The following is a 54,780-nucleotide window of genomic DNA, read 5'->3' on the forward strand; positions in this document are numbered from 1 at the left end:
GCATCGTCACCGTCGCCTGCTCGTTTGCCGAACGCTACATCTCCTCGGTGCTGTTCGAAGGCATCGGCTAGCAAGCGTCCCGGAGGCGGGCCGAGACGAGGCTCCCGGTTCCCGTCCCGTGACGGCACTGTTTCGAGCGCCGGTCCGAGAGCCGTCACTCCTCCCGGTCCGGAGTTCGTGCGTGCCGGCTGCCGGCTCGTCGCGTGGCAGCGCGGCAGAACCCGAGCGAGGTCGCCCGACCGGGTGGCCGGGTGTCACGCGTTCGTCGACCGCGGTGCGGGCCTGTCGCAGGGCGCGCGCCGCAACCCCTCTGGTCCCGGGCGGTTGTCCCGGTCGAGACCCGAGGAGATTTCCGCATGACCGAGACCGAGCGCACCCGGCCCTCGCTGAAGGAATTCGACGCCACCGCGGACCGCAACGGCCAGGATCTCGGCGGCGGCTCGCCCCTCGATGTCGGCCGTCCGGCGCGAACCCAGGCCGAGCTGAGGAGCAATCCCGATGGCGAGGCGGAGGCCGCCCGCATCGCCTCCGGCCTGCCAGGCCAGGACGCGACCGACCAGACCGCGGCCGAGACGCCCGCGGAAAACCTCCGGCGCATCTCCGATCCCTCCACCGGCAGCCCCGAACCGGACGAAGCCGCGAAAGAAGCGATCGAGCGGGCGACCGCCGCCGTCGGCAGCGAGGAGGCCCCGCGTCATGGGGAATGAGAACCGCCCCGACGAAGATCTGCGCAACGTCGGCACCCGCAAGCCCGACGAGGCGGTGGGCTCCCGGGGGCCGGCGCCTGCGGGCGGGGGCCACCAGACGCCCGAACAGGCCGCGATCACCGCGCAAGGGTCGGGCGGACGCTCCGATGCCGAGCGCGAAGGCGAGTGGCCCGACACCGGCGAGACCGGTCGGACGCCCCCCGCGATCGGCGGCTCCTCCGGCGGCCATTCCGATCGCAAGGCCGCGGCGGGGCCCAAGGCCGGCAAACCGGTCGCGGGCGAGCCCGACCGGGCCAAGTCGTCCTGACGGTGACCCGAGGCGGACCTGCGGTTTTCAGGGGAGGGGGATCATGGACGACCCGAGGGACGGCCAGAACGAGAAGCCGCAGAATCCGAAGCGCGAGGACCGGGAACCCGCCAACAGCGCCCCGGACGCGGTGAAGGACCCGAACGAGAAGACCGACGGCCAGCCCGGCGTGCCCCCGGGTCAGGGCGACGAGGCCGACCCGGGCGCGGGATGACGCGAGGCTGAGGCTCCGGGCCCCGTTAGGCGACTTGGTCAGGCGGCTTGGTCAAGCCGCCTGGCGCGGTGCCTCGAACAGATCGTCGGCGGGGCCGAAGAACTCGAAGCGCACGCGCTCGGCCGGAATTCCGAGCCGCAGGAGGCCGCTCACCAGGGCGGCCAGGAAGGGCTTGGGTCCGCAGAGGTAATAGGTCGCGTGCGCGTGCGGGGTGTGGGCCACCAGCCAGTCGGCGGTGATGAGCCCGGCCGCGTCGTAGTCCTTGCCCAGCCGGTCCGCGGCCTCGGGGGCGGCATAGGCCGTGTGCCGCTGCTGGGCCTTCCCGCTGGCGATCAGGCCGCGCACATGCTCGCGCAGGGCGTGGACCCGGCCGTTCAGGGCGCCGTGGACGTACCAGGTCGGCCGGTCGGGCGTGTCCCGCACGATCGTCTCCAGCATGCTGACCATCGGCGTGAGCCCGACGCCGCCGCTGACGAGGACCACCGGCGCCGTGCCCTGCCGGTCGAGGAAGAACTCGCCCGCCGGGGCGGCGACCTTCAGCACCGTGCCGGGGCCGGCCGCATCGTGGAGCCAGGTCGAGGCGAGGCCGGCGGGCCGTCCCGGCGCGGTCTCGCGCTTCACGGTGATGCGGTAGGCGCGATCCCCGGGGGCGCTGGAGATCGAGTAGTTCCGCTTCAGCACGCCGTGCCCCGGCAGGTCGAACAGGAAGCCCAGATACTGGCCGGGCTCGTGGCGCAGCACCGGCCCACCATCGGCCGGGACCAGAACGAGGGAGCGGATCGTCTCGCTCTCCTGCGTGACGCTCTCCACCACGAAGTCGCGCCAGCCGTTCCAGCCGCCCGGCTGGGCCGCGAGCGTCCGGTAGATCGTCGCCTCGCGTCCGATCAGGATCTCGGCCAGGAACCAGTAGGCCTCACCCCAGGCGGCGCGGATCTCCGGGGTCGCCGCCTCGCCCAGGACATCCCCGATCGCGGCCAGGAGCGCCTCGGCCACGTGCGGATAATGCTCGGGCAGGATGTTGAGGGCGACGTGCTTCTGGGCGATGCGCTCCACCGCGCCCGCCAGCACGCCGAGATTGTCGATGTTGCGGGCATAGGCCAGGACGGCCATGGCGAGAGCCTTGGGCTGCGCGCCCGTCTCGCCGTGATGGGACTGGTTGAAGAGGTCGCGCATCTCCGCATTCTGGAACAGGCGGTCGTACATGCGGCGCGTGATGGTGAGACCGTGGGCCTCCAGGGCCGGAACGGTCGCCTTGATGAGGGAAACGGTCTGGGGGGACAGAGGCTCGGGCATCGCAGATCCAAAGGTTCATTTGGTATGAACCTTTTAGCGCGGCCGTTGAAAACATGCAATCGAAATGTATCTTAAAGGCTGTCCGGAACCGCCATGCGCCTCACCCGCTACACCGATTACGCCCTGCGCACCCTGATCTACGTCGCCCTGCACGAGCCCCGGCAGAGCTCGATCCCTGCGATCGCGCGCGCCTACGGCATCTCCGAGAGCCATCTGACGAAGGTGGTCCACCAGCTCGGCCGGATCGGGCTCGTGCACACGATCCGGGGCCGGGGCGGCGGCCTGCGCCTCGGGCGCCCGCCCGAAGAGATCGTGGTCGGCGCCGTGGTGCGGGCGACGGAGGACGACCTCGCCCTGGTCGAATGCTTTTCCGGGGGCGCCTGCGCGATCACGCCGTCCTGTCGCCTGCGGCGCGTGCTGGGCGAGGCGCTCGCGGCCTTCCTCGGCGTGCTCGACCGCTACACCCTGGCCGACCTCCTGGGCGGGCCCGACGGCGATGCGATCGCGCAGCTCCTCGGCCTGTCGGCGCCTGGCGCCGTGGGGGAGGGGCGCCATCCCGATTGAGCGGATCGCGGGCTGTCCCCGCCCGTGACCGGCCCGAGGCGGGGGGCGGGCCGATCGCGTTGGCGGTCAGGCCGCCGCCGCTTCGACCCGGTTCCGGCCCGCGGATTTCGCCTGATAGAGCGCCGCGTCGGCGCGCTTGAGCATGTCGGCGGGGGTCGCGTCGGTCGGGCGGCGCACGGCAACGCCGATCGAGACGGTCACCGGGATGTCACGGGTGCCGCGCTGCACCGTGAATGGCGCGGCCTCGACGCGCTCGCGGATGCGCTCGGCGATGGCCCGCGCCTCGGGCAACTCGGCGCCGGGCACCACCATCACGACCTCCTCGCCACCGTAGCGGGCCAGGATGTCCATCGGCCGCACCTGCTGGCGGATGCGCTCGGCGAACGCCCGCAGCACCTCGTCCCCGGCCTCGTGGCCCCAGGTGTCGTTGATCAGTTTGAAGCGGTCGATGTCGAGCAGCAGGCAGGCGAGGCCCTTCTGGTGCAGCATCGCGTCGCCGAAGACCGGGCCGATATGCCGGTCGAGATAGCGCCGGTTGTGCAGGCCCGTGAGGTCGTCGGTGATGGCGAGTTCCATCGAGGCCTGGAGCGCGCTCCGCAGCGTCTCGGAGAAGCGGCGGCGGCGCACCTGCGTGCGCACCCGGGCGATCAGCTCGTTGCGGTCGACCGGCCGCAACAGGTAGTCGTTCACGCCGAAATCGAGCCCGCGGGTGATGCGGGACTTCTCGTCCATCTCGCCGATCATGATGAGCGACATGGTCCGCGTCCGGTCCAGCGAGCGGAGCTGGCTGCACAGGCGCAGGCCGTCGAAACCCTCGAGGTCGAGGCTCACCAAAGCCAGCTCGAAGCCGCCCTCCGGCGCCAGCACCAGCGCCCGATGGGGATCGGATTCCACGGTGACCTGGTGATGCTGTGCCAGCGCCGTGCCGATCCGGTCGGCGGCGCCCGGCCGGTCCTCGACGAGGAGGATCTTGGCGTTCTCGCCAGTATCGGCGGCGGCGAGCGCCAGCGGGTCGGCCCCGCCGATCTCGCGGGTGGCGAGCGCCCGGTTGCGCAGCTCGTCGGTGACCGCCTTGAGGCGCACGAGGCTGCGCACCCGCGTCATCAGCGCGGTGTCGTCGATCGGCTTGGTCAGGAAGTCGTCCGCGCCCGCCTCGAGACCGCGCAGGCGGTCGGCGGGCTGGTCGAGGGCGGTCACGATCACCACCGGGAGATGGGCAGTGTCGGGATTGGATTTGAGCCGGCGGCAGACCTCGAACCCGTCCATGCCCGGCATCATCACGTCGAGCAGGACGACGTCGCAGGCGCCCCGCTCGCAGATGGCGAGGGCATCCGGCCCGTTCATGGCGACCACCACGTCGAAATACTCGAGCGACAGCTTCGTCTCGAGCAGACGGACGTTGGGGTAGAGATCATCGACGATCAGGACGCGGGCCGACATGGTTCCTCCGCTGCGCGGCTGGCCGGCCGCCCGGGCACCCTGGGACAATCAGGCAGCGCCGTCGTCGCCAATGTAGCGGCGGACCGTTGCCAAAAACTTCGCAACCGAGATCGGCTTCGAGAGATAGGCTTCGCAGCCGCCTTCCCGTATGCGTTCCTCGTCTCCCTTCATCGCGAAAGCGGTGATCGCGATGACGGGGATGTCGCGCAGGTCGTCGTCGTCCTTGAGCCACTTGGTCACCTCCAGGCCCGACACCTCGGGCAGCTGGATGTCCATGAGGATCAGGTCGGGGCGGTGGGCCCGCGCCAGCTCGATCGCCTCGATTCCGTTGGCGGTCTTCAGCGTGGCGTAGCCATGCGCCTCCAAAAGGTCGTTGAAGAGCTTCATGTTCAGCTCGTTGTCTTCAACGATAAGAACGGTTTTCTTCATGACCTGCTCCGGCGCGGTCGCGACGACGTTCCACCCCGTGGCCCGGCCCTCGAACTCTCTTAAACTGCCACTCGTTGATGAAACGCAAACTTGATCATAGGGATGTCGGCGGCGAGCGTCTCGCCGTCGAAGTGCTGGGATGGCTCGTGGGCGACGACGAGCGTCTCGCCCGCTTCGTCATCGAGAGCGGACTCGACCCCGCGACGCTGCGCGCGAGCGCCCGGGATCCGGGCTTCCTGACCGCCGTTCTCGACCATGTCATGGGCGACGAGCTGCGGCTGATCGCCTGCGCGCAGGCCCTCGACGTGAAGCCGGAAAAAATCGCCGCCGCGTGGCAGAAGTTGCAGCCACCGCCCTTCGACGACGGGTTCTGAGCCGGCGCCCACCGGCCGCGCCAACGCCAAGCCAACGCCAAGCAAACGCTAAGCCCTTGGCCGGCCTCGCGCGAGCGTCGGCGCCCCGGCGCGGATCCGGTTCGACCGCCCGGCGGCGCGGGACACGCGGCGGCTGTTGCCGCCCGCCGCCCGTCGCGGGGGATGTCAGGCCCTCCCGCGGCGGCGGCCGGCTATCGGGCGAGTTCCTTCAGGCCGAGCCGGATCAGCGTCTTGGCCTCGGCGCCCTCGGCCGCGCCCTTGAGCGCGGCGGCGATGGCGGCGGAGGCCTGAACCTGGGGATAACCCAGATTCACGAGGGCCGAGATCGCGTCGGCGACCGGCTGGGGGGCGGTGCGGTCCTCCACCGCCCCGGTCAGCGCCACGAGTGCCGGGTCGATCGGGGAGAAGGCCGGCGCCTTGTCCTTGAGTTCGGCCACCAGCCGGGCGGCGAGCCGCGGGCCGACGCCGGGGGCGCGGGCGACGGCGCCCTTGTCCCCGGTGGCGATGGCCGTGGCCAGGGCCGCGGGCTCCAGCACCGAGAGCAGGCCGAGGGCGACGCGGGTGCCGACCCCCTGCACGGTCTGGAGCAGGCGGAACCATTCCCGCTCGGCATCGGAGCGGAAGCCGTAGAGGCGGATCATGTCCTCCCGGACATGGGTCTCGATGGCGAGGTCCGTCGCCTCGCCGGGCGGGGGCAGCCGCTGCAGGGTGCGGGCCGAGCAATGCACCACGTAGCCGACCCCGTTCACGTCGAGGATGACGAAATCCTCTCCGTAGGAATCCACCAGCCCCTTGAGTTTGCCGATCATCTCGGGTCCGTTGCCGCGCCGCGCCCGGGACCATATCCGTCACGCGGGCCCAAGCCACAAGGTCACCGCATGAAGCGCATCCTCGCCCTCGCCGCCCTCCTCCTCCTGGTCGGAGCCGCCGCATCGGCGCCGGAACCGGCCCGCGCGCAGGACGCGCCCCCCGGCCTGACCAAGGATCCGGGACAGGTGAAGGCCGGGCGCTACCGGCTCGATCCGGCCCACGGAAAGATCACGTGGTCGATCAGCCATCTCGGCTTCTCGACCTATTACGGGCAGTTCACCGAGGTGGCGGGCGAACTGACCCTCGACCCGAAGGAGCCGGCCCGCAGCAGCGTCTCGGTGAAGATCGGGACCGGCAGCGCCAACGCCCTCAACGACAAGCTCAACGCCCATCTCAAGACGCCGGACTTCCTGGACGTCGCGGCCCATCCCGAGGCGACCTTCGTCAGCACCGCGATCGAGCCGACGAGCCCGACCACCGCCCGGGTCACCGGCACCCTGACCCTGCGGGGCGTGGCCAAGCCCGTCGCCTTCGACGCCACCTTCAACCAGGCCGGCGTCAACCCGGTCGACAAGGCCTATTCCGTGGGCTTCGACGGCTGGGCGGTGATCAAGCGCTCGGAATTCGGCGTGAACGCCTTCCTGCCGCTGCTCGGCGACGAGGTGGCGCTCCGGCTGGAAGGCGAGTTCAAGGCCATCGACTGATCGCCGCGCCGGGCGGAGCGGTTTGCCGGAACCCTTCGTTCACGATATGTGCGCGAGATGGTGACGCGCCGCGGCGGCGCGTGACCGGAGGCGACCGATGACCGACGACGTCCGCATCCTCGGCATCGACCCCGGCCTGCGCCGCATGGGCTGGGGCCTCATCGTCGCGCGGGGGACCAAGCTGTCCTACGGCGCCTGCGGCGTCGTCACCTCCGACGGCGACCTGCCGCTGGCGCTGCGCCTGCGCGAATTGCACGAGGGCCTGACCCGCGTCGTCGCGGCGCATACCCCCGACGAGGTCGCGGTGGAGGAGACCTTCGTCAACAAAGACGCGCAGGCGACGCTCAAGCTCGGCCATGCCCGCGCGGTCGCGCTGCTGGTGCCGGCTCTGGCCGGGCTGCCGGTGGCGGAATACGCGGCCAACCTCATCAAGAAGACGGTGGCGGGCTCCGGCCACGCGGAGAAGGTCCAGATCCAGGCGATGGTGCGGTTCCTGCTGCCGAAGGCCGAGTTCAAGGTCGCCGACGCGGCGGACGCGCTCGCGATCGCGATCACCCATGCGAGCCACCGGGGCGCCATCGCCCTCGGCCGCCGTCACGCCGTCCCCGCCGGCACGGGTCCGGGGGCGGCCCGGATCGCGGCGGCGCTGGCGCGGCAAAGCTGACGCGGCAAAGCTGACGCGGCAGAGCGGTCGGCGGGGCGCCGATCGGCGTCCCGCGGAACCCGGCGAGGGTGCCGTCCCGAACCGGGGGTCGGCCCGATCCGGGGGGGGCGGACGAGCGTCAAACGGGACAGTCCCGGCCTTTCCGCACCGATCGATCGCATTGTCGGCATCGGCCGAACCGTCGCTTCACGGGAAGGCGGGCTCGATCATGGATCGGAGCCCTGGAGGCGTCGTCCCATGCGCGTGCCCGTCCTGACGATCCTGCTCGCCCTCGCGTCCGTCCCGGCCGCGGCGGACGACGCCTTCCGTACGCGACTGACCGGCTACATCGCGGATCACGGCGGTTGCGCGGGCAGCCGCGCCCTGGTGGAGCGGGAACTCGTCGCGTTCGAGCGCGGGCGCGGCGACGGCGACCCGGGCGGGTTGCTCCTGTTCGGCAAGGCCGCCGCGGAATGGGGCGGCGAGGACATCCGCGACCTCGTCGCGGTGATCCGGGCCTGCGAGGCGCTGCGGGCCCGTCCGGGCCAATCCGCCGAGGAGGGCGAGCGCCGTCTCGCCGAGCGGACGGAGCCTCTCGCCCGGGCGATGCGCCGGGTCATCGTCCTGAGCAGCCCGCCCTCCGCCATCCCTGAGCCCTCCGCCCGTCCCGGCCTGCGGGCCGATGCGCTGCCCGGGGCCGGGGGCGAACGGGACGCCGCCGGACCGCACCGTCGGCGCCTGGGGCCGGCCTTCGTGCCGGTGGATCTTTCCCGCGCCCCGCCGCCCGCGGGCAAGGCCGGGGAGGACGGACGGCGCACGCCGCTCCCGCCGTTCCCGCGGGTGTCGGCCGAGGCCCCGCCGGCGCCGGCCCCCGAGCCGGAAGAGGCTCCCGTGGCGGCGCGGCGCACGGCGATCCACGTCGCCTTCTCGCCGGAGGCGGCACCCGAGGCCGGCCCGGCGTTCCGCCGCGCCCCGCCGCGCGCCCAAGCCCCGGACCCGCAGCCCTGCGCGGTCACCCGGGAGCGGTTCGAGCGCCTCCGCTCGGGCATGACGCCGATGGAGGTCGAGGCGGTCTTCGGCTGCCGCGGGCGTCTCGACAGCGCCTCGGTGATCGAGGGGATCGGCACCTTCGAGGTCCATGTCTGGTCGCCGCCGAGCCGGCCCGGCTCGGTGACGGTGACCTTCCAGGACCGCCGCCTCAAGGCGAAGGCGCAGCGCGGGCTGATCTGAGCCCGGCGAAGCAACCCCGGCGCCCTCGGTCCGATCCCGGGATCGCAGGATCCCGAAGGCACGGGCCGGCGCACCCTCGGCGTCGCCGCACGGGTCCGATGGGTCCGGGGGGCGGAAGAAAATGCCCGAGCCGGCAAATTTTGCCGGGCGAAGCGATAAAATTAACCGCCCGGTAACCTTACCGACGATCAATGAGGGGGTCGGTAAGGAAACGTCAACGCCCGTGACCAGCCCCGCTCCCGCCCATCCCTCACTGCCCCTGCGAGGCCGCGTCTTCCGCGCGGTGTCGCTGGCGCCGCAAGCCCCGGTCGCCGAGTGGCTCGTCCTCCTGGACGAGGCCCTGAAGCGCACGGCGACCTTGTTCGACGACAAGGCCGTGATCCTCGACGTCGCGGGTTTGCAACCCACGGCGACCGAGCTGGAGAGCCTGATAACCGAACTGACCGTCCGGCGCCTGCGCATCCTCGGGATCGAGGGGGCCACGGCCGCGCTCCCCGAGGGTCTGCCGCCCCGCCTGGTCGGCGGCCGCCCGCAGGGCGAGCCGATCGACGCGCCGGCCGGACCCGAGGAGAAGCCCGGCATGTCCTCGCTCACCATCGAGGGGTCGGTGCGCTCGGGGCAGAGCATCGTCCACCCGGAGGGGGACGTGACCGTGATGGGCTCGGTGTCCTCGGGCGCCGAGATCCTGGCCGGCGGCTCCATCCACGTCTACGGCGCCCTGCGCGGGCGGGCCATCGCGGGCGCCGCCCGCAACCCTCGCGCACGCATCTACTGCCGCAAGTTCGAGCCCGAGCTTCTCGGCATCGACCGCCTCGTCCGCACGGCCGAGGACATGGGCAATCACCTGCGCGGCCAAGCGGTCCAGATCTGGTCCGACGGCGGCGCCATCAAGATCGCAGCCTTGGGTTAAGGGGAAACGAGAATGGCCAAGGTTCTTTGTGTCACGTCCGGTAAGGGCGGCGTCGGCAAGACCACCACGACGGCAGCGCTCGGCGCGGCGCTGGCCCAGGCCGGCGAGAAGGTCTGCGTGGTCGATTTCGATGTCGGGCTGCGCAACCTCGACCTGATCATGGGCGCCGAGCGCCGCGTGGTCTACGACCTCATCAACGTCACCAACGGCGACGCCAAGCTGCCGCAGGCGCTGATCCGCGACAAGCGCCTGGAAAACCTCTCCCTGCTGCCCGCCTCCCAGACCCGGGACAAGGACGCCCTCACCGACGAGGGCGTCGAGCGGGTGATGGGGGAACTGCGCGAGAAGTTCGACTGGATCGTCTGCGACAGCCCCGCCGGCATCGAGCGCGGCGCCCAGCTCGCCATGCGCCACGCGGATGTGGCCGTGGTCGTGACGAACCCGGAAGTCTCCTCGGTGCGCGACTCCGACCGGATCATCGGGCTCCTCGATTCCAAGACGGTCCGGGCCGAGCGGGGTGACGAGATCGAGAAGCACCTGATCCTGTCCCGTTTCGATCCCGCCCGGGCCGATCGCGGTGACATGCTCAAGGTCGACGACGTGCTCGAGATCCTCTCGATCCCGCTGCTCGCCATCATCCCGGAGAGCCTCGAAGTCCTGCGCGCCTCGAATGTCGGCTGCCCGGTGACCCTGAACAACCCGCTCTGTGCCCCCTCGCGGGCCTATATCGACGCCGTGCGCCGCCTGAAGGGCGAGACCGTGCCGATGGCGATCCCGACCGATCGCAAGTCCCTGATCAACAAGCTGTTCACTCGGAGGGCCGCATGAGTGTCCTGACCTTCCTCAAGCCACGGGGCTCCGGCTCCGTCGCCCGCGAGCGCCTGCAGCTCATCCTCGCGCATGAGCGCGCCGAGACCGGCAGGCCGGACCTGGTGATCACCCTGCGCGAGGAAATCCTCGCGGTGATCGCCAAGCATGTCGAGGTCGAGCGCGACAAGGTGCAGATCACGCTGGAGCGGGGCGAGGGCGTGTCGACCCTGGGCGTCGACATCGAGTTCCCCGTCTCTGCGCTCCCCGCCAAGAAGCGGGCCCGCGCTTGACCGGGACGATCGAACGCGACGGGCCCGCGGCATCGAGAGGATGCCGCGGGTCGCTGTCGTTGGCGATGCGGGACCGGCCGGGGGGGCTCTCCCTCTGCCGCGGCCGGGGCGCTTGCGATTACGTCCGGAGGCTCAACCGAAACGCCGGCGCGTGGTCGGGTTGGGTCGTCACCACGGCGGCCGGCAGGACCGGACGGTCGTCCGCCCGTTCGAGCCGGAAGCGCCCGACGATGCAGCTCAGCGCCAGGGTCGCCTCGGTCAGTGCGAAGGCCGCGCCGATGCAGACCCGCGGACCGGCCCCGAACGGCAGATAGGCGAAGCGCGGGATCGGCGGCGCGCCCGGCAGGAAGCGGGTCGGGTCGAAGGCGTCGGGGTCGCGCCAGAGCCGGCGGTGCCGGTGGAGCAGCCAGGGCGCGATCGTCACGCTCTCGCCGGGCATCACCGCCTGGCCGGCGAGCACGTCCGGCCCCAGCGCGGAGCGGGCGATCATGTAGGCGGGCGGATAGAGCCGCAGGGTCTCGTCGATCACCGCGCGGGTGAGGGGCTTCTCGTCCGCGGCGGCCTCGGCGGCGACCGCCTCCTGCGTCTCGGGCGAGAGTGCCAGCAGGGTGCAGGCCCAGAGCAGGGTCAGCGCGGTGGTCTCGTGCCCGGCAAGGATCATGGTGGCGACCTGATCGCGCAGCGCCTCCGGCGTGAAGCTGCGGCCGCTCTCCGGATCGCGGGCCGCGCGCAGCAGATCGAGCAGATCGCGGGGCGGGTCGGAGGGTCCGCTCGCGCGCCCGTCCTCCCGGTCGGCGATGATGCCGTCGAGGAAGGCGACCCAGTCGCGCCGAAACCGGGCGCGGGCCCGGTCGAGGGGCGTGGCGAAGCGCAGGGGGACCAGGGCGTCCGACAGATGCGGGCGTCCGAGCCGCTCCGAATAGGCCGTGAGGAAGCCGCGCAGCGCGCGCCCGTGGCGGGCCATGGCGACCGAGAACATGGTGCGCCCGGCGATCTCCAGGGCAAGATGCTGAAGCGCGGAGAACAGGTCGACCGGCCCCGCCGCGGCCGGGCCCTCGAGGGCGGCCACCGCCTCGTCGCTCGCCGAAAGGATGTGGGGGACGAGGGTTTCCACCGCCCGCGGGGTGAAGGCGGGCGCCAGCGCCCGGCGCTGGTGGCGCCACGCCGCCCCCTCGCTGATGAGCAGCCCGTCGCCCAGCATCGGCCGCAGGACCCGGATCGAGATCGCCGTGCGGGCGTAATTGCCGACATTGTCGACGAGGACGCGGCGCACCGCCTCCGGGTCGCTCACGGTCAGCCGCACCTTGCCGAGCAGCCGCCGCCGCCGCACGGGCGCCTCGTAGGCGGCCGCCGGCCAGCAGCCGATGCCGTTGGTGCGCATCTGGGTGACGAAGCGAAAGGCCGACAATTCCCGGACCGGCGGCGTCGGCACCGGCGGCACGAGGCGGCCCCCCGTGAGGACCGGCTGGAGGTCGATGGCCATGATTCTCCGTTCGCGCTCGCCCGGACCTCATGTCCGCGCGGGCGACCGGACGTCCCGGGTCGCCGTTCGAGGCTTCTACGGCCTCGGCGGCGGGACCGCGAGTGCAATCGCCGGGGGCGAGGCCGGAGGCGTCAGGAGCGGAACAGCGACATGATGTTCTGGCTGCCCGAGTTGGCGATGGAGAGCGCCTGGACGGCGAGCTGCTGCTGGGTCTGGAGGGCCTTCAGCTTGGTCGACTCCTCCTCGATGTCGGCGTCGACCAGGATGCCGATCGTGCGGTCGTTGGCCTTCATCAGCGTGTCGACGAAGGTTTTCTGGCCGTCGATCTGGGTCTTGTTGGCGCCGAGCTTGGTGCCGGCATCCGTCACCTTGGCGATGGCCTTCTCGACCTGGGTGATGATGGTGCTGAGCGCGGTGTCGCCCGCGGTGCCCGCCAGGGCCGCGATGTCGATCGTGGCGACGGAAACGCCGGTGCTGCCGTCGGCGGTGTCGAGGATGCCCTTGCCGGCGGTGGTGCCCGCCGCCGAGCCGCGGCCGAGGCGCGCGTCGGTTCCCGCCGTGCCGGTGCCGAAGCCGACATCGACCAACGTGTTGCCGCCGGTGGCGGCCACGTTCTGGACCGTCACCTGGGCGGTGGTGCCCGAGCCCGTCGCCGTCGTGGTGAAGGTCAGGCGGCCCGAGGTGTCGAGCGTGGCGACCACCTCGCCGGACAAAGCGGTGGCGTCGGTGTCGGCGGCGATCTGGTTGTTGATCGCGTCGAGGAATTCCTGGGACGTCACCCGGGTGAGATCGGCCGCGGCGGAGGAGAGCGCCGCCCGGTTCAGGCGGATCGTGGCCGTCGAGCCGTCGCCGAGCGAGAGCGAGAACGCCACTTCGTTGGTGGTGCTGAAATCGGCGGTGCCGCGGTTGGCCACGACCGCGTCGGCGGGCCGGAAGGCGGCGGTGCCGGTCAGCGAGGTCGAGCCGAACACCTGGCCCGCCGTCGCCGGGGTGGTGAGGCTGCTCGAGTTCACGTCGTAGAGCTTGATCGCGTTCACATCGACGCCGATCATCGAGAAGGTCACGGTGCCCGACGCCGCCCGCGAGAAGCCCGCCACCACGCTCTGGGTGGCGCGGTAGGAGCCGTTCGCCGGCGAGGAATCGACCGAGAGCCAGTTCTGGCCGGAGGAGGTCGAGGAATCGGCCGTGGCCTTCATCTTGGCCTGGATGGCCTTGATCTCGACCTGGACCTTGGCCCGATCGACGCCGGGCTGCAGGGCGGTCTGAAGCTTGGCGCGCAGGTTCTGCAGATCGGACAGGACGGAGTTGAGGCCGTTATAGGCGGTGTCGACCGCCGAGGAGCCGAGGCCGAGGGAGTCCTTGACCGCCGAGAGGGAGGCGTTGTCGGTGCGGACCGTGGTGGCGATCGACCAGTAGGCGGCGTTGTCGGACGCGGCGGAGACGCGCTGGCCGGTGGAGACGCGGTTGCTCGTGGCATCGAGCTGGTTGTTGATGCCCTTGAGCGTCGTCAGCGCCGTCATGGCGGAGATGTTGGTCAGGAGGCTGGTCACGGATCGGGCTTCCGGTGGGGGCGAGGAGCGGTGGGCGGTCCGGCCCGCCCGCTCCGTGCGTGGATGCGTCGTCTCACCGATTCAATGACGGCGCCCCGTTAACAGGCGCTTAAGCATAACCCCAGGATCCGACCGCGCCCGACCCTGCGGCCTCAGGACAAGGCGACGAAGACGACGCCGACGATCATCAGGGCGCCTCCGACCAGACGCAGGGGGCCGGCCGCGTGCACCGCGAATCCGACGAGGCCGAAATGGTCAAGGGCGATCGAGGTCACGACCCCCGCGGTCACGAGGAGCCCCAGGAACGGCGCCGCCCCGATTCGGTGCGCGACGAAGAGCTGGGCGATCACGAGGCCGGTGCCCACCGCCCCGCCGAACCACGCCCACCACGGCGTCGCCGTGACCTGCTGCAGGCTCGGCAGCTGCATTCGCCCCGAGACGAGGCCGACCACCAGCATGGCGGACGTGCCGACCAGCATCGAGACGAGCCCGGCCGCGAAGGGCTGCCCGAGTGAGCGCGCGAGCTGGGTCGTCAGGCCGGGTTGGATCGCGTTGGCGATGCCGGCGATCAGCACGGCGCCGTAGAGCAGGAGCATGGTCGTCGATCCGTGGCGGCCGGCCCCGGACGGCGCGGCGGAAGGGGCCGGCGGGCGAAGGCCGGCCCGGCGCGGATCGGTGCGCCGCCGGGGCCTTCCGGCCCCGGGGCGGGACGATGACGGTCGACGCTCAGGCCGCAGCGGGCTCGACGCTCTCGGCGAGAGGGCTCGCGTCGGCATCCGCCTCGTCGATCGCGGCGACGGCGCCTTTCCGCGTGACCTCTGGGTCGGATCGGCCGAGCGCCCGCGCATCGGCCGCCGCCGCGCCGAACCCGGCCGGCCCGTCATACGACATGCGCGGATACTGGGCGATGATCTGGATGTCCCGCAGGAGGCCGTCCCCGGAATCCTGCAGCCTCTGCCTGAGTTCGGGATCGCTCGCCTGGTCGCCGCGCGTGCACAGGGCCCGCGCCATCGGGTCGTTGGCCGACCAGAGCTCCGTCATCTCGTCGAGATAGACATCCTTGAGACTGTCGGGTGCCGACATCGGAAGGCGCCTCGTTCGGGGGTGTGATTGCCCGGGAAACCGCCGTGAGCCGGCCCTGTTTCCGCGGCAAACACCCTCAGCCGCGGTTCATCGCGCGTGGCCTAGAGCCTCCCGGTCCGACCGTCGGCGCTGTTTGCCCGGGCGCGTCGCCGTTCTCATCCGCCGGTTCTCTCGGAGCCCGTCCGTGCCCTCCGCTCCTCTCCCCGATACCCTCGTCGCCGTGCCCGTCCGCAACGAGGCCGAGCGGATCGCTGCCTGTCTCCGGGCGCTCGACGCGCAGGCCGGCCTCGCCCCGGGCCGGCTCGGCCTCGTGCTGTTCCTCAACAACTGTACCGACGGCACGCCCGAGATCGTCGCGGGGCTGCTGCCCGGCATGACCATCCCGGTGCGAGTGATCGAGCGGACCTATGCCGGCGCCCATGCGGGCTGGGCGCGCCGCGCCGCCATGGACGCCGCCGCCGCCTGGCTCGACGAGGCGGGCGTCGCCGGCACTCTCCTGACCACCGACGCCGACAGCCTCGTGCCGCCGGACTGGGTCGCGGCCAACCTCGCCGCCCTGGAGGCGGGCGCCGACGCGGTCGCCGGCCGGGTCGAGCTGATCCCGGAGGAGGCGGCCCTGCTGCCGCCCTCGCTCGCTGCCCGCGGTCGCCTCGAGGACACCTACGACGCCCTCATCACCGAGATGGAGGCCCGCATCGATCCCGATCCGCACGATCCCTGGCCCTGCCACCGCACCACCATCGGCGCCTCCCTCGCCGTGCGGCGCACCGCCTACGCGCAGGTCGGGGGCATGCCCGAGATTCCCCTGGGCGAGGACGGCGCCTTCGTCGCCGCCCTGCTGGCGCAGGGGTTTCGCGTGCGCCACGACCGCGCCGTGATGGTGTGGATCTCGGCCCGTCTCACCGGCCGCGCCGCCGGGGGCGTCGCCGACACGATCCGCTCGCGCTGCGAGGAGCCCGACGCCCTGTGCGACGCCCGCATGGAGGCGGTGCCGCGCGCGCTCCACCGCTACGTCTGGCGCGCCCGCCTGCGCCGCCTGCACGGGCAGGGGCGCCTGTCCCGCGACCTCGCCTGGGCGCGCCGGCTCGGCATCCCCGAGGCAGAGGCGTTGCGCATCGCCGCCCTGCCGCGGGTCGGCGAGATCGTCGCCGGCGTCGACCGGGCGAGCCCGCGCCTCGTCTACCGGCCCCTGATGCCGCGCGCGCTGCCGGGCCAGATCCGGCTCGCCCGTCTCGTGCTCCCGGTGCTGCGGCTCGCCCTGCGCCTGCGCCGGGCGACCCCGTCCCTCCCGCCCGTCGCCGCCGTGCCCCCGGCCACCGCCGACGCCTGAGCCCCGGGTTTCGAGAGGGATGATCCCTTGGGAAACGCGGACGTCATTGGGAAACGCGGACGTCAGCCGTCGTCCCGCGTTTCGCCGAAGATCGGCTCGAAGGCGGCGCGCAGCGCCATGTCGACCTCGGGCAGGCTGACGATGCGGCCGAGATCGGCCAGGCTCGTGACGCCGTGCTCGCGCACGCCGCAGGGCACGATGCCGGAAAAGTGCGACAGGTCCGGCTCCACGTTGAGGCTGAGGCCGTGCAGGCTCACCCAGCGCCGCACCCGGATGCCGATCGCCGCGATCTTGTCCTCGACGGTGGCCCCCTTCTCGGGCCGGCGCACCCAGACCCCGACCCGGTCCTCGCGCCGCTCGGCGCGGACGTTGAAGCTGTCGAGCGTGGCGATCAGCCAAGCCTCCAGGCTCGCCACGTAGGCCCGCAGATCCGGCCGGCGCCGGTTCAGGTCGAGCATCACGTAGGCGATGCGCTGGCCGGGCCCGTGATAGGTGTATTGCCCGCCCCGCCCCGTCTGGTGGACCGGGAAGCGCTCCGGCTCGACGAGGTCGGCCGCCCGGGCCGAGGTTCCGGCGGTGTAGAGCGGCGGATGCTCCAGGAGCCAGACGAGCTCGTCCGCCTCGCCCCGGGCGATGGCGGCCGCCCGGGCCTCCATGACGGCCAGCGCCTCCTCGTAGGGTACGAGGCGATCGGACACGCGCCAGCCGACCGGGGCCGAGCCGGCCCGGGGCAGGAAGGCGCCGGGCGCCGTGGCGAGCCGCGGGGCCGAGGGAGGGGAAGGATCGGGCGCGTCGTTTACCAAGGCTTCACCATCCTGCGCGGAAAGATTCTCCCGGCAGAGATGGGGAGCAATCGCGCGTGGCGGTCCTGGACGAACTGAAGGTCGATCTCAAGGTCGTGCTGGGGCGCAGCCACATGCCGCTGCACATGCTGCTGCGCATGGGCCGCGGCGCGGTGATCGAACTCGACTCCACCGACACCGACATGGTCGAGATCCTGGCCAACGACCACCCGATCGCCCGCGGGCAGATCGTCGTGACGGGCAATCGGATCTCGGTGGAGGTCACCGAGCTGATCCGCAAGGCCGAGGTGGTGCGCACCCCCGGCGTGACGATCGGCGAGGGCGCCGTGCCCCTCCTGGAGGACATCGACGCCGTGGTGTGAGCCGCGACGCGGGACGGCCGCGGACGAAGAAGCGAATGCGGCGCTTGTGCCCGCCCCAGGCTTCTGTTATCCGCTGCGCCGCCCACACGAAATGCCGGCCCGCTCCAACGGACCGGCGGCACGGGCGGCCATGGCGGAATTGGTAGACGCGCTAGCTTGAGGTGCTAGTCCCGCGAGGGGTGGAGGTTCGAGTCCTCTTGGCCGCACCATTCTCTTTGTCGTTGTTGAACAAAGAGTTGGTGCCTTTTTGGGGTGGCGTGACGACCGTGCTCTCACGGAGTGGTCGCACCGACCGCCCCCTTTTTCACAGTCCGACCTTTTGAAACGCGCGAAGACCGGGGCGCCCCGTCGCTGTCAGCGCGCCCGCTCGACCCATTGTCCGCGGGGGAAGGGGCGGTCTGCCGGTCGGAGCCGTTTCACGCTCATCGTCGTCGAATGTGGCCTCTGCGCCTCCGTGGAGGCACGGCCGTCCGGCCCGCCGGGCTTCCTCTGAAGGCGCCTGCGGCCGGCCTCCGCCATGACCCGCAGGGTCCGAGATGAGAGGCGTGGCCTCGGGCTTGCCTCCGGCCCAGGGGCAGGCCCCCGGAGACCCAATGCTGCCCATCGCGCGACGCCATCACCACTACGTCTTCGCCGTCCTGCAATCGGGCCTCACCACGTTGCTGGCGAGCGGCATCGCCAGCCTGCCCCTGATCGACGAGAGCCGCTTCGTGCAGCACTGGCTGTGGTCCTGGCTGACCGCGTGGATGCTGATGGTCCCGGTGGTCGTGATGGCGGCCCCGACGATCCGGCGAATCGCCCTCGCGCTCACACGGGCCGATCCCTCCGACCCACCGCGCCCGTGAGGTTTGCCCTCTCCCGCGTCAGATGGCTTCGGCCTGGCGACGGGAGCCTTCCGCCGCCGAGCAGGCCCAGAGGGGGCTCGGCGCAGCCCTTGCCCTCGGGGAGGCGAGCGATCGGATCGTCCTGGGCCGCCTGCGGGCACGGGGTGAGGGCCCGTCCTCGACGCCTCCAACGAAAAAGACCTCCCGACCGTTGGTGGGAGGCCCCTCGGGCGGCCCCTCGAGGCCACGGAGCGAGGGGAGGGCGTCATCCACGCCCTCCCGTTGCGTGAAGGCCGCGCCTTACATGCGGCGCATCATCCGGCGGTTCATCATGCGGCGGTCGTGACGGTGCATCATCCGCTTCCGCATCATGTGTCGACGCATCATCATCCGCTCGCCGGGGCTCATCCGAACCGGGGTCACGCCGGTCTCGGCCTGAAGGCCGGCCGGTGCGAGCGGCGCCGCCGAGGCCGAGCCGGAAGCCAGGGCGAATCCGCCCAGCAGCACCGCGAGCGCAAGCGTCGTCTTCTTCATCACCATCTCCCAGGGAACGTCATGCCGTCCCAGGCAGAGGGGAAGGTGGTTTTGAACCGCCAAGGTTCCCGAGGGAGCAGGTTTTTCTCCCGGCCGCCCCAAAAGCCGCAGCCGCGGCCGTAGCGGTCGCCCATCGAGGCGACCCGCTTGTGGGGGCAGGGGCAGGGGTGGGGGCAGGGGCGGGGGGGGGGCAGGCCGATGCGGCGGGACGCGCCTGCAAGGGCCATCCGCCGACCGTCCCGGCGGGCAGGGCACCCGAGGAGCAAACCCACACGGGGCGCGTCAGGCCGGCCATCGCGGCGAAGGTCGGGCGTCGCCGGGGGCCCGGGTCGGCTTGCGCCCTGAACCCGGCCGCCTCGCCAGAAACGGGAGCGGCGATGCCGCCGCCCCCTGTTGTCACGGGCGCGTCAGCGTCCGTCGCGCTCGCGCACCGAGCGGCGCTCTTCGCGGCGCTCCATGCGCTCCTCCCGGCGGGGATCCGGGTCGACGCCGAGCACGCCGCCCACGGTGCCGGTCGCCGCGCCGACCGCACCGCCCACCACGCCGCCGACGGGACCTGCGGCGCGGCTTCCGTCTTCCGCGCCCCGCTCGGCGCCGCGGATCGTTCCTTGAGCCTGGGCGGTGGCGGACAGGGCGAGCGGGGACAGGACGAGGGCCGAGGCGAGCAATAGCCGCTTCATGGGGTTGGCTCCTGATCGGGTGCGCTGGCAGGGGGCCGCGCTTCCTAGGGTCAACCGCCGCGACGGCAGAAGGTGCCGAAAAAGACGTCCAAGACAGGCGTCACAGGGCTCGCGTCCCACGCCGGCACGCCCCCGGTCCCGGGGGACCTTGCCCGCGATATGCCTCGTCTCTCACCCGAATCCGTCTGGGGTCCGGTCCCGTTGGAGCCGGTTCGGACATCGCGCGTGCGTCCTACGGACTGAAGACCGCGTCATAGAGTTTCTGGGAGAAACGAACGGTCTCGGCGAGGCGGCAGGATTGCACGATCTCCTCACCCACGGGATTGACCGACACACGACGATAGGTGGCGCATGCGCGATCGCGGAAGGTGCGAAAGGCCGCGGTGGCGCTCTTCACCGGAGCCGTCTTCGCGGAGCCGGCCGTCACCGTCGGAAGGTGATCCAGGACGCCGTCCCAGATCGTGATCTCCCGGGCCAAGCACCGAAGCGCCTCGCCGCCATCGAGGGCGTCGCACACCGTTCCGTCGCGTTCCTTGGCGGAACACCCCGTCTTCGGCGGCACCGGGGTCACCGGCGCGGCCCCTGGGGCCGGGAGGTCGCCGCCCTCATGGGTGATGCAGGACGCCCGGGCCTCGATGATCGGCCCGAGGCTCGAATCGGGTTTCCCCCCGGCGGCTGTCGGGGCGGTCATGACGAGAACGGCCATGACGCGACCAACGCGCCGAATATCCGCGGCCCGTGCGCGCGTCTTCATGCACGCAACATCTGCAATCATGCGCGATCCACTCCTTTTAAATGTATACTGCCGATCTTCACCGGCGCCAGAAGCGCAATGTTGCAAATTCGACACGCATCCGGCATCATTTTTCGGCGTGCGATCTCCTGCGTAGACTAATTTTCTTACAGTGGATACGGATTTCAGGGTCGCTTCGCGGCAAATTGGGGGAAACAGACATGCGAAAGTTCGCTCTTATACTGATGCTTGCCGCTTTTGCTGCGGGAACTATTCCGGTCATGACCAGTGTGTCTGCTGAAGCCAAGTGCTCCTACACGATGAACAGCGGCAAGGCCCGTTGGAGCTGCTGACGAATCAGCCCATCGGGGATGCGAGCGGCGACCGAGAGGTCGCCGTCTTCGTTTGAACCGAGATGCGACCGTGCCCCCGAGCGACGCGCACCCCCCACGGCCTCCGCACCCGGCGCTCGCCTTCACGCTGACGCGGGCCGATGCCTTGGCCTACGAGACCCTTCCCCGTGAGATCGTGGGCTGGCGTTTCGGGGTGCTGCTGGTCTGGATCGGCCTGGCCGGTGCGGTCGTGTCGCAACTGCCGACGGAATGGGTGGGCGAGGAAGGCGGCTGGTGGTTCTGGGCCCTCCTGCTGACGGGCAGCCTCATCCAGTATGGGCTGGCAAGCCTCGCGATGACCCTTCGGGCGCATCGGCGCGCGGCACGCCGCCGACCCCGTCCCAGCGAGGTCGAGATCGTCGACCACCTCGATCGCCTTGAATGGCGCGAGGGCGGCGCCACGGAGGTCATTCCCTGCCTCGCCATGGAGGCGATCCTCACGGCACCGGCGCATGTGTTCGTCCGGGTGGAGGGGCGCGTCCTGATCTTCCCCCTTCGCGCCTTCCGCGACAGGGACGGAATGGTCGCGTTCGCGACCGAATTGGAGCGCCGGCGGGATGTGTGAGCGTCCGCGCCAGCGCCCGATCCCCAAGAGGTTTTTTCCGCGGCCGCGCCGCCGCCGCGGGCGGTTTTCGTGAGAGACTCCGCGGAGCCATGCCGCGTGGCGCCGCCTTCACGGGCGGAATGCGCGCCTCTCGGCGGGAGGAAGGGGCGTCTCCCGCAACGCGATGCCCTGAGACGAGGATGAGGACCGCAGGCGCGCTATGCCATTGTTCATCGCCGTTCACGACGTCCTGCCTCCCGCGGACGTGTCAGGTTCGGAGTTTGCCGGTTTTGCGCTGCGATACGGCTGGGATCGATATCAAGCGCAGGACGGCGGCTTCGTCCCGCTGCCGGGCACCAGCCTGATCGGGGAATTTACCGATTACGCGGCGGCCCATGCCAATCTTCGTCAGCTGTGCCGGGAGGCCGTTGCCAGCGACTGCGCCGCTCCGACACGCGTGCTTCTCGTCGAGGTTTCGCAATCGCAGGTCGTCCCTCTTGATCGGTGACAGAGCGGCGCGCGATGGGCGACCGCTCCCTCCCCTCGCGCCGTCGCGAAGGCGGCCGTCGGGGAACCAGGGCTGTCGCGGCGGGCGCGGAGGGGCGCAGGCATGACCGGCTTTCGACAGGGCACCGTCCACGAGGCCGGCGACGATGTGCAGGCGGCCCTGCGGTCGGACCCCGGCGTGCTTCAGCTCTGGGACAGCCTGACGCCGCTCGGTCGCAACGAGTTCCTCTGCTGGGTCGAGGACGCGAAGCGGGCGGCGACGCGCCAACGCCGCATCGCCCGGCTCCAAGAGGACCTTCTGTCCCGAAAAAAGCGGCCATGCTGCTGGGCCGGCTGTTTCCACCGCACCGACAAGGTCCCGGGTCCGTGGCAAAGGGCGGTCATGATCGAGCGGCGCGGCAAGGCGCGTCCGGAGGCGACTGCAGGCCCATCGCCTCACGAGGCGATCACCGAGGAGACGTAAACGCCCTCCGTCTGGCCACCCGGCCTGACCGGGTCTGATCCAGGCTCCGCTTGATCAAAGCGGAGCCCGGATCAGGCAAGCCCGCGCGGCGTTTGAGCGAAGCCCACATCCGCCATCCCGAAGGGATCAACCGGATTTGATATGACGCGACCGTATCCCGCCAGAGGGCCACGGCGGCGGCTTCATCGAGGATGGGAGGTGCCGCCGTTCGGACGATCAGGACGCCCGCGTCCCTGTGCGGCGGCCTCGTTCCCCCGTCTTCTTACGACAGGCCGAGCCTCAACCCCCCCGACGACCGGGGCAGGTGCGCCGGGTCGGCGCGGGGCGCTCGGTCGTTCCCGCTTGAGGTGATCGCCCGACGGGAGTCGGGGTCCGCGGCATCGGGCATGAAGGGCGTCGTCAGAACGCGCCGGCCGCGCAGATCGTGAACCGTGACGTGCCAGTCCGACCAATCCTCCCGATCGGCGAGGCTGCTCATGATCTCCCGGGCCACCTCGTCGGCGCGCCGCAACAGGCGGGCGGGGACACGGATCTCCCGGCCCTGGGCGTCGAAGACGCATTCGTAACCGTTCGTCGCATGGAAGCGGTAGCGGGCCATCGTACGCCGTATCCTCCTCGACCGAATCCGAAATGGCGATTGTTCGCTTTTCGTTCCATATTGAGAACAGGTCGTGGCAAAGATCAAGGCGCGGAACGCTGGCCCGAGCGCGCGGATAGGACCCTGCCGCCTCGCCCATGGTGTCGCGGATGGGCTCGTTCGGTGATCCGTCGCGCGCCCCGGCGGGATGGGGGGGAGACCTATGGTTCGACGAGGAGGCTGGCCGCCCAGAAGCCGAGGCCGGTCATCGTGATGACGCCCGCGAGGGTCAGCGACTTGCTTCGTGCCGGACTCTCTTCGGTGCGGCGGGCCCGCAGGGCCAGCAACAATCCGCCGACGACCAAGAAAAACCCGTACAACACCAGAGATTGGTGGGAAAACGTCATCATCGGTCCTGGTTGCCGGTCGTGCGTCTGCCATCACGTCGGCGTTTGAGGGACGGCATCCCGATGTCAGGTCGGTGGAGGACGCGGATCGGCGGGGCCGTCGATGCCCGGATACGCACAGATGGCTTCGGCACCCGCGATGACAGCGTAACAGTTCCGTGTTCGGGTGCCCAGCTGCCGCCGAGCGGCGGCGCTGGCCCGCCCTCCGCTCTCGATCAGGCCGCGCGCAACGCCCGGATCGTGCCCAGCGTCTCGCGGCGCAGGGCGGCGAAGCGGTGGATGAGTGGAAGGAGCGCGTCGGTGCCGCGGCAGGCCGCCTCGATCTCGCGGCAGACCGCCGACAGGCCGACGAAGCCGAGCACGCCCGCCGCCGCCACCATGGCATGGGCGTCGTAGGCGAGCTGATCGCGGTCGAGATCCGCTTCGCCCGCGCAGGAGCCGGACGCGGCGAAGCGCAGGTCGAGTTCCGACTCGAGAAGCGTCAACAGGGCGAGGACCCGCTCGCGGCCCATCATGTCCTGCACCGAGGCGAAGGTGTCGCGGTCGAGGATCGGCCCGGCGGGGGAGGGGGGCGGTCCGGCGGCCGCGCGCCGGGCGGCGCCCTCGGCCCGCCACCGCTCCACGGCGGCATAGAGGTCGGCGCGCTTGAACGGCTTGCCGACATGGTCGTCCATGCCGGCCTCGATCAGATCCTCGACCTGCTCGTCCAGAACGTTCGCGGTCATCGCCACGATCGGCACCCGGGCGGCCGGCCCGGGCAGGGCGCGGATATGGCGGGTCGCGGTGATGCCGTCCATGCCGGGCATCTGCACGTCCATCAGCACGACCGCGTAGGGGTCCTCGCCCTCGGCCGCCATGGCCTCCAGGGCGGCGGCGCCGTCGCCCGCCACATCGACCCGGTAGCCCCGGGCCTCCAGCACGGCCCGGGCCAGCTCCTGGTTGACCGGCACGTCCTCGACGAGGAGCAGGCGGGCGGGCCGCGTCGCGGCGATGGCGGGCCGCGTCGCGGCGATGGCGGGCTCGGCCCGCGGCAGGGCCAGCGTGAACCAGAAGGTCGAACCGGTCCCTTCCCGGCTCTCGAGCCCGATCTCGCCACCCATCATCAGGACGAGATCGCGGCAGATCGCGAGGCCGAGCCCGGTGCCGCCGAAGCGCCGGCTGATCGAGCCGTCGACCTGGCTGAAGCGCTTGAACAGGCGGTCCTGCTGGGTCGGGGCGATGCCGATGCCGGTATCGGCCACCTCGAAGCGCATCCCCTCCGCCATCGCGCCGGACGGCAGGGGGACAGGGCCCTCGTAGCGGACCGTCAGGGTGACGGAGCCGGTGGGCGTGAACTTCACGGCGTTGTTGAGCAGGTTGAACAGCACCTGGCGCAGTCGGTTCGGATCGCCGTGCAGCGTGTCGGGCAGGCGTGGATCGAGGCGGGCCTCGACGGAGAGGCCGTTCTTGAGCGCGCCGCCGCGCATGATCGCGACGGTGTCCTCGAGGAGCTTGCGCAGGGGGAAGGCGATCGGGTCCAGTTCGAGCCGGCCGGCCTCGATCTTGGAGACGTCGAGCACGTCGTTGACGACGGTGAGCAGGGCCTCGCCCGAGACGCGGATGAGTTCCAGGCGGCGCCGGTTCTCCGGGGCGTGGCCGGAGCCTTCCAGGAGCAGGTCGGCGTAGCCGAGGATGCCGTTGAGGGGCGTGCGGATCTCGTGGCTCATGACCGCGAGGAACTCGCTCTTGGCCGCGCTCGCCCGCTCGGCCTCGGCCCGGGCGGCCTGCGCCTCCTCCGTGACCGCGCGCAGGGCCACCTCCGCCGCCTTGCGCTCGGTGACGTCGAGGTTGAGCCCGATCATCCGGTAGGGCCGGCCGTCCTCGTAGAGGGTGCGGCCGCAGGCATAGATCCAGCGGGGGCCGACCCGGAACTCCGCCGTGTAGCGGGCCTGGCTGTCGATGGCGCGCTGGATGCGGTCCCAGACGTCGACGACGTCGTCGGTATGGACCGTCGCGGTCCATTCGGCGGTGGTGAGCGCGCGGGCCTCGCCGGTCTCCCACAGGCCGTAGAGGCGCAGGCTCTCCGGGGAGAGCATTATGGTCCCGGTGCGCAGGTCCCAGTCGAAGCTGCCGGCATCCGCGCCCTCCAGCGCGATGCCGAGCATGCGGCCCGCATCCTCCACGGCGAGGCGCGCGGTGACGATCTCGTCGATGTCGAGGGCGGTGCCGATCCACTCGATCACCTCGGATGGGTCGGCGGGATGGTGGACCGGGGTCATCGAGAGCTTGTGCCATCGATGGACCCCGTCCCGGCCGCGCAGGCGCCACTGGCCGTCATAGCCGTGGCCGGTGACCCGCGCGCGCCGCCACGCCGCGTCGAGGGCGGCGGCGTCGTCGGGATGGTTGCGCGCGACCCGCGCCTCCCGCCCGGTGCCGATCGGCCCGTAATAGTCCTCGAACCGGGCATTGGCGTAGGTGGCCTCGCCGTTGCGCGGATCGAGGGTCCAGACCAGGACCGGCAGGGCGTCGGCGAGGCTGCGATAGCGCAGCTCGCCCCGGCGCATCTCCGCCTGGATGCGCAGCCGGTCGGTCGTGTCCATCAGGATGCCGAACAGCCCGATGGTGCGGTCCGCCTCCTTCTTGCAGGTGCCCCGCACCATCACGTCGCGCAGGCTGCCATCGGGCCGGGCGAGCCGGGCCTCGAACTCGAAGTCGCGCCCGCCCGCCACCGCCGCGGCCGTCACCGCCGCGACCCGCTCCCGGTCCTCCGGGCGAAACAGCTCGACGAAGCCCGGATGCCGGGCCGGCGGAGCCGCGGGATCGAGCCCGGCGATGCCGAGCAGGCTGTCGGAATAGATCGGGTGGGGGTCGGCGAAGTTGATGCGCCAGTGGCCGACCTCGGCCATCTCCTCGGCCATGCTCAGGAGCGAGTTGGCCGAGGCCCGCTGCTCGATCTCCACCCCCTGCGCCCGGATGGTGCTCTCGTGCACCCGACGCAGGGCGGCCTCGCGGGTGAGGGCGACGTTGTCGCGGTGCAGCCGCAGATGGGCCGTGACCGTCGCGGCGAGGTCGCGCAGGGCGCTCTCGTCCTCGGCGGAGAAGCTGCGGGGGGCCGGATCGACGAGGCAGAGCGAGCCGAGGCGCAGGCCGGGCTGGAAACTCAAGGGGGCGCCGGCATAGAACCGGATGCCCGGCGTTCCGGTGACGAAGTCGCTCCCGGCGAAACGCGGATCGCGATGGGTGTCGGGGATCACGAGCACCGCGTCCTGCGCGATCGTGTGGGTGCAGATCGAGCCCTCGCGCGGGCGCTCGGTGGGCAGGCTCAGGCGGCCGGTGCAGGCCTTCAGCCACTGCCGCTCGGCGTCGATCAGCGAGACATAGGCCGTGGCGACGCCGAACAGACGCTGCGCCGTCCGACACACCGCGTCGAAATGCGGTTCCGGATCCGTGTCGAGGATGCGCAACGCCCGCAGGGCCGCGAGGCGCTCGGACTCGCTCACCGACATCGTGCTCACGGTCTCATGACTTCCCTGGGCTCGCGGCGCCGCCGGGGCGCTGCGGTGGGGCATCATACCCCGTGCGGCGCGGAACGTCCCGGACCGCGCGGCCACGCCCGGCCTCCCATTGAAGGCGCGCGGCCTCGAGCGCCCAGACCATGCCGAGCATCATGTAGACGTGGCGCCACTTCTCCACGTCGATCTGCATGCCCTGGAGGAAGAACATCAGCAAGGCGGGGAAGACGATCTGCGCGTAGACGCGGAAGGGCGAGGCCCGGGCCATCAGGCGGAAGCCCACGAAGGTCGTCGCGGCCACGAGGACGATGAACACCGCCCCGCCGAACCAGCCGCCATTGGCGAAGCTGCCGATGTAGGAATTGTGCGGCTCCAGGCTGAAGATCTGGCGCCAGCGCAGCGGCCCCATCCCCATCGGCTCCTCCAGGAGCATGGTGAGGCCCCGGATCTGGTTGCCGAAGCGCCCGGTCTCGCCCTCGTCGTAATCCTGCGTGACCGCCGCGCGGGTCTCGAAGGTCTTGGCGACGCTCTCGATCGACAGGAGCCCGACCAGCGCCGCCGCCCCGAGGCCCGCCGTGACGAGACCGCTCAGCACGAGGCGCCGGCGCAGGGCCCGCGACGGGCTCGTAGCGTAGAGAAAGCCCACCATCAGTCCCGTGGAGACCAGGGTCGCGCCCCAGGAGCCGCGGGAGAAGGACAGGAAGATGCCGGCCAGGATCACCAGCAGGCCGGTCAGGGCGAGGATCGGGTGCCGGCTCCGGCCCGTCAGCAGGCCGTTGGTGAGGGTGAGGGCCCCCAGGGTCAGGAACGAGCCGAACACGTTCGGGTCCTGGAACGTGCCCGAGGCCCGGCCGTAGCGGACGAACAGGTCCTCGATGCCGAGAAGCCCGAGATAGCCGACGATGCCGAGGCAGGCCGACAGCACGCAGCTCGCGGTGTAGGCCTTCAGGGCGAGGTCGAGCCGCGCCCGGGTGTCGTCGGCATACAGCATCGCGAAGAAGACGCCGGTGACCACGAGGTAGCCCAGCTGGATCGTCCAGGCCACCGGCAGCGGCTCGCTCACATAGGGCAGGAGCGCCACCACGATGGCGGCGAGGTAGAGGGCGAGCAGGAAGACGAGCGGCACCGCCCCCCGGTACAGGCGGATCCCAAGCGCGAACCAGATCAGCATCGTCGGGATCGCGACGATGTCGTAGGGCGACGCGTCCGAGAAGGCGAAGCAGGCGAAGAAAATGAAGCCGGCATGCAGCGCGCTGGCGAAGCCGTGGATGACCCGGATGGCGGGAACGGTGGCCCAGGCCCCCTCACGCCAGCGCGGGGGCGGGGTGGCGGTCGTAGCAATCATCGACGCAACGCACTCCCGAGCAGGCCGACGCCACCCGCCGGGCCTCGCCCGCCGGGACGCAAGGCCCCTCATCCGCGCCGATCAGAACATCGAATGGTTGAGGTTTGCCCAACGGCGGGGCCGCGGAAGCCTCGGCCAGTCACCGCAGGGTACGGACGGGGCAGGCGAGCTTTAATCCGCCGCGGCGCGTGCGAGGCAGCACGTCCTGCTGGAGAACGGCGCCCCATATTGTGTTCATCGAAGACAAAACGGCTCGATCCACAGGGCCGAACAGATACGGAGACTGAGGAAGACATGAAAACCCGTTTCGCCGCCCTCGCCGCCGCTCTCGCCTTCGCCGCCGCTCCCATGGCCTCCGCCTCGGCTCAGGAGTGGGGCGGCCGCTACACCGGCTACGCCCCTCACGCGGTCGAGACCACGGGCTCGCTCGGCCGCTACGGTGCCGCGCCCACCTACGCCTATCCCAGCTGCCCGATGAGCTCGGCCTCCGAGGGCAACGCCAACCAGCAGCACTTCCCGGTCAAGCAGTACGGCCAGACCTCGGGCGGCTACCGCTGCTGATCCCCGACCCGCCCACCGGAGCCGGCCCCATGATGATGAAGGCGTTTTCCTACGCGATGATCGGGCTCTTCGCCTTCGGTCTCGCGACCACGGCGGTCGGCACGGCCAGCGTCCTGCTGAACCTCTGACGGCGCCGCCGTCGCCCTCCATACGCCAAGGGCCGCCGAGAGGCGGCCCTTTCGCGTCGTGCCGAGGCCACGGGGCGCGGCGCCCCCGTCGGACCGGGCCGCCGCTCTCGCCCCATCCCCTCGCGCGTCCCGTCCTTCGGCAGGGCGCGCGGGGAGGGATCAGGCCTTGCAGTCGAAGAAGCCCTGCCGGATTGCCTCCGGATCGAGGTTGCGGCCGATGAAGACGACGCGGGAGACGCGCGGCTCCTCCGCCCCCCAGTCGCCCTGCACGTCGCCGTCGAGGATCATGTGCACGCCCTGGAAGACGAAGCGCTTCGGCTCGTCGGGGAAGGCGACGATGCCCTTGCAGCGCAGGATGTCCGGTCCCTGGACCTGCGTCAGGTTCGAGATCCAGGGCATGAATTTTTCGGGGTCCACGGGGCCGTCGATCTTGGCCGAGACCGACTGTATCTGGTCGTCGTGGTGGTGATGGTGCCCCTCTTCCAGAAAGTCGGGCTCCACGTCGAGGATGCGCGAGAGATCGAAGGCGTTGCGGTCGAGCACCTGATCGAGCGGGATCGCGCAGCGTTCGGTGCGGTGAACCTTGGCCCACGGGTTGATCGCCCGGATCTGGCCCTCGACCCGGTCGAGATCCTCGCCCGACACCAAGTCGGCCTTGTTGAGAAGGATCACATCGGCGAAGGCGATCTGGTTCTTGGCCTCCGGCGCGTCGCCGAGCCGGGCGGTGAGCCACTTGGCGTCGGCCACCGTCACCACCGCATCGAGGCGGGCGGCGTCGCCGACATCCTGATCGACGAAGAAGGTCTGGGCGACGGGGGCCGGGTCGGCGAGCCCGGTGGTCTCGACGATGATGGCGTCGAACTTGCCCCGGCGCTTCACCAGCCCGTCCATGATGCGGATCAGGTCGCCGCGCACGGTGCAGCAGACGCAGCCGTTGTTCATCTCGAACACTTCCTCGTCGGCGCCCACCACGAGGTCGTTGTCGATGCCGATCTCGCCGAACTCGTTGACGATCACGGCGTAGCGCCTGCCGTGCGGCTCGGTGAGGATGCGGTTCAGAAGCGTCGTCTTGCCGGCTCCGAGATAGCCGGTGAGCACCGTCACCGGGATTTTTTGGGAGGTGGCGTCGGCGAGGGGGGAGGCGTCGGACATACGAGATCCTGGGACATGTCGGGTGGGACGATGACCGTTGTCATATTGTATCATCGGGCGGCCCTGAAAGGCCGCCGCGCCGCATCCCGGCTCCGCAACGGTCAGGCGGCCGGCCGCAGCCCCTCGCTCAAGGCTGTCAGGGTCCGCGCGAAGCCTTCCGGTCCGGCCAGGAAGCGCTCCAGCAGCAGCGCCCCTTCCAGGGCCGCCACGATCAGGCGGGCATGGGCCTGCGGGTCGAGGCCGCGGCGGACGCTGCCGTCGATCTGCCCCTCCTCGAGCACGCCTGCGAGCCAGGCGATGTGCTTGTCGAAGAAGCGGACGATGGAGCGGCGCAGGCCCTCGGGCAGCGTTTCCAGCTCGACGGCGAGCGCCGCGCACAGGCAGCCGAGCCCCTGCTCGACCCCGCCGAGATAGAGCCGGCCATAGGCCTCGATCCGCTCGACCCCGTCCCGGGTGTCCCCGGCGATCGTGTCGAGGGCCGCGTCGTAGCGGGCCTCGTAGGCCTCGATCAGGGCGCCGGCCAGCTCCTCCTTAGTGCGGAAATGGTGGTGGATGCTCGCCTTGCGGATGCCCACCGCCTCGGCGAGATCGGCATAGCTGAAGCCCGAATAGCCCCGGCCGCGCACCAGGATCTCGGCTTCGCTCAGGAGCGACGCACGCGTGTCTCTCATCGCTCCCCGGCCATCCCTGCCTCGACTTGCCTCGCCCGCCGGCACGGCCTCACGCGAACGCGATGGTCTCCGGCGGCCTTTCGGCATCCTGACACTTGACGCCCCGGAAATCTACCTACTAGATGGTTGGCAATATATCGGCAAATGTCGGGAGGATGTGGCGCATGGTGGAACCGACCCGCCGACGCTCCTTCGGGGGCCCCGCATGACCGGCGCCCGCGCCACGCGGCGTCAGGCCCTGTTCGGCGGTCTGTGCCTGTGCTGCCTGCCGACGCTCGGGCGTGCCGCCGATGCCTTTTCCCTGGACGAGGTGGCGCCGGGCGTCTTCGTGCGCCGCGGCCCCGACGCCGAGGCGACCGCGGAGAACAACGACGCCATCGCCAATATCGGCTTCATCGTCGGGCGCGACGGGGTGCTCGTGACGGAATCGGGCGGTAGCCTCGCCGACGGGCATTGGCTGCGCGCCGAGATCGCCAAGCGCACGTCCAAGCCGATCAAGTATGTGCTCCTGACCCACGTGCATCCCGACCACGTGTTCGGCGCCGGTGCCTTCCAGGGCGACGCGCCGACCTTCGTCGGTCACGCCGCCCTGCGCGGCGCCCTCGACGCCCGCGGGGACTTCTACCGCCAGCGCCTCGTCGAGATTCTCGGCGCGGAGCGGACCGGCCCGGTGGTCTACCCCACCCTGGAGGTGAAGGAGCCCGCCGAGATCGATCTCGGCGACCGCACGATCCGCCTGACCGCCCACGGCACCGCCCACACCAATTGCGACCTGTCGATGCTCGATACCGGCAGCGGGCTCCTGTTCCCCGCCGATCTTCTGTTCGTCGGCCGCATTCCCTCCCTCGACGGCAGCCTGCTGGGCTGGCTCCGGGAGATCGAGCGGCTGAAGGGGATGGGGGCCGCCGCCGCCGTACCGGGCCACGGACCGGTGCGTGTCGAATTCGCGCCCGCGATCGCCGATCTCGCGCGTTACCTCACGGTGCTGCGCGACGAGACGCGCGCGGCCGTCGCCGCGGGCCGCCCGATCGAGGCGGCGGTGCGGACGGTGGCGCAGGGCGAGAAGGACCGCTGGAGCCTGTTCGAGACCTATCACGGCCGCAACGTCACCCAGGCCTACCAGGAACTGGAGTGGGAATGACGGCCCTCACGATCCCGGGAAGGAGACCGACCATGAAACGCCTGCTGCTCGCCCTCAGCCTGACCCTTTCGGCCGCGGCCCTCGCCCCGGCCCCCGTACGCGCCGGCGCCACCGATTCCGACGAGGAACGCGCCGCCCGCTGGACCGAAATCAAGAAGTCGATCTTCGGCGACCGCACCGTCGAGGCGAGCGAGACGGCGGTGAAGATCGACGCGCCCGCCCGGGCCCTGGACGCGTCGCTGGTGCCGATCGGCCTGACGCTCGCCGACAAGGATCAGGTGAAGGGCCTCTACTTCATCATCGACGACAATCCCTCGCCCTACGCCGCCCGCTTCAGCTTCGGCCCGGCCGCCGATCCGGGCGAGATCAAGCTCCGGGTGCGGGTGAACAACTACACCAACGTCCACGCCGTGGTGGAGACCAAGGACGGTCGCCTCCTCGAATCGGCCAAGTTCGTGAAGGCCTCGGGCGGCTGCTCGGCCCCGATGGGCATGAGCGACGAGGAGGCCATGAAGGGCATGGGCGAGATGCGGATGAAGTTCTCGGGCGACCCGCAGGGCGGCAAGCCCGTCGAGGCGACGCTGATGGTGCGCCACCCGAACTTCTCCGGCATGCAGATGAACCAGGTCACCCGCGACTACACGCCGGCCCGCTACGTCGACAAGCTCGACGTGACCTACGGCGACAAGCTGGTGTTCCACCTCGAGGGCGACATCTCGATCGCCTCGAACCCGGTCATCAACTTCGCCTTCGTCCCCGAGGGCAAGGGGCCGGTGACGGTGGCGGCCACCGACAACCAGGGCGGACGCTGGGAGCACCGCTTCGACGTCCCCTCGGCGAGCAACTGACGATGCGGATCCTCGCCCGGACCGCCGCCTGTGCCGCCCTCGGGCTGATCCTCGCGGCGGCGGGACCGGCGGAATCGCCGGTCAACGTGCCCGAGCCGGACGGGCTCTATACAGGCCCGCCCCGGGGCTACACGCCGGCGACCCTTCAGGGCGCGACCGTCATCGACCTGAAGGGTCTCGAAGCCCTGTTGCCCGAGGCGCCGGTGCTCCTCGACGTCGTGCTGGCCGACCGGCGCCCGGCCGGCCTGCCCGCCGACCGGCCCTGGCTGCCGACCCATCGCTCCCTGCCCGGCGCCGTCTGGATGCCGGGCGCGGGCGGAGCGCCGCTTCCGCCCGGGCAGGAGGCGGCCTTCCTGGCCCGCGTCGCCGAACTGACCGGCGGAGACAAGGGGCGGCCGGTGGTCACCTTCTGCCGGCCGGAATGCTGGGGAAGCTGGAACGCCGGCAAGCGCTTGGTGGCGGCGGGTTACACCCGCATCCACTGGTATCCCCTCGGCGTCGAGGGCTGGCAGGACGACCACGAGACCGCCGCCGTCAAGCCCGATCCGCCATGGGACGCGGCGAGCGGGACGCCCGAGCGCTAAGGGGGCCGATCGGCGGTGACCCGGAGGCATCCGGGCGGCCCCCGCGACCCTGGGCGGCGGGTTCGCGCCGGACGCGCGGGGGCGGAGCCGGTGATCCGGTTCCGAGACATTTCACCGAACGATGACGAGGAAGGGCTGCCGATGACGACCCGACGCCACGCGCTCCTCCTCGCCGCCCTGGCGCTCGGCGCCCTCTCGGGCGCCGCCACAATCGGGGCCGCGCGTGCCGCCGCGCCGACGCCCTTCGACCCGCAGGCCTTCGAGGCGGCGCAGGAGGCCGGGCGGCCGGTCCTCGTGCAGGTCTCCGCACCCTGGTGCCCGATCTGCCGGACCCAGAAGCCGATCCTGGCGGGCTTGGCCGCCGAGCCCCGTTTCAAGGACCTCGCGATCTACACGATCGACTTCGACAGCCAGCGCGATCTCCTGCGCCGGTTCGATGCGCGGATGCAGAGCACGCTGATTCTCTTCAAGGGGCGAACCGAGGTCGGCCGGTCCGTCGGGGAGACCCAGCCGGAATGGATCGAACAACTCTTGGAAAAGGGTTTGTAAGCCGGCTATCAAAAAGGCCTGCCCCATTTCGGGCTCAATCGGTGCAAGATTGAAACCGGAACGATTTCAGGCGGGTGACAAACAGGCTCGGCTGTTGACAGCGGGCCGGATGTGGCGGAAAAGCGGCGGGCCCGGAGGTGGTCCGACGTCTAGGGAGGAAACGCCCGAAACGGGCATCGCGGGGCGGCAAACGCCACCGCACACAGGAGGCCGGCGCCTCCGGGCCACATCTCTTTCCGCAGCGCCCCCGCGGCGGGCTTGCCAGGACCGGCACGAACGGAGCTATAGACATCCCCGATCGTGAATCCGTGACCCATCCGGGTCGGCGGATGCCTCTCCCCGGATCGAGCCATGTCGCAGCAAGTCCAGTCCCGGCGCCTCAGGGCGATCGACTTGGCCAAGCGGAAGGCGGAGGGGCGCAAGATCATCGCCCTGACCGCCTACCACGCCCACACGGCGGGCATTCTCGATCCCCATTGCGACTTCATCCTCGTGGGCGATTCGCTCGGCATGGTCATGCACGGCATGGAATCGACCCTGCCGGTGACCCTGGAGATGATGATCGTCCAGGCGCAAGCGGTGATGCGCGGGACCTCGCGGGCGCTGGTCGTCGTCGACATGCCGTTCGGCTCCTACGAGGCGAGCCGGGAGCAGGCCTTCCTCAACGCCGCCCGCGTCCTCAAGGAGACCGGGGCGGGCGCGATCAAGATGGAAGGCGGCGCGCGCTTCGCCGACACGGTCGCCTTCCTGACCGAGCGCGGCGTGCCGGTGATGGGCCATATCGGCCTCACGCCCCAATCCGTGAACACGATGGGCGGCTTTCGCGTGCAGGGCCACGGCGCCGGCGACGAGGCGCGGCTGCTCGAGGATGCGCGGGCGATCAGCCGAGCCGGTGCCTTCGCGCTGGTGATGGAAGGCATCGTCGAGCCGGTGGCGCGGGTCATCGCGACCGACCCGGCCGTCACGGCGGCCACCATCGGCATCGGCGCCACCGCGGCCTGCGACGGTCAGATCCTGGTCCTGGAGGACATGCTCGGCCTGAGCGAGCGCGCCCCGAAATTCGTCAAGGGCTACGGGTCCCTGCGCGCCCATATCGAGGGCGCGGTCCGGGCCTATGCCGACGAGGTCCGGGAGGGACGCTTCCCGTCCGAGGAGCATGTCTACCCACCACGGTGAGCGGCGTGTCGCTGGGCTGGCGCGACGGACCGGCCGCCGCCGCGGACGCGGTGGGGCAAGGGCTCGCGACGGGTCCCGCGCGGGTCGGTCCCAGGGGCGCCGAACCCTGCCCGGAGCGCGGCCCATCTTGACGCGCGGCACCCCATCGGGCATTCACGCGCCGGAATTCGGCCGGGGCTTCCCGGCCTTTTGCGTTTCGCGCGCTGGCGCCGCCACGGAAGCGAACCGCGTCCGACAACATTGGAGCGCCACCCCATGGCCAAGGCCGTCACCGTCAAGATCCGCCTCGTCTCGACCGCCGACACGGGTTACTTCTACGTCACGAAGAAGAACTCGCGCACGCAGACCGAGAAGATGGTCATGAAGAAGTATGACCCGGTCGCGCGCAAGCACGTCGAGTTCAAGGAAGCCAAGATCAAGTAAGCGGTCGGCCTCCGATCTTTCTCTGTGAAAGCCGCCTCCCTCGGGAGGCGGCTTTTTGCTGACCGCGTGAGCGGAAGGGCGGCGGACGCGTCAGCGCGTTCCCGAGCCGGTGCCCGTTCCCGCCGATCCGGGCGACGATCCGGAGCCGGCATCCTGAGCGCCGGTGCTGTTCGAGGTGCCGGAGCGGCTCTTGTCGCCGGTGGTCGGCCCGCTGCCGGACGAGCCGGGGGACGATCCGGAGCCGGCATCCTTCGCACCGGTGCTGTTCGCGGTGCCGGAATTGCTGGGGCCGGGCGATCCCGGGCCGCCCGCGAAAGCCTGACCCGCTGTCGCGACGAGGAATGCGCCGGCGAGCGCTGCTGCCATCCGTTTCATGGGGTTCCTCCTGATCGTGCCGGTTTGGCGCGCGGGGATCGCCTCGGGATTCGGATCCGGGACGTTCCGCGCGGTTCTCGTTTCGCATCGTCCCGCAAGCCGGAAACCGTTTTCGGGACGACGCTCTTGCGAGAACCCGGCGGGCGCTCGGCCTGTTCAACGAGATCGCACGGCTGTGGCGGCCGGCCCTCGCACCGATGACCTCGGGGTCCGCGCCCGTCCCCGGTTCCGGCGCGTCAGGTCGTGCGGGCGGGCCGGGCGGGACGCGCCGGCGCCGCCGCGTCCCATTCGCGATCGCGCGCCTCCTGCAACGCAGCCCGCGCCCGCATCCCCTGCGCCGCCCCTCCGGCCTCCTCCTCCGGCGCCGTTGCGGCGGAGGGGACGGGCGGCCGATCCGGCAGGACGATCCGGGCGAGGGCAGCGACGATCCGGTCGAGGTCGGAAGCGGAGAGCGCGAGGGCGCGCGCGATCGCGAAACGCGGCCGCAGGGCGAGATCGGCGCAGTGGTCGCCCGCTTCGCCGAGCCGCGCGACGAGGGCGGGATCGAGCGGAAGCCGCTCCACCGGAACGGCGCGACAACGGTCCAGGCGGCGCTGGTCGGTCGCCTCCCGGCCGTGGGCCGCGCGGGCGCCCGGGGCCAGCCGCGCCAGCGCGCCGACGAGATGGGCGCGGATGGCCTCGACCCGCAGCGGACCGACCTTGCGCACCGCCATGAGTTCGGCCGGCGTGGCGCGTGCGAGCATCCCGAGGTCGGTGTATCCGGCCTTGCGGAGCCGGGCACGGAGCGAGGCCGTCAGGAGCCCGCGCCCGAAGCCCCCCGCCGCGAGCCGCTCCAGAATGTCCTCGGGGACGTCGTCGAAGAGGGACAGACGGGCGCAGGCCTCATCGTACAGGGTGAGGGGAGGCGGCGTCATGGGTCGGCCGGAACGCGGCGCCGGGGCACGGGTCCGGCATGGCGCCGGTGCCGGCTCAGGCATCGCAGCGGCCCGGAAGGGGCCGGCATGGACTGAGGGAGAAACGGGGCAGGATGACGGATCAGGCAGCAGACCACGCCCTCTTCGATCGGATGCTCACCTTCGTCGAGGAGGCGGCGGCGATCGCCCTGACGATGCGGGCCGCCGGCCTCGCCGTGTCGCACAAGGCAGGCGATCTCGGACAGGCCCTGACCGAAGCCGATCTCGCCATCAGCCGGATGCTGCACGCGCGCTTCGGGCCGCGCCTGATCGAGGAGGAGACGGCGGGATCCCTGGGCCGGGCCGAGGCGGCGGCCCTGCTCCGTCAGGAGGAATGGACCTTCATCGCCGATCCGATCGATGGGACGAAGCCCTATGCCGGCGGCCTCAACGGATGGGGCACGATGATCGCGGCCTGCCGGGGCGGGGCGCCGGAGATCGGGGTACTCCTGCTGCCGGCCTGGAGCGAACCCCGTGACCGGATCGGCATGGCCGTGCCGCCGGATCAGGCGCGGGGATTGCTGCTGACGGCGTTCGAGGGGCGCGCCGCCTGGGCGCCGACCCTGGGCGGACGCAGGACGGAGGCGCTGCGGCCGATTCCGCTGCCGACGGCGCGGACCTATCACGTCGGTTGGCTCTGCAACGCCTCGAAGCGCTTCGTCCTCGACTATGAGCAGGGCTTCTTCCCGTGGTGTGAGAGCGGCGCGATCGCCGACGCGGCCCTGGTGGCGTCGGGCCGTCTCGACGCGACGACGTTCGACCATAAGCTCTGGGATCTCGCGCCCGCTTTGCCGATCTTCAAGGCGCTCGGCTTGCGCTTGTATCACTGGCCGGATCTCGCGGAAGCGCCCGCCGCGGTGATCGACCTGTTCGACGAGCGGTTCTCCGCGCACGACGATCTCTGGCTGCTCTGCCGCACGCGTCAGGACGCTGCGGAATTCGCTGCCGCGATTCGCAGAGCCTGACCGCGTTCCCCCGGCACGGACGAGGGGCGCCGGGCAGGGCCGGGGTTCGGGGGCGGCCGGAGACCGACTCGCCGCCGGCCGCCCGTTGATCCGCCCACCCTCTCGGGGGGCGCCGTCTCAGCCGGCACCCTCTCGGTCCGGCTTCGGGGCCCTCACGAAACTCCGGCTGCGCCGTCATGGCCCGAGGGGAACGGTCGGCGACCCGGCGTTTTGTGAGGCACGCTCACACGATGAGGAAGTCGGCCGCCGTGAGCGCCGCCTTGTTGTCGAGCACCGCGAACTTCACCTTCAGGCCGCTGCCTGCGCCGTCCGCATCGTAGAACAGCTCGCCGGTCGATTGCTTGTAGAGGATGTGGTCATCCGCATCGATCGTGCCGGTGGTGATGTTCTTGAAGCTGCTCGGGTCGAGCTCGCCCGTCGTGAGCGCCGTGAAGATGCTCTTCGACAGCTGGATCGTGTCCTCGACCGCGAAGTCGGTGATGCGGTCGACGTTGGTCGAGCTGAGGGAGTTGGCGAAGACGAAGGTGTCGGCCCCGCCCCGGCCGGTCAGAACGTCGTTGCCGAGGCCACCGTTGAGAATGTTGACGCCGTTATTGCCGATGATCGTCTGGGCCAGCGCGTTGCCGGTCAGGTTGATCGGACCGTCACCGACCGACTGGAGAACCCGCAGTTCCTCGATCTCCTGGCCGGCGGTGAGGGTGAAATTGACCGACGTCGCGACCGCGTCCCGGCCGCCGCCCGTCGCCTCGATCACCCGATCTCCCGCATTGTCGACGAGGTAGGTGTCGTCGCCCGCTCCGCCGGTCATCGTGTCGGTCCCGGCGCCGCCATCGAGACGGTTGGCGCCGGCATTGCCCGTGAGCGCGTTGGCCGCGCTGTTTCCGGTGGCGCTGAGGCCGTTCGTGCCGGTCAGCACCAGGTTCTCGACATTGGCCGCAAGGGTGTAGTTGACGCTGCTGCGGACCGTATCGGTTCCGGCGCCGGAGGCCTCCACGGTGCGGTCGCCGATATTGTCGACGATGTAGGTATCGTTGCCGGCACCCCCGTACAACCAATCCGCTCCCCCCCAGCCGTCCAGATAATCGTCGAAGATCGAGCCGGTGATGCGGTCGTTCCCCTTGAAGACATCCTGATTCACGGCCTGAGGGTCGTTCATCGCGATGTAGGTCGAGGCCTGTTCCATCGTGATGCTGATCCCGGTGACCAGACCGAAGGGCTCGCCGTTCACCGTACGCAGGCCGTAGGTCGTCGTCCCGGCGATGGGGGCGCCTGTCATCGGGTCATAGGCGAAGCCATATCCTTCGAAGATCGTAACATTGCCATTGCCGTAGGCAACTTTGAAGGAGGTCGCCGACTGATCATAGAAAAACGCTGGACCTCTGGCAAAATCATAGAGATCCAAGGTGCGTGCATCGCCAGAACCGTAACAAACGAAGTCGACCATGGCGGCGAATCCCCAAGATTTGTTAAGCGGCCACTTTCGGGTGGCCTTCGCGTATTCATAGTAATCGATGTGCGGGCATCTCAATGCTTTTAATCCGGCGATTTGGGAAAATCGATTTCCGTTGCTGAAAGATCACGCAACCCACGGATGAGACGACTGCATTCGCGGCGCATCGGTTGATCGACCGGTCGCGATCATGGGCGGTCGACTGGGTGGGGCCGGGATCGACGCGCCCCTCCGGCACCACCCCGGGGCCGGAAAGCGGCCTCGTTGAGACGGCGCGCTGGTGTTGCCTCTCCGTTCTTGCCGAGGCTGGTCCTTGTCGGCGATAAGCCCGTCATGCGACCGCCGATGCTCAGTCTCGTCCTCGTCCTGCTGAGCACCGGTTCGCAGGCGGCTCCGGCCGTCTCGGGAGCGACCCGGGACGAATTGCAGCGGCTGGAGCAGGCGTGGCATCGCTGTCTGCGGGAGGCCATGACGCATCAGCCGACCGGGCAGAGCCGGGCCGGCAACCAGCGCAACGCCCTCGACGAGTGCCAGGACCACGAGAACGCCTACGTGGCGGCGGCCATGGTCGACGGCGCCGGGCGCGACCGATCGCTCTCGAGCCAGGCGCTGAGCTGGGCGGCCTCCGTCGCCACCTCCGTACTCGCGCCGATCACGGACTGGATCGGGCGCCTCAAGCGCTGAGGACTGTCGGGCCCGGCCCTCGATCGACGCATCGCTGCGATCGGCCCCGCGCCCCTCGGGCCCCTCCGCGCTGATCCGGCGGGAGGGAGACCCACGCACCGCACAAGAGCGGTGTTCCGAAAACCCATTCCGGGACGAGGCGCGAGAGATCGCGCGCGCGATAACGGTGGTCGGGCGTGGGCGTCCAGACGAGGCGAATCATCGCCCGCCTCCGGGATGGTCTCGCAACGGACGATTGCTTGATCGAGGCCGCAGCAGTTGTCGGATGCAGACTAAGCCTGCGGGGAAATCAGACATCGGCACACGGGGTTGGGCGGTTCGACGGCGTCGCACATGCCGACAAAACGTCTCGATTTCCGAAAGGCGTCTGCTATGGTGCCGAAACAAGAGGCAGGGAGCGCAAAATCATGGCTACCTTTCGTCTCACCGTCGACGACGAAATCCGAAACGGGACCGGAACCGGCGACCTGTTCGACGGATACGACAGCGACGACGGTTTCGGCTTCACCGGCGGCAACGACACCCTCCGGGGCCTCGGCGGCAACGACACCTTCCTGCTCAACGTCTCCACCGCCGTGACCCGCGGCCTGATCGATGGCGGCGCCGACACCGACACCGTGGTCGCCTACGGCTTCGATCTCGGGCAGCTCAACTTCCAGAACGTCGAGATCCTGTCGATCGAATCCGGTGAGTTCGGTGCCAGCATCGCGCAGCTCGCCGCCTTCTCGACGATCACGAGCGCGCGTCCCAGCCTGTCGCAGATCAACATCACCCTGACCGGAGACGGCGGCACGATCGATTTCGCGGAGCGGATGGCGCCCGGCAAGGCGATCCGCGTCGTCGCGCAGGGCCTGAATTCGGGCTACGACATCGTCGGGACCGGTCTCAACGACGCCTTCTTCAACTCGCGCTACGACGACACCGTGCGCGGGGGTGGGGGCGCCGACACGTTCTTCGCCGTCAACCGTCAATATGCCGGTTCCTCCGGGCCGGAGCCGGGGGGGACCGACACCCTCTTCGGAGACGCGGGCGCGGACAGCTTCTACCTGCGCGCCCAAGCCGGGACCTTCGACGGAGGCTCCGGAAACGACACCGTCTACGCCTTCCAGTTCAACGAGAATTTCGTCAGTCCGCTGGGCGATCTCGGCACCGCGACCTTCCTCAACATGGAGCGATTGGTCGCCGGCAACCGGGTCACCTACGTCCAGCTGGCCCAGCTCAACGCCTTCGCCACCATCACCGGCGGCGATGCCAACAAGCTGATCTGGTTCGATCTGAGCGGGGCTGCCGGCGGCACCATCGACTTCTCGACCAAGCTGAAACTGTCCGGCGAGCATGTCTGGATCCGGGCCTACAACGCCACCTCCGCCGTCACCCTCACCGGCACGGCCGGGAACGACACCCTGGAGGGCTCGGCGTTCGAGGACACGCTCAGGGGAGGGGACGGCAACGACTATCTCGGCGGCGCCGGCTTCTCCTTCGGCCCCCAGAGCGCGGACCGGCTGATCGGCGGAGCGGGCGACGACACCTATTTCGTCGATGTCACCGACACGCTGATCGAAACGGAGACCGGCGCATCGGGCGGGATCGACACCGTCATCAGCACCGGCACGTTCGACCTCGTGGCCGGTCCGCGCCTCCAGGGCGAGTTCGAGCATCTCACCCTCTCGGGATATCTCGGTGCCGAAAACCCGCATTCGAGCGGATACGGCAACGCCCTCGACAACGTCATCACCGGCAACGGCGGCAACAACCGCCTCGATGGACGGGCGGGGGCCGACACGCTCATCGGCGGCGGCGGCAACGACATCTACGTCCTCGACAATGCCGGCGACCGGGTCGTGGAGCGGGTGGGCTACGATGCCGGCATCGACCGCATCCTGGCGTCGGTCAGCGTCGATCTCGGCGATGCCGGGCAGGTGACGGGCTTCATCGAGACGGTGACCCTGCAGGGCTCGGCCGCGATCGACGCCACGGGCGACGATCGCGACAACACCCTGATCGGCAATGCGGGCGCCAACATCCTCGACGGTCGGGGCGGGCGCGACACCCTGAGGGGCGGCGGCGGCGACGACACCTACTATGCCGACCAGGCCGGCGATTTCGCCTACGAGACCGCCGGGGCCGGTCTCGACACCGTCTACGCCTCGGTCTCCTACGGCGTCGGCCAGCAATCGATCGAGACCCTGGTGCTGACGGGCTCGGCCGCCATCGGCGGAACCGGCGGGGCCGGCGCCAACACGATCATCGGCAACGATGCCGCCAATCGCCTGGACGGCGCGGGGGGCAGCGACATCCTCGTCGGCCTGGGCGGCAACGACACCTACTTCGTCGATACGATGGCCGATACCGTCCTCGAGGGGAGCGGCGGCGGCGGCAACGACACCGTCTGGGCGAGCGTGAACTACACGCTCCGGGCCGGCCAGGAGATCGAGACCCTGCGGGCCGCGAAGGGGATGGTCGGCCTCGTGCTGACCGGCAACGAGCGGGCCAACGCCATCCAGGGCGCCGACGGGGCCGACCGCCTGACGGGCGGCGGCGGCAAGGACACCCTGACCGGGGCGGGCGGGGCCGACGCCTTCGTGTTCGGATCCCTCGCCGAGAGCGGACCCGGGGTGGCGCGCGACATCATCACCGACTTCGTCGCCGGCCAGGACCGGATCGATCTCTCGATGATCGACGCGAACACCACGGCCGGCGCCGTCGGCAACCAGGCCTTCACCTGGGTCACGGGCGCCTTTTCCAACACGGCCGGCGAACTGCATCAGGTGGCGCTGGGCGCCGACACCCTCGTCGAGGGCGATGTCGACGGGAACGGCGCGGCCGACTTCCAGATCCTGCTGCGCGGCCCCCAAACCCTGCAGGAGACCGACTTCGTGCTCTGACGGGCCCGAGGCCGCGGAGGCCGTGGATCGCCTGAGCGCGCGCCCGCGTTCCCGGCAGTCCGGGACGCGGGCTTGGCGAGGCGATCTTGGCGAGGCGATCTTGGCGAGTCGGGCCTGGCGAGTCGGGCCTGGGGAGGAGGGCCCGGCGGCGGCGGTGTCGCCTTCAGAACTTGCCGAGCAGGGGGAATTCCTGGCTGAGGGTCGATTCCGCCGGGATCGGCGCCTCGCGGCGGCGGGGCTTGCGGTTGAGCACCTGCTTCAGCTTGGTCTTGAGCAGGTTGATGTCGAACGGCTTCAGGATGAAGGCGTCGGCGCCGGCCACGTGGGCGAGGTTGATGTCCTCGAAGTCGAACGAGGTCTCGGTCAGGATGAAGGGCGTGTTCATCAGGGCATCGTCGGCCCGGATCTCGCGCAGGAGCTGGAGGCCGTCCATCGGCTCCATGGCGAGGTCCGAGATCACGAGGGCGTAGCGCCGCTCCCGCAGACGGGCGAGCGCCTCGGGGCCGTCGGAGGCGCCCTCCACCTCGGGGAAGCCGAGCCGCGTCATCAGCTCGATGACCAGCCGCAGCAGCTTGGGCTGGTCGTCGACGATGAGGATGGGATTGCTGTCGCTCATGGGATCTCAGGAGCCTTGAAAGGCGGTTCGCTCACACGAACAGATGATCGATGCCCTGCTTGGCCATCGATTCGGCCTGGAGGGTCACGGCGAGGCCGTGGATCAGGCTGCCCTTGGGAGTGCCCCGCTGGAGCATGGGCAGCAGACCGGATTTGGCGAAGTGGATTTCGTTGGTCGGGGCGCGCGTCACCGTGGTGAAGGAGGTCACGAACTCGCGCTTGGCGATCTCGCGCCATTCCACGATCTGCACGTCACGGTGGCGGCTGTCGCTGGCGACGCGCTGGAAGGTCTCGTGGACCGACTGGCGCTCGCCCTCGATCACCTGCAGGGCGAACACGCCGTCGATGATCAGGAAGCTCGTGATCACGGCGAACTCGTTCTTCTTCTGGGCTTGGCGGGTGATCTCGCCGATCTGCTTGGCGCGCGCGGCCGGGTCCGCCGAGAGATTCAAGCGTGAGAAGTAGATCAGGTGGACGAGGCTCGTCCTCTTGCTCTTCATGTGTCTCGTCCGACGGGGCAGGCCTGACCGGACAGTAACGGGTGGCGCGATAACGGGCCGTAAACGCGCCGGGCCCCGGCAGAATCTGCCGCCCGGCCCCGGAACCGGGCCCGGATCTGCCGAGTGCGACGACGGTCGCATCAGAAATATCAATGACTTAGCTCTGGCATGGGGGTTGCGCTGACCGGTCTCGACAGGGATCCGCCGCGGGCGGTCTTCCAGGAGGGGCCAGGACCATGGACGTGTTTTCCGCGCTGCAGACGGCGGTTTCGGGCCTGCGGGCGCAGGCCTTCTCCCTCGACAACATCTCCGGCAACATCGCGAACTCGCAGACGACCGGCTACAAGCGCATCGACACCAGCTTCGTCGATCTCATCGCCGAGCGGAACGCGAAGCATCAGGTCGCCGGTTCGGTGGCGGCCTATTCCGAGCTGACCAACACGATCCAGGGCAACATGAAGGACACGGGCGTGTCCACCAACATGGCCCTCAACGGCAACGGCTTCTTCGTCGTTCAGAAGAAGACCACCGATGCGGGCGGCGCGTCGAGCTTCTCCCCGACCAACCTCTACAGCCGCCGCGGCGACTTCGCCCCCGACAAGGACGGCTACCTCGTCAACGGGGCGGGCTCCTACCTCACCGGCGCGAGCCTCGATCCGGTGACCGGCCAGACCGTCTCGACCGGTCCGATCCAGATCTCGAGCGCGATCCTGCCGGCCAAGGCCACGACGACGATCACCTACGAGGCCAACCTGCCCAAGACGCCGACCACGGCCGGCGCCAAGGCCAATAACGGCCTGCTGCCGCCCCCCGCCGACGGCGCCGCCGACCCGCGAGTGCTCGACGGCACCGGCACCGGCAAGGTCGAGGCCGCCGATGCCCAGTCCCTGATCGACAACAGCGTGGCCGGCCCCTCCCTCACGGTCTACACCGCCGCGGGCGCGCCCGTGAGCGTGCAGACCCGCTGGGCGAAGGTCGCCAACGCTTCGGGGGACACGAAGGACACCTGGAACCTGTTCTACGCCGACAAGGCCAGCGTCTCGGGCAACCAGACGAGCTGGACCAATGTCGGCCAGGCCTTCCAGTTCGGCGCCAGCGGCCAGATGACGATGCCGACCGGCGGCACGGTCGCGATTCCGACCATGGAGGTCGACGGCGTCGGGATCGGCCCGCTCACCCTCGATCTCGGCGGCGGGCTCACGCAATACGCCTCGTCGAGCGGCACGGTGAAGACCGACGCCCTCAAGCAGAACGGCTACGCCTCGGGCACGCTCAGCTCCGTCGAGGTCGCCGAGAACGGCATCATCAGCGGCACCTATTCCAACGGCTCGGTGATCGACCTCGCCCGGGTCGAGGTGGTGCAGTTCGTCAACGCCGACGGGCTGAAGCCGGACTCGCTCGGCAACTACACCCAGACCGTCGCCTCGGGCGAGCCGATCAGCGGCCTCAACGACACCACCGTGGTCGGCGCCAATGTCGAGCAGTCGAACACCGACATCGCGGCGGAATTCTCGAAGATGATCGTGACCCAGCAGGCCTACTCGGCCAACACCCGGGTCATGTCGACCGCCCAGACCATGATCTCCGACCTGCTCAACGTGATCCGCTGACGGGCACGCCGCCCGGCCGGTCCCGGTTCTCGGCCGGGGCCGGCGCATTCTTTCACTGACGGAGGGCGGACTTGGCCTTCGACGCACTCACGACGGCAACGGCCGGCCTGCGGGTGACGCAGTCGCAGATCGGCGTCGTCTCGCAGAATATCGCCAATGTCGGCACCGCGGGCTACGTCCGGCGCACGCTCTCGCCGGTCACGTCGGGCCTGGGCAATGCGGGCGTCGCCACCGGCACGATCGCCCGGGCGATCGACGCGGCGGCGCTGAAGCAGCTGCGCTCCGAAACCTCGGGGGCGTCCTACACCTCGATGATGGCGGAGATCCGCACCCAACTCGACGCGCTCTACGGGCGGCCGGGCGACCCGTCCGCCCTCGACGGGATGTTCAACAGCTTCACGCTCTCGCTCCAGACGCTCGCCGCCAATCCGACCTCGACGGCGGCCCGCGCCACGGTGCTCTCGGCCGCCTCGGGCCTCGCCACGACCATCGGCAGTGCCGCCAACGGCGTCCAGGCCCTGCGTTCCGGCCTGGAGGCGCAGCTCTCCTCCGACACCTCGGAGGCCAGCGGCTTGCTGGAACGCCTGGCCAAGCTCAACACCCGGATCGGCGCGACGCCCACGAGCGATCCGAGCCGCCCCGACCTGGAGGACCAGCGCGACCAGGCCCTCACCAGCCTGTCCGGGCTCATGGACATCAACGCCGTGACGCTGAGCGACGGCACCGTGAGCGTGCTCACGGGCTCGGGCGTCACCCTGCTCGACCACGCCAACGCCGCCTCGCTGACCTTCTCGGCCCGGGGCACGCTCTCGGCCAACGCCCTCTATTCCAGCGACCCGAGCCAGAGCGGCGTCGGCACCATCGTGGCGAACACGCCCGGCGGCGGCCAGATCGACCTGATCGCCTCGGGCGCGATCCGCTCCGGCGCCATGGCGGCCGCGGTGGAATTGCGGGACACGGTGCTGCCCCAGGCCCAGCGCCAGCTCGACGATCTCGCCGCCGGCCTCTCCCGGGCGATGTCGGACCGCCTCGCCACCGGCACGGCGGTCGGCGACGCGTCCGGCAACGGCTTCGACATCGACCTGACCGGATTGTCGGCGGGCAACGCCGTCACCCTGACGGTCCAGAACGGCTCGACCCAGCGCAACCTCATCCTGATGCCGTTCACCGGCACGCCGCCGGACGCGGTCCCGGCCGCCGGCACGGACGATCCCGAGGCGACGGTGATCCCGTTCCGGCTGCCCGGCGAGGGCGGGCCCGCGACCGTGGCCGAGGCCGTCGCCGCCGCGCTTCGGGACGGGGGCTACGAAGTCTCCGTGCCGTCGGGCGGGGCGGCGGGCGCGGTGCGCATCGTGGCCAACGGCAGCACCAAGCTCCTCGCGGTCTCCGCCAGCGTCACCCAGGTGACCTCGGCGACCGACACGAAGAGCGGCAAGGCCCAGATTCCCCTCTTCGTCGACGGCAAGGCCGGCACCTTGTTCACCGGCTCGTTTGATGCCGGCTCGCAGCTCACGGGCTTTGCCCAGCGCATCACCCTGAACCCGGCCGTGGCCGGCAACGCCGCGAGCCTCGTCGGCATTTCCGGCTCAGGCACGAGCACCGGCGACGCGACCCGGCCGCAGGCGCTCTACGAGGCGCTGACCGGCGCCCAGCGCACCTTCTCCGCCGCGAGCGGCATCGGCGGGATCGACGCGCCGACGCGCTCCAGCGTGGCGGAGTTCGTGCAGGGCGTGATCGCGGTGCAGGGCTCGGCGGCGGCGGCGGCGCAGGACCTCGACGAGGGCCAGAGCATCGCCCTCTCGACCGCCCAGGGGCGCTTCGCCTCGGCCTCCGGCGTCAACATCGACGAGGAGATGGCGAACCTGATCGCGCTCCAGCAGGCTTACACGGCCAATGCCCGCGTGCTCACCGCCGCCCGCGACATGCTCGACACCCTGCTGCGGATCTGAGGACGGATCACCCATGAGCACGATTCCGCCTTTCGCCGCCGGCACCTACCGCTTCGACCGCCAGTCGGCGAGCCTCGTCGGCATGAAGAGCGCGCTCGACGGCCTGTCGCGGCAGCTCTCGACCGGGCGCACCGCCGAGACCTATGGCGGCCTGGGCACGGGCCGCACCACGAGCCTGAGCGCGCATGCCGCCATCAGCGCCCAGGAGGGCTACCTCGCGGTGCTCGCCTCCGCCGACACCCGCGTGAAGCTCACGAGCGCGAGCCTGACCCAGATCAAGACGCTCGCGGAGAGCACCCGCTCGAACCTCAACGGCCTCGTCACCTCCCGGAACAAGGCGCTGCCGGCTACCAGCGTCCAACTCGCCGACAACAACCTCTCGGCGGCGATCGACGCCCTGAACCAGCAGGCGGGCGGAGTCTACGTGTTCTCGGGGCGGGCCACGGACACGCGCCCCGTCGTCTCGCGGGAATTGATGCTGAACGGCGATCCCTCCGCCGGGCTCGCCGGGCTCAAGACCCTGATCGCCGAGCAGAAACAGGCCGAGCTCGGGCCGGACGGCAACGGCCGCCTGAGCCAGGGCCTCGACGGGGCGAGCGTCACGCTCACCGAGGAGGCCGGGGCCGAGGCACGGGCGAATTTCGGCTTCTCGCTCCTCGGCGCCACCGGTACCGGGAGCGGGCTCACGGCGAGCCTGACCCCGGGGGCGGCCGCCGAGGTCACGCCGGTCTTCGCGACCAATCCCGGCGACGGCGACCGTGTGCGGGTGGCGGTGAACCTGCCCGACGGCAGCCAGGCGACCTACGACCTGACCGCGCGCACGAACCCGGCCGCGGGCGCGGCCGATGCCTTCGCCATCGGCGCCACCGAGGCGGAGACCGCCGAGAATCTCAAGACCCTGCTCAAGAGCCTGCCCGGCGCGGGCGCCATCGCCAGTGCCCAGAGCGCGGCGCCGCCCGGCTTGTCGGCGCGGTTCGACGGCGGCAGCCCGGCCTCCCTCGCCTTCTCGGTGAGCGGCAGCCCGGCCGTCGGCGACACGATCACGCTCAAGCTCGGCCTGCATGACGGCACCACCAAGACGATCACGCTCACCGCCGCCGCCACGGCGGAGGCCGGCTCGACCACGACCTTCGCCCTCGGGGCGGACCCGGCGGCCACCGCCGCCAACCTGTCCCGGACGCTCGGGAACGCCCTGACGGGCGCGGCCGGCACGGAGCTCGCGTCGAGCGCGAGCGCGCGGGCCTCGACGAACTTCTTCGAGGGCTCGCCCACCGCCGGACTCGCGCCCCGGCGCGTCGCGGCGGACGGCAGCGGCTACGCCTCCGCCGCGAGCGACCGGACGGTGATCTGGTACCAGGGCGACGATGCCGCCGATCCGCGGGCGACCGCGACCGTGCAGGTCGGGGCGAGCCGCACCGTCGAGATCGGCGCGCAGGCCAACGAGGCGGCGATCCGCCGGACGCTCGCCGGCCTCGGCGCCATCGCCGCCGAGAGCTTCACCGCCGCCGACGGGACGGTCGACACCGCCCGCTTCCAGGCCACCGCCGGGCGCGTCGGCACCCTCCTGACCGAGGGCGAGGGCACGGCGAGCCTCGACGCCCTCGGCACGGATTTCGGTCTGGCGGCGAGCAGCATGGCGAACGCCAAGTCCGTCGCCACCGGGACCCGGGCCACCCTGGAGAACGCCCTCGACGGCGTCGACACGGTCTCGACCGAGGAGGTCGCCGCCAAGCTCGTCAGCCTGCAGACGCAGCTCCAGGCCAGCTACAAGGTCACCTCGATGCTCTCCGAGATGAGCCTCGTGAACTATATCGGCTGACGGGGCGGGACGGACCGCGCCCGTCGGCGGTCTCTCCCCCGTCCCGCCTCGGCGGGGCGGGGGGCGTCCGCCTCACGCGCCCCGGAGGCTCGACAGGTCGAGCGGCAGCGAGCGCAGGCGCTGGCCGGTCGCCGCGAAGACCGCGTTGGAGATCGCGGGCGCCAGCACCGGCACGCCGGGCTCGCCGATGCCGGTGGGCGGCACGTCGGAGGGCACGATATGGACCTCCACCCGCGGCATCTCGGTGAGGCGGGTCGGCTGGTAGGTGTCGAAGTTCGTCTCCTGCACCACCCCGTCCTTGAGGGTGATGCGGTTGCGCAGCACCGAGGAGAGCGCGAAGCCGACCGCCCCCTCGACCTGGGCCCGAATCACGTCCGGGTTGACCGCCACGCCGACATCGACCGCGGCGATCACCCGCTCGACCTTCACACCGGACTCGCCCGCGCTCACGTCGGCCACCATGGCGACGTAGGAGCCGAAGGATTGATGCACCGCCACGCCCAGGCCTCGGCCCTTCTCCGGGTTCTTGCCGCCCCAGCCCGCCTTCTCGGCGGCGAGCCGCAATACCCCCGAGAGGCGCGGGGCCCGGGTCAGCAGCGACAGGCGGTAGGCGACCGGATCCGCTCCCGCGGCATGCGCCAGCTCGTCGATCACCACCTCCATGACGTGGGCGGTGTGGGTATGGCCGACGGAGCGCCACCACAGCACCGGCACGCCCTCGCGGCCGTTATGGACCTCGAAGCGGTAGGCCGGCAGGCCGTAGGGGGTATCGGAGGCGCCCTCGACCGTGGTTCCGTCAATGCCGTTCTTCACGAGCATCGCCTCGAAGGGCGAGCCGATCATGATCGACTTGCCGACCATGGTGTGGCGCCAGCCGGCGACCTGACCCTTGGCATCGAGGCCGGCCTTGACCGTGTGGTAGACCTGCGGGCGGTAATAGCCGCCGGCCATGTCGTCCTCGCGGGTCCAGACCAGATGGACCGGGGCCTTGCCGTCCCAGGCCTTTACGATGGCGGCGGCCTCGGCGAAGTAATCGGCGCCGGGGGTCGCGCGGCGGCCGAACGAGCCGCCGGCCCATTGGGTGTGCAGGCGGACCTTGTCGGTGGTGACGCCGAGCGTGGCGGCGACCACCGCCTGCTCGATCGTCTGGATCTGACAGCCCGCATAGACGTCGAACATGCCGTCCGCCGCCCGCTCGATCGTGGCGTTGAGGGGCTCCATCGCGGCATGGGCGAGGTAGGGGAAGGAGAACTCCGCCTCGATCACCTTGGCCGCGCCCTTGATCGCCGCGTCGGCGTCGCCCGCCTGCGAGGCGACGAGGCCGGGCGTCGTCGCGGTCTGCCGATACTCGGCGAGGATCGCGTCCGAGGAGCGCCTCTCCGCGGCGGACTCGTCCCACTCGACCCTGAGGGCCTCGCGGGCCTTCATCGCCGTCCAGGTGTCGCGGGCGATCACCGCCACGCCGGTCGGGATCGTCACGACGGCGACGACGCCGGGCATCCCCTGGGCGGCCTCGGCATCGACCCGCCGCACGCTGGCGCCGAAGCGGGGCGGGTGGGCAACCAGGGCGGTCACTTGGCCGGGGCGGCGGACGTCGAGGGAGTAGATCGCCGAACCGTCGGTCTTGGCCACGGAGTCGATGCGCGGCACGCCCTTGCCGATCAGGGTCCACTCGGCGGGCGATTTCAGGCGCGGCTCCTGGGGCACGGGCTTGGCGGCCGCGGCGCCGGCGAATTCGCCGAACCGGCCCTGCTTGCCCGACTTGTGCGACAGCACGCCCTTCGCCACCGTGATCTCGGCGGCCGGCACGCCCCAGCTGTCGGCGGCGGCGGCGACCAGCATGGCGCGGGCGGCCGCGCCGGCCTTGCGCAGCTGGAACCAGGAATTGGCGATCGCGGTCGAGCCGCCGGTGCCCTGCACCGGGCCCATCAGCATGTTGTTGTAGAGTTTCGCGTCGGCGGGCGCGAAGGCGACGCGGATCTGCGCCCAGTCCGCGTCGAGTTCGTCGGCGAGGATCGTGGCGAGCCCGGTCGTGTTGCCCTGGCCCATGTCGAGATGCTTGATCATCACCGTGACGGTGTCGTCGGCGGCGATCCGCACGAAGGCGTTGGGCTGGGCCGGGCCCTTGGACAGGTCGGGACCGCCCTCGGCGGCGCGGGCGCCGCGCAGGTCGAGCCGGAAGGCGAGTAGGACGGCGCCGCCTGCCGCCGCGCCGAGGAAGGCGCGCCGGGACGGGACGGGCGCGTCGGTCAGGTCGAGCTTGAGCATGGGGGCTCCTTCGAGAAGGGTGGGGCTGGACGCGCCTCACGAGGACGCCCGATCCCCGGGGGCCCGACCTCCGGCCGCGATGGCGCAGCGGGCGGTGCGTGAGAGACGCTTACGCGAGGGAGCGGGCCGCTTCGTGGATCGCGGCACGGATGCGCTGATAGGTGCCGCAGCGGCAGATATTGCCGTCCATGGCACTGTCGATGTCCGCGTCGGTGGGCTTCGGCTTCTCGGTCAGGAGCCCGATCGCCGACATGATCTGGCCGGATTGGCAGTAGCCGCACTGCACCACGTCGAGCCGGCGCCACGCGCCCTGCACGGCCTCGGCCACCTTCCCGTTGATGCCCTCGATCGTCGTGACCTTGGCCGCCCCGACATCGCCGAGCCGGGTCTGGCAGGAGCGCACCGGCTGCCCATCGAGATGCACGGTGCAGGCGCCGCACTGGGCGATGCCGCAGCCATACTTGGTGCCCGTCATGTCGAGCCGGTCGCGGATCGCCCACAGGAGCGGCATGTCGGGATCGGCATCGACCTCGCGGGCCGTGCCGTTCAGGTTGATCGTCAGCATGGCCTGGCTCCGAATTCTGGAATCGTTCCGATTCTGACCGGATGAGCGGCCCGCCGATGTGCGCCAGCGCACTTGAATACAGAATGGGCCCCGCCCCGGCGGAATCGAGACAATTCGCGCGGGTCCCGAAGCCGCTTCTTAACGGTTCCCGAGGCACGGTGCGGTTCCCCGTATCCGGGCGGCCCGTGGACGAGACGGCGGCCCACTCGCGTACCGAACCGATTGGCATGGCCGACCTCACAGCGGAGATGGTTCAGCGCGGGCGAGGTCCCTCTTCGCAAGAGGTGGCCAAGCGGCGCGGCATCGCCCGCGAGATGCGCTCGGCCCGCGAGCGCCTGACCTCGACGAGCGGGTTGGAGCGCGCCTTCGATCACGAATTGCTGCGCCTCTACGCCCGCTACCGGGCGGGGGCCGGCCTGCCCCTCCTGGCGCTGGCGCTGGCGCTCGCCGCCGCGGCCTCGCTCTGGGCGCGGCCGGCCACCGCCGCCCTGTGGTGCGCCGGCGCCTGCGGCACCGTGGTGCTCACCGCCGCGCTCGCCCGCCGCTTCCTGCGCCAGGCGCCGGAGGGCCTGTCGCTGGCCCGCTGGCGGCGCGCCTTCATCGCCGCCGAGTTCGGGCAGAGCCTGACCTGGGCCCTGATGCTGCTGGCCGGCGCGCCGGAGGCCCGCACCTTCGCGCTGGTCGGCCTCGTCATCGTCGCCGCGGTGACGACGATGCTGGCCGCGACCGTGCCGATCGCGGCCCTCTCGGGCCTGCTGCCGCTGACCCTCGCGGCGCTCTCGCTGCTGCTGTTCTCCCAGGACATGGACACGGTGCTGCTCGTCGTCATGACGGTGGGCAGCCAGCTCTTCTTCGCGGGCCTCACCCGGCGCCTCTACGACTCGGCGGTCGGCACTCTGCAGTCGCGGGCCGAGAAGGACGCGATCTTCGCCGAGCTCGAACAGGCCAAGGCCAATTCCGACGAGGCCCGTCGGCGGGCCGAGGAGGCGAACCTCGCCAAATCCCGCTTCCTCGCCACCATGAGCCACGAGCTGCGCACGCCGCTCAACGCCATCCTGGGCTTCTCGGAGGTGATGAAGAACGAGGTGTTCGGCGCCCACACGGCACCGGCCTACCGGGAATACGCCAACGACATCCACGACAGCGGGATGCACCTGCTGACGCTCATCAACGAGATCCTCGATCTCTCCCGGATCGAGGCCGGGCGCTACGACCTGACCGAGGAGGCGGTGCAGCTCGCCCACACGGTCGAGGAGTGCCGCCACATGATGGCCCTGCGCGCCCGCTCCAAGGGCCAGACCTTCCAGAGCTTCGTCGACGACAGCCTGCCCCGCCTGTGGGCGGACGAGCGGGCCCTGCGCCAGATCGTGCTCAACCTGCTGTCGAACGCCGTGAAGTTCACGCCCCAGGGCGGCGAGATCGTCATCAAGGTCGGCTGGACCACCTCGGGCGGCCAGTATGTCAGCGTCAAGGATTCCGGGCCCGGGATCCCGGAGGACGAACTCGGCACGGTGATGTCCTCGTTCGGGCGCGGCTCGCTCGCGATCAAGACCGCCGAACAGGGCTCGGGACTCGGCCTGCCGATCGTGAAGGGCCTCGTCGATCTCCACGGCGGCCATTTCCAGCTCAAGTCCAAGCCCCGCGAGGGCACCGAAGTGATCGTCACCTTTCCGGCGAGCCGCGGCATGGACGCCCTGGCCGCCGTCGATCTCGCCGCCCCGCGCCTCGCCGAGACCGCCCCGGCCCGGCGCGCCCGGGCGGCGTGAGGCGACACGGCGCTCCGGAGCCTCTCGGCTCACCAACGCCGCCCCGCCGTCGCGGGAGCCATCCGTGATGCGGGATCATCGTCGCCGACCGGCCTGACGATGGCGTCGCGCGAGGCCGAGGCGTCCCGGGGATGGGCGCGGCGGGCGCCGTCGCGGCCCCGGCGCTCGAAACCCTCTCGCCGTGCCCCGAGGCCGGTTCTATAGCACCGACCCGAGAGGCGGATGCCGGCTCTCCGAAACACGCCGATCGGGATCCGGGAGGATGCGCTCGGATGCGGCGGTCGGCACGGGGTGCGGGAGCGGGACGTGGGAGGCGACGGGACAGGGCGCGCGGCGCAGGCGCCGGAGCCGGACGGCAGTTCCGCCATCCCCGGCCACGGCGTCACCCTCGCCGAGGCGACCCGGGTCTGGGCCCGGATCGCGCTCCTGAGTTTCGGCGGCCCGGCCGGGCAGATCGCGGTGATGCACCGCATCCTCGTGGACGAGCGGCGCTGGGTCGGCGAGGCGCGCTTCCTCCACGCCCTGTCCTTCTGCACCCTGCTGCCGGGCCCCGAGGCGCAGCAGCTCGCGACCTATCTCGGCTGGCTGATGCACCGCACCGCGGGCGGCCTGATCGCCGGCGGGCTGTTCGTCCTGCCCGGCATGGTCTCGATCATGGCGCTCAGCGTGATCTACGCCGCCTTCGGCGGCACCGGCCTCGTCGGCGGGCTGTTCTTCGGTCTCAAATGCGCGGTGCTCGCCATCGTGTTCCAGGCCGTGGTGCGCCTGGGCGCGCGGGCCCTGCGCAACGGGGCGATGCGCGGGATCGCGGCGGGCGCCTTCGCGGCGATCTTCGTCTTCGACGTGCCGTTTCCGCTGATCGTGCTGGCCGCGGGTCGGATCGGCTTTGCCGGGACGCGCGCCGGGACCGACATCTTCCGCACCGGCGGCCATGGAGGCCACGGCCAGGCGGACCAGGGCCTGCCCGACGCCGACAGCCTGCTGGGGGCGGGGGTGCCCGCCCATGCCCGGCCCGATCCGCGCTGGTCGCTGACGATCACCGGGACGTTCCTGGCGCTCTGGCTGGTGCCGGTTCTCGCCCTGGTGGCCGGGCTCGGGCCGGGCCACGCGCTGGCCGACATCGCCGTGTTCTTCTCGAAGATGGCGGTCGTCACCTTCGGTGGGGCCTACGCGGTGCTCGCCTACGTGGCCCAGGCCGCGGTCGAGACCTATGGCTGGCTCCAGCCCGGCGAGATGCTCGACGGGCTCGGCATGGCCGAGACCACGCCCGGCCCGCTCATCATGGTCACGCAGTTCGTGGGCTTCATGGG

The 54,780-nt window shown here is 70.8% G+C and carries 57 protein-coding genes, 1 tRNA gene and 1 pseudogene (2 of these 59 running past the window's edge); 34 read left to right on the forward strand and 25 right to left on the reverse strand.

The genetic code is table 11. From position 1 onward, the window contains the following. The 4 genes from cysK to LW587_RS01665 all read left to right on the forward strand — a co-directional run. Positions 1-71: the 3' portion of a cysteine synthase A gene (gene cysK / locus LW587_RS01650; RefSeq protein WP_232627868.1), read on the forward strand. It extends 910 nt beyond the left edge of the window; only the last 71 of its 981 coding nucleotides appear in the window; the start codon falls outside the window, past its left edge; its stop codon occupies positions 69-71. Between the two features lie 285 nt (positions 72-356). Beyond that, positions 357-707, forward strand: coding sequence for a hypothetical protein (locus LW587_RS01655; RefSeq protein ID WP_232627869.1), 351 nt, complete (start codon positions 357-359; stop codon positions 705-707). Then, complete coding sequence (locus LW587_RS01660) at positions 697-1,014, forward strand: hypothetical protein (RefSeq protein WP_232627870.1); 318 nt, start codon at positions 697-699, stop codon at positions 1,012-1,014. Before LW587_RS01655 ends, LW587_RS01660 begins: the two co-directional genes overlap by 11 nt. Positions 1,015-1,057: 43 nt before the next feature. After that, positions 1,058-1,228, forward strand: a complete 171-nt coding sequence (locus tag LW587_RS01665; protein ID WP_232627871.1) for a hypothetical protein — start codon at positions 1,058-1,060, stop codon at positions 1,226-1,228. Between the two features lie 51 nt (positions 1,229-1,279). On the opposite strand, the gene hmpA is transcribed toward LW587_RS01665, so the two are convergent. Next, positions 1,280-2,521, reverse strand: coding sequence for an NO-inducible flavohemoprotein (gene hmpA / locus LW587_RS01670; protein ID WP_232627872.1), 1,242 nt, complete (start codon positions 2,519-2,521; stop codon positions 1,280-1,282). A 93-nt stretch (positions 2,522-2,614) separates the two neighbouring features. Between hmpA and LW587_RS01675 the strand changes: the two genes are divergently transcribed. Continuing rightward, a complete protein-coding gene (locus tag LW587_RS01675) occupies positions 2,615-3,085 on the forward strand; it encodes an Rrf2 family transcriptional regulator (protein WP_232627873.1) in 471 nt (156 codons plus the stop codon). 66 nt (positions 3,086-3,151) lie between these two features. Here the strand turns inward: LW587_RS01675 and LW587_RS01680 are convergent, their stop codons facing one another. Then, entirely contained in the window at positions 3,152-4,525 is a 1,374-nt protein-coding gene (locus LW587_RS01680) for a PleD family two-component system response regulator (protein ID WP_232627874.1), read from the reverse strand. Positions 4,526-4,573: 48 nt separating this feature from the next. After that, complete coding sequence (locus LW587_RS01685; protein ID WP_232627875.1) at positions 4,574-4,954, reverse strand: response regulator; 381 nt, start codon at positions 4,952-4,954, stop codon at positions 4,574-4,576. 77 nt (positions 4,955-5,031) lie between these two features. Here LW587_RS01685 and LW587_RS01690 point away from each other — a divergent pair, with 77 nt between their 5' ends. Further along, positions 5,032-5,328 carry a DUF3572 domain-containing protein gene (locus LW587_RS01690; protein ID WP_232627876.1) on the forward strand — a complete coding sequence of 99 codons (297 nt, stop codon included), beginning with the start codon at positions 5,032-5,034 and terminating at the stop codon, positions 5,326-5,328. Between the two features lie 191 nt (positions 5,329-5,519). Here LW587_RS01690 and ruvA read toward each other — a convergent pair whose 3' ends face one another. After that, positions 5,520-6,137 (reverse strand): Holliday junction branch migration protein RuvA, encoded by a 618-nt coding sequence (ruvA, locus tag LW587_RS01695; protein WP_232627877.1) that lies wholly within the window; start codon positions 6,135-6,137, stop codon positions 5,520-5,522. 69 nt (positions 6,138-6,206) lie between these two features. Between ruvA and LW587_RS01700 the strand changes: the two genes are divergently transcribed. The 6 genes from LW587_RS01700 to minE all read left to right on the forward strand — a co-directional run bounded on the left by LW587_RS01700 (position 6,207) and on the right by minE (position 10,725). Continuing rightward, a complete protein-coding gene (locus LW587_RS01700; protein ID WP_232627878.1) occupies positions 6,207-6,842 on the forward strand; it encodes a YceI family protein in 636 nt (211 codons plus the stop codon). Between the two features lie 97 nt (positions 6,843-6,939). Continuing rightward, a complete protein-coding gene (ruvC, locus tag LW587_RS01705; protein WP_232627879.1) occupies positions 6,940-7,506 on the forward strand; it encodes a crossover junction endodeoxyribonuclease RuvC in 567 nt (188 codons plus the stop codon). Between the two features lie 237 nt (positions 7,507-7,743). Next, positions 7,744-8,715, forward strand: a complete 972-nt coding sequence (locus tag LW587_RS01710) for a hypothetical protein (RefSeq protein ID WP_232627880.1) — start codon at positions 7,744-7,746, stop codon at positions 8,713-8,715. A gap of 223 nt (positions 8,716-8,938) precedes the next feature. Continuing rightward, the gene (gene minC / locus LW587_RS01715) at positions 8,939-9,625 is read left to right on the forward strand and encodes a septum site-determining protein MinC (RefSeq protein WP_232627881.1); all 687 of its coding nucleotides are present in this window, start codon (positions 8,939-8,941) and stop codon (positions 9,623-9,625) included. Positions 9,626-9,637: 12 nt separating this feature from the next. Further along, on the forward strand, positions 9,638-10,453 hold the full coding sequence (minD, locus tag LW587_RS01720; RefSeq protein ID WP_232627882.1) for a septum site-determining protein MinD: 816 nt from the start codon (positions 9,638-9,640) through the stop codon (positions 10,451-10,453). Further along, positions 10,450-10,725, forward strand: a complete 276-nt coding sequence (minE, locus tag LW587_RS01725) for a cell division topological specificity factor MinE (RefSeq protein ID WP_232627883.1) — start codon at positions 10,450-10,452, stop codon at positions 10,723-10,725. Before minD ends, minE begins: the two co-directional genes overlap by 4 nt. Positions 10,726-10,843: 118 nt before the next feature. Here minE and LW587_RS01730 read toward each other — a convergent pair whose 3' ends face one another. The 4 genes from LW587_RS01730 to LW587_RS01750 all read right to left on the reverse strand — a co-directional run bounded on the left by LW587_RS01730 (position 10,844) and on the right by LW587_RS01750 (position 14,841). Continuing rightward, positions 10,844-12,208: a cytochrome P450 gene (locus tag LW587_RS01730; protein WP_232627884.1), complete on the reverse strand. Its 1,365-nt coding sequence runs from the start codon at positions 12,206-12,208 to the stop codon at positions 10,844-10,846. A 131-nt stretch (positions 12,209-12,339) separates the two neighbouring features. Next, positions 12,340-13,758 (reverse strand): flagellin N-terminal helical domain-containing protein, encoded by a 1,419-nt coding sequence (locus LW587_RS23965; RefSeq protein WP_269780282.1) that lies wholly within the window; start codon positions 13,756-13,758, stop codon positions 12,340-12,342. A gap of 152 nt (positions 13,759-13,910) precedes the next feature. Then, positions 13,911-14,354, reverse strand: a complete 444-nt coding sequence (locus LW587_RS01745; RefSeq protein ID WP_232627885.1) for a DMT family transporter — start codon at positions 14,352-14,354, stop codon at positions 13,911-13,913. Positions 14,355-14,484: 130 nt separating this feature from the next. Further along, on the reverse strand, positions 14,485-14,841 hold the full coding sequence (locus tag LW587_RS01750; protein WP_232627886.1) for a hypothetical protein: 357 nt from the start codon (positions 14,839-14,841) through the stop codon (positions 14,485-14,487). Positions 14,842-15,025: 184 nt separating this feature from the next. Here LW587_RS01750 and LW587_RS01755 point away from each other — a divergent pair, with 184 nt between their 5' ends. Then, positions 15,026-16,171, forward strand: a complete 1,146-nt coding sequence (locus tag LW587_RS01755) for a glycosyltransferase (protein ID WP_232627887.1) — start codon at positions 15,026-15,028, stop codon at positions 16,169-16,171. 62 nt (positions 16,172-16,233) lie between these two features. Here LW587_RS01755 and lipB read toward each other — a convergent pair whose 3' ends face one another. After that, on the reverse strand, positions 16,234-16,905 hold the full coding sequence (gene lipB / locus LW587_RS01760; RefSeq protein WP_232627929.1) for a lipoyl(octanoyl) transferase LipB: 672 nt from the start codon (positions 16,903-16,905) through the stop codon (positions 16,234-16,236). 125 nt (positions 16,906-17,030) lie between these two features. Between lipB and LW587_RS01765 the strand changes: the two genes are divergently transcribed. The 3 genes from LW587_RS01765 to LW587_RS01775 all read left to right on the forward strand — a co-directional run bounded on the left by LW587_RS01765 (position 17,031) and on the right by LW587_RS01775 (position 18,181). Beyond that, positions 17,031-17,336 carry a FliM/FliN family flagellar motor switch protein gene (locus LW587_RS01765; RefSeq protein ID WP_232627888.1) on the forward strand — a complete coding sequence of 102 codons (306 nt, stop codon included), beginning with the start codon at positions 17,031-17,033 and terminating at the stop codon, positions 17,334-17,336. A 124-nt stretch (positions 17,337-17,460) separates the two neighbouring features. Beyond that, a tRNA-Leu gene (locus LW587_RS01770) sits at positions 17,461-17,545 on the forward strand. Positions 17,546-17,929: 384 nt separating this feature from the next. Then, complete coding sequence (locus LW587_RS01775) at positions 17,930-18,181, forward strand: DUF2798 domain-containing protein (RefSeq protein ID WP_232627889.1); 252 nt, start codon at positions 17,930-17,932, stop codon at positions 18,179-18,181. 279 nt (positions 18,182-18,460) lie between these two features. On the opposite strand, the gene LW587_RS01780 is transcribed toward LW587_RS01775, so the two are convergent. From LW587_RS01780 to LW587_RS01790, 3 genes are all read right to left on the reverse strand, one after another. Beyond that, positions 18,461-18,694 (reverse strand): hypothetical protein, encoded by a 234-nt coding sequence (locus LW587_RS01780; RefSeq protein ID WP_232627890.1) that lies wholly within the window; start codon positions 18,692-18,694, stop codon positions 18,461-18,463. 407 nt (positions 18,695-19,101) lie between these two features. Then, positions 19,102-19,374 (reverse strand): hypothetical protein, encoded by a 273-nt coding sequence (locus LW587_RS01785; protein ID WP_232627891.1) that lies wholly within the window; start codon positions 19,372-19,374, stop codon positions 19,102-19,104. 232 nt (positions 19,375-19,606) lie between these two features. Then, a complete protein-coding gene (locus LW587_RS01790; protein ID WP_232627892.1) occupies positions 19,607-20,224 on the reverse strand; it encodes a hypothetical protein in 618 nt (205 codons plus the stop codon). Between the two features lie 381 nt (positions 20,225-20,605). Between LW587_RS01790 and LW587_RS01795 the strand changes: the two genes are divergently transcribed. The 3 genes from LW587_RS01795 (at position 20,606) to LW587_RS01805 (ending at position 22,013) form a co-directional block, all read left to right on the forward strand. Beyond that, positions 20,606-21,064, forward strand: coding sequence for a hypothetical protein (locus LW587_RS01795; protein ID WP_232627893.1), 459 nt, complete (start codon positions 20,606-20,608; stop codon positions 21,062-21,064). Between the two features lie 199 nt (positions 21,065-21,263). Further along, positions 21,264-21,551, forward strand: coding sequence for a hypothetical protein (locus LW587_RS01800; RefSeq protein ID WP_232627894.1), 288 nt, complete (start codon positions 21,264-21,266; stop codon positions 21,549-21,551). Positions 21,552-21,653: 102 nt separating this feature from the next. After that, positions 21,654-22,013, forward strand: coding sequence for a YdeI/OmpD-associated family protein (locus tag LW587_RS01805; protein ID WP_232627895.1), 360 nt, complete (start codon positions 21,654-21,656; stop codon positions 22,011-22,013). A gap of 385 nt (positions 22,014-22,398) precedes the next feature. On the opposite strand, the pseudogene LW587_RS01810 reads toward LW587_RS01805, so the two are convergent. The 4 genes and pseudogenes from LW587_RS01810 to LW587_RS01825 form a co-directional block, all read right to left on the reverse strand. Continuing rightward, positions 22,399-22,611, reverse strand: a pseudogene (locus LW587_RS01810) (DUF6894 family protein); the annotation flags it as partial. A 200-nt stretch (positions 22,612-22,811) separates the two neighbouring features. Further along, positions 22,812-23,000, reverse strand: coding sequence for a hypothetical protein (locus LW587_RS01815; protein ID WP_232627896.1), 189 nt, complete (start codon positions 22,998-23,000; stop codon positions 22,812-22,814). A 212-nt stretch (positions 23,001-23,212) separates the two neighbouring features. Further along, positions 23,213-26,491 (reverse strand): ATP-binding protein, encoded by a 3,279-nt coding sequence (locus LW587_RS01820; RefSeq protein WP_232627897.1) that lies wholly within the window; start codon positions 26,489-26,491, stop codon positions 23,213-23,215. A gap of 4 nt (positions 26,492-26,495) precedes the next feature. Continuing rightward, a complete protein-coding gene (locus LW587_RS01825) occupies positions 26,496-27,833 on the reverse strand; it encodes an O-antigen ligase family protein (protein ID WP_232627898.1) in 1,338 nt (445 codons plus the stop codon). Positions 27,834-28,127: 294 nt separating this feature from the next. Here LW587_RS01825 and LW587_RS01830 point away from each other — a divergent pair, with 294 nt between their 5' ends. Further along, the gene (locus tag LW587_RS01830; protein WP_232627899.1) at positions 28,128-28,394 is read left to right on the forward strand and encodes a hypothetical protein; all 267 of its coding nucleotides are present in this window, start codon (positions 28,128-28,130) and stop codon (positions 28,392-28,394) included. Between the two features lie 287 nt (positions 28,395-28,681). On the opposite strand, the gene LW587_RS01835 is transcribed toward LW587_RS01830, so the two are convergent. Next, positions 28,682-29,674 carry a CobW family GTP-binding protein gene (locus tag LW587_RS01835; protein ID WP_232627900.1) on the reverse strand — a complete coding sequence of 331 codons (993 nt, stop codon included), beginning with the start codon at positions 29,672-29,674 and terminating at the stop codon, positions 28,682-28,684. Positions 29,675-29,775: 101 nt separating this feature from the next. After that, positions 29,776-30,345, reverse strand: coding sequence for a TetR/AcrR family transcriptional regulator (locus LW587_RS01840; protein WP_232627901.1), 570 nt, complete (start codon positions 30,343-30,345; stop codon positions 29,776-29,778). 205 nt (positions 30,346-30,550) lie between these two features. On the opposite strand from LW587_RS01840, the gene LW587_RS01845 reads away from it, so the two are divergent. From LW587_RS01845 to rpmG, 6 genes are all read left to right on the forward strand, one after another. Then, a complete protein-coding gene (locus tag LW587_RS01845) occupies positions 30,551-31,486 on the forward strand; it encodes a quinoprotein relay system zinc metallohydrolase 2 (RefSeq protein ID WP_232627902.1) in 936 nt (311 codons plus the stop codon). A gap of 32 nt (positions 31,487-31,518) precedes the next feature. Beyond that, a complete protein-coding gene (locus tag LW587_RS01850; RefSeq protein WP_232627903.1) occupies positions 31,519-32,334 on the forward strand; it encodes a quinoprotein dehydrogenase-associated SoxYZ-like carrier in 816 nt (271 codons plus the stop codon). A 2-nt stretch (positions 32,335-32,336) separates the two neighbouring features. Beyond that, on the forward strand, positions 32,337-32,918 hold the full coding sequence (locus LW587_RS01855; protein ID WP_232627904.1) for a rhodanese-like domain-containing protein: 582 nt from the start codon (positions 32,337-32,339) through the stop codon (positions 32,916-32,918). A 141-nt stretch (positions 32,919-33,059) separates the two neighbouring features. Continuing rightward, a complete protein-coding gene (locus tag LW587_RS01860; RefSeq protein ID WP_232627905.1) occupies positions 33,060-33,467 on the forward strand; it encodes a thioredoxin family protein in 408 nt (135 codons plus the stop codon). A 351-nt stretch (positions 33,468-33,818) separates the two neighbouring features. Continuing rightward, positions 33,819-34,643: a 3-methyl-2-oxobutanoate hydroxymethyltransferase gene (gene panB, locus LW587_RS01865; RefSeq protein ID WP_232627906.1), complete on the forward strand. Its 825-nt coding sequence runs from the start codon at positions 33,819-33,821 to the stop codon at positions 34,641-34,643. A gap of 255 nt (positions 34,644-34,898) precedes the next feature. Continuing rightward, positions 34,899-35,066 (forward strand): 50S ribosomal protein L33, encoded by a 168-nt coding sequence (gene rpmG, locus LW587_RS01870; protein ID WP_003602581.1) that lies wholly within the window; start codon positions 34,899-34,901, stop codon positions 35,064-35,066. A 90-nt stretch (positions 35,067-35,156) separates the two neighbouring features. On the opposite strand, the gene LW587_RS01875 is transcribed toward rpmG, so the two are convergent. Beyond that, entirely contained in the window at positions 35,157-35,432 is a 276-nt protein-coding gene (locus LW587_RS01875) for a hypothetical protein (protein WP_442919079.1), read from the reverse strand. Between the two features lie 245 nt (positions 35,433-35,677). After that, the gene (locus LW587_RS01880) at positions 35,678-36,355 is read right to left on the reverse strand and encodes a hypothetical protein (RefSeq protein ID WP_232627908.1); all 678 of its coding nucleotides are present in this window, start codon (positions 36,353-36,355) and stop codon (positions 35,678-35,680) included. Positions 36,356-36,468: 113 nt separating this feature from the next. Between LW587_RS01880 and LW587_RS01885 the strand changes: the two genes are divergently transcribed. Beyond that, entirely contained in the window at positions 36,469-37,359 is an 891-nt protein-coding gene (locus tag LW587_RS01885; RefSeq protein ID WP_232627909.1) for an inositol monophosphatase family protein, read from the forward strand. 223 nt (positions 37,360-37,582) lie between these two features. On the opposite strand, the gene LW587_RS01890 is transcribed toward LW587_RS01885, so the two are convergent. Then, positions 37,583-38,635 carry a calcium-binding protein gene (locus tag LW587_RS01890; protein ID WP_232627910.1) on the reverse strand — a complete coding sequence of 351 codons (1,053 nt, stop codon included), beginning with the start codon at positions 38,633-38,635 and terminating at the stop codon, positions 37,583-37,585. A 507-nt stretch (positions 38,636-39,142) separates the two neighbouring features. On the opposite strand from LW587_RS01890, the gene LW587_RS01895 reads away from it, so the two are divergent. Continuing rightward, entirely contained in the window at positions 39,143-39,493 is a 351-nt protein-coding gene (locus tag LW587_RS01895) for a hypothetical protein (RefSeq protein WP_232627911.1), read from the forward strand. A 407-nt stretch (positions 39,494-39,900) separates the two neighbouring features. Further along, a complete protein-coding gene (locus LW587_RS01900; protein ID WP_232627912.1) occupies positions 39,901-42,378 on the forward strand; it encodes a calcium-binding protein in 2,478 nt (825 codons plus the stop codon). Between the two features lie 163 nt (positions 42,379-42,541). On the opposite strand, the gene LW587_RS01905 is transcribed toward LW587_RS01900, so the two are convergent. Together LW587_RS01905 and LW587_RS01910 are read right to left on the reverse strand one after the other, a co-directional pair. After that, positions 42,542-42,994 (reverse strand): response regulator, encoded by a 453-nt coding sequence (locus LW587_RS01905; RefSeq protein ID WP_232627913.1) that lies wholly within the window; start codon positions 42,992-42,994, stop codon positions 42,542-42,544. Positions 42,995-43,025: 31 nt separating this feature from the next. After that, the gene (locus tag LW587_RS01910) at positions 43,026-43,493 is read right to left on the reverse strand and encodes a BLUF domain-containing protein (RefSeq protein WP_232627914.1); all 468 of its coding nucleotides are present in this window, start codon (positions 43,491-43,493) and stop codon (positions 43,026-43,028) included. 236 nt (positions 43,494-43,729) lie between these two features. On the opposite strand from LW587_RS01910, the gene LW587_RS01915 reads away from it, so the two are divergent. The 3 genes from LW587_RS01915 to LW587_RS01925 all read left to right on the forward strand — a co-directional run bounded on the left by LW587_RS01915 (position 43,730) and on the right by LW587_RS01925 (position 48,871). Beyond that, complete coding sequence (locus LW587_RS01915) at positions 43,730-45,103, forward strand: flagellar hook protein FlgE (protein ID WP_232627915.1); 1,374 nt, start codon at positions 43,730-43,732, stop codon at positions 45,101-45,103. Between the two features lie 71 nt (positions 45,104-45,174). Beyond that, positions 45,175-47,052, forward strand: coding sequence for a flagellar hook-associated protein FlgK (gene flgK / locus LW587_RS01920; RefSeq protein WP_232627916.1), 1,878 nt, complete (start codon positions 45,175-45,177; stop codon positions 47,050-47,052). Positions 47,053-47,065: 13 nt separating this feature from the next. Next, complete coding sequence (locus tag LW587_RS01925; protein ID WP_232627917.1) at positions 47,066-48,871, forward strand: hypothetical protein; 1,806 nt, start codon at positions 47,066-47,068, stop codon at positions 48,869-48,871. A 72-nt stretch (positions 48,872-48,943) separates the two neighbouring features. Here the strand turns inward: LW587_RS01925 and LW587_RS01930 are convergent, their stop codons facing one another. Next, positions 48,944-51,139 carry a xanthine dehydrogenase family protein molybdopterin-binding subunit gene (locus LW587_RS01930; protein WP_232627918.1) on the reverse strand — a complete coding sequence of 732 codons (2,196 nt, stop codon included), beginning with the start codon at positions 51,137-51,139 and terminating at the stop codon, positions 48,944-48,946. A gap of 109 nt (positions 51,140-51,248) precedes the next feature. Beyond that, positions 51,249-51,704, reverse strand: a complete 456-nt coding sequence (locus LW587_RS01935; RefSeq protein WP_232627919.1) for a (2Fe-2S)-binding protein — start codon at positions 51,702-51,704, stop codon at positions 51,249-51,251. A 227-nt stretch (positions 51,705-51,931) separates the two neighbouring features. Between LW587_RS01935 and LW587_RS01940 the strand changes: the two genes are divergently transcribed. Next, positions 51,932-53,470, forward strand: coding sequence for a sensor histidine kinase (locus LW587_RS01940; RefSeq protein WP_232627920.1), 1,539 nt, complete (start codon positions 51,932-51,934; stop codon positions 53,468-53,470). A gap of 222 nt (positions 53,471-53,692) precedes the next feature. Then, positions 53,693-54,780, forward strand: the 5' portion of a protein-coding gene (gene chrA, locus LW587_RS01945; protein ID WP_232627921.1) for a chromate efflux transporter. It continues 427 nt past the right edge of the window; only the first 1,088 of its 1,515 coding nucleotides appear in the window; the start codon lies at positions 53,693-53,695; its stop codon lies off the right edge, out of view.

The sequence above is a fragment of the Methylobacterium sp. Leaf118 genome (genome assembly GCF_920984675.1).
Lineage (GTDB): Bacteria > Pseudomonadota > Alphaproteobacteria > Rhizobiales > Beijerinckiaceae > Methylobacterium.

What these genes read in the sequence shown, in the direction of transcription:
- LW587_RS01850 (WP_232627903.1), top strand. Translation starts at nt 31,519, where the DNA reads ATGAAACGCCTGCTGCTCGCCCTCAGCCTGACCCTTTCGGCCGCGGCC.
- LW587_RS01785 (WP_232627891.1), bottom strand. Translation starts at nt 19,374, where the DNA reads ATGAAGCGGCTATTGCTCGCCTCGGCCCTCGTCCTGTCCCCGCTCGCC.
- LW587_RS01935 (WP_232627919.1), bottom strand. Translation starts at nt 51,704, where the DNA reads ATGCTGACGATCAACCTGAACGGCACGGCCCGCGAGGTCGATGCCGAT.
- LW587_RS01655 (WP_232627869.1), top strand. Translation starts at nt 357, where the DNA reads ATGACCGAGACCGAGCGCACCCGGCCCTCGCTGAAGGAATTCGACGCC.
- LW587_RS01780 (WP_232627890.1), bottom strand. Translation starts at nt 18,694, where the DNA reads ATGAAGAAGACGACGCTTGCGCTCGCGGTGCTGCTGGGCGGATTCGCC.
- LW587_RS01930 (WP_232627918.1), bottom strand. Translation starts at nt 51,139, where the DNA reads ATGCTCAAGCTCGACCTGACCGACGCGCCCGTCCCGTCCCGGCGCGCC.
- LW587_RS01915 (WP_232627915.1), top strand. Translation starts at nt 43,730, where the DNA reads ATGGACGTGTTTTCCGCGCTGCAGACGGCGGTTTCGGGCCTGCGGGCG.
- LW587_RS01675 (WP_232627873.1), top strand. Translation starts at nt 2,615, where the DNA reads ATGCGCCTCACCCGCTACACCGATTACGCCCTGCGCACCCTGATCTAC.
- LW587_RS01680 (WP_232627874.1), bottom strand. Translation starts at nt 4,525, where the DNA reads ATGTCGGCCCGCGTCCTGATCGTCGATGATCTCTACCCCAACGTCCGT.
- LW587_RS01745 (WP_232627885.1), bottom strand. Translation starts at nt 14,354, where the DNA reads ATGCTCCTGCTCTACGGCGCCGTGCTGATCGCCGGCATCGCCAACGCG.
- LW587_RS01660 (WP_232627870.1), top strand. Translation starts at nt 697, where the DNA reads ATGGGGAATGAGAACCGCCCCGACGAAGATCTGCGCAACGTCGGCACC.
- LW587_RS01710 (WP_232627880.1), top strand. Translation starts at nt 7,744, where the DNA reads ATGCGCGTGCCCGTCCTGACGATCCTGCTCGCCCTCGCGTCCGTCCCG.
- LW587_RS01855 (WP_232627904.1), top strand. Translation starts at nt 32,337, where the DNA reads ATGCGGATCCTCGCCCGGACCGCCGCCTGTGCCGCCCTCGGGCTGATC.
- minE (WP_232627883.1), top strand. Translation starts at nt 10,450, where the DNA reads ATGAGTGTCCTGACCTTCCTCAAGCCACGGGGCTCCGGCTCCGTCGCC.
- minD (WP_232627882.1), top strand. Translation starts at nt 9,638, where the DNA reads ATGGCCAAGGTTCTTTGTGTCACGTCCGGTAAGGGCGGCGTCGGCAAG.
- LW587_RS01845 (WP_232627902.1), top strand. Translation starts at nt 30,551, where the DNA reads ATGACCGGCGCCCGCGCCACGCGGCGTCAGGCCCTGTTCGGCGGTCTG.
- LW587_RS01875 (WP_442919079.1), bottom strand. Translation starts at nt 35,432, where the DNA reads ATGGCAGCAGCGCTCGCCGGCGCATTCCTCGTCGCGACAGCGGGTCAG.
- LW587_RS01890 (WP_232627910.1), bottom strand. Translation starts at nt 38,635, where the DNA reads ATGACAGGCGCCCCCATCGCCGGGACGACGACCTACGGCCTGCGTACG.
- LW587_RS01815 (WP_232627896.1), bottom strand. Translation starts at nt 23,000, where the DNA reads ATGATGACGTTTTCCCACCAATCTCTGGTGTTGTACGGGTTTTTCTTG.
- LW587_RS01775 (WP_232627889.1), top strand. Translation starts at nt 17,930, where the DNA reads ATGCTGCCCATCGCGCGACGCCATCACCACTACGTCTTCGCCGTCCTG.
- LW587_RS01895 (WP_232627911.1), top strand. Translation starts at nt 39,143, where the DNA reads ATGCGACCGCCGATGCTCAGTCTCGTCCTCGTCCTGCTGAGCACCGGT.
- LW587_RS01730 (WP_232627884.1), bottom strand. Translation starts at nt 12,208, where the DNA reads ATGGCCATCGACCTCCAGCCGGTCCTCACGGGGGGCCGCCTCGTGCCG.
- LW587_RS01925 (WP_232627917.1), top strand. Translation starts at nt 47,066, where the DNA reads ATGAGCACGATTCCGCCTTTCGCCGCCGGCACCTACCGCTTCGACCGC.
- LW587_RS01825 (WP_232627898.1), bottom strand. Translation starts at nt 27,833, where the DNA reads ATGATTGCTACGACCGCCACCCCGCCCCCGCGCTGGCGTGAGGGGGCC.
- LW587_RS01940 (WP_232627920.1), top strand. Translation starts at nt 51,932, where the DNA reads ATGGCCGACCTCACAGCGGAGATGGTTCAGCGCGGGCGAGGTCCCTCT.
- LW587_RS01910 (WP_232627914.1), bottom strand. Translation starts at nt 43,493, where the DNA reads ATGAAGAGCAAGAGGACGAGCCTCGTCCACCTGATCTACTTCTCACGC.
- LW587_RS01750 (WP_232627886.1), bottom strand. Translation starts at nt 14,841, where the DNA reads ATGTCGGCACCCGACAGTCTCAAGGATGTCTATCTCGACGAGATGACG.
- LW587_RS01835 (WP_232627900.1), bottom strand. Translation starts at nt 29,674, where the DNA reads ATGTCCGACGCCTCCCCCCTCGCCGACGCCACCTCCCAAAAAATCCCG.
- hmpA (WP_232627872.1), bottom strand. Translation starts at nt 2,521, where the DNA reads ATGCCCGAGCCTCTGTCCCCCCAGACCGTTTCCCTCATCAAGGCGACC.
- LW587_RS01840 (WP_232627901.1), bottom strand. Translation starts at nt 30,345, where the DNA reads ATGAGAGACACGCGTGCGTCGCTCCTGAGCGAAGCCGAGATCCTGGTG.
- LW587_RS01685 (WP_232627875.1), bottom strand. Translation starts at nt 4,954, where the DNA reads ATGAAGAAAACCGTTCTTATCGTTGAAGACAACGAGCTGAACATGAAG.
- LW587_RS01830 (WP_232627899.1), top strand. Translation starts at nt 28,128, where the DNA reads ATGAAAACCCGTTTCGCCGCCCTCGCCGCCGCTCTCGCCTTCGCCGCC.
- LW587_RS01900 (WP_232627912.1), top strand. Translation starts at nt 39,901, where the DNA reads ATGGCTACCTTTCGTCTCACCGTCGACGACGAAATCCGAAACGGGACC.
- ruvC (WP_232627879.1), top strand. Translation starts at nt 6,940, where the DNA reads ATGACCGACGACGTCCGCATCCTCGGCATCGACCCCGGCCTGCGCCGC.
- LW587_RS01880 (WP_232627908.1), bottom strand. Translation starts at nt 36,355, where the DNA reads ATGACGCCGCCTCCCCTCACCCTGTACGATGAGGCCTGCGCCCGTCTG.
- LW587_RS01860 (WP_232627905.1), top strand. Translation starts at nt 33,060, where the DNA reads ATGACGACCCGACGCCACGCGCTCCTCCTCGCCGCCCTGGCGCTCGGC.
- LW587_RS01905 (WP_232627913.1), bottom strand. Translation starts at nt 42,994, where the DNA reads ATGAGCGACAGCAATCCCATCCTCATCGTCGACGACCAGCCCAAGCTG.
- LW587_RS01885 (WP_232627909.1), top strand. Translation starts at nt 36,469, where the DNA reads ATGACGGATCAGGCAGCAGACCACGCCCTCTTCGATCGGATGCTCACC.
- panB (WP_232627906.1), top strand. Translation starts at nt 33,819, where the DNA reads ATGTCGCAGCAAGTCCAGTCCCGGCGCCTCAGGGCGATCGACTTGGCC.
- LW587_RS01665 (WP_232627871.1), top strand. Translation starts at nt 1,058, where the DNA reads ATGGACGACCCGAGGGACGGCCAGAACGAGAAGCCGCAGAATCCGAAG.
- LW587_RS01690 (WP_232627876.1), top strand. Translation starts at nt 5,032, where the DNA reads ATGAAACGCAAACTTGATCATAGGGATGTCGGCGGCGAGCGTCTCGCC.
- ruvA (WP_232627877.1), bottom strand. Translation starts at nt 6,137, where the DNA reads ATGATCGGCAAACTCAAGGGGCTGGTGGATTCCTACGGAGAGGATTTC.
- rpmG (WP_003602581.1), top strand. Translation starts at nt 34,899, where the DNA reads ATGGCCAAGGCCGTCACCGTCAAGATCCGCCTCGTCTCGACCGCCGAC.
- LW587_RS01800 (WP_232627894.1), top strand. Translation starts at nt 21,264, where the DNA reads ATGCCATTGTTCATCGCCGTTCACGACGTCCTGCCTCCCGCGGACGTG.
- LW587_RS01700 (WP_232627878.1), top strand. Translation starts at nt 6,207, where the DNA reads ATGAAGCGCATCCTCGCCCTCGCCGCCCTCCTCCTCCTGGTCGGAGCC.
- LW587_RS01805 (WP_232627895.1), top strand. Translation starts at nt 21,654, where the DNA reads ATGACCGGCTTTCGACAGGGCACCGTCCACGAGGCCGGCGACGATGTG.